Below are 57671 nucleotides of genomic sequence, written 5' to 3'. Positions count from 1 at the left end.
GTCGAGCTCCGCTCGACGGAGCGGGCCTCTACCTCTAGGGCAGTTTGTGGGAGTTGTCTTCCGGGCTGGCCGGCGAATCGGGCGGGTGGCTCGTGAGGCTTCGCCGGGACGTTGCGAAGTGGCCGATGCCCGGTCGTGATCCGGACGTCGGCCTAACTCGACTCGAGTTGGCCGAAGGTCACGAGTCGGGGCGGTGGGCCATTCAGGGAGTCGGCGCGTCGGGCTTCTGCGCGTGGTGTGTGGGTTGCTTGGGGTTGGGCGCCGGTGGGCCGTGAGGAATGTGGGGGGCCGGCCCCCGGGCTCCCTGGGCTTGCGGGACTTGGTGTGACGGTGGCGGGCCGGCTGGTCGCGGGTGGGGCCAGCCGGCGTTGCTGTTTCTGGGCTTCTCTGGGCGTTCTGGTGGTGGCCGCGCTTTGGCCTGATGAGCCACCGACGCCGGCCGGTGACACGTTCGATGTTGCCGAAGGAGTCACGTCGGCTCTCCCGGTTGGCCATGCCGGCCAGATGGAGCGCCGGCCGTCGGCGAGTTTGGGCCGACTTTGTCGGCTTCGCGCGGTCGCGGCGGATGTCCGGAGAGTGAAGACCGGCCGGTCGGTCGCACGCAGGCACGATGAATCGTGGTCTGATCGATTCGTCGTCGGGCAAGGCGGAAGGCCGGCCGTTGCCAGGCGGAACGGCCGGCCTTCCGCCAGGCGGAACGATCAGATGGGGCGGTGCCGGCGCATCCAGTCCTCGATGTCGGGCACCGCGCGCGGAAGGTCCGTGGACAGGTTGCGGAATCCGTCGGTGGTCACGAGGATGTCGTCCTCGATCCGCACGCCGATGCCGCGCAGTTCCGGCGGGACCGTCAGGTCGTCGGGCTGGAAGTAGAGGCCCGGTTCGACGGTGAGGACCATGCCCGCGGCCAGCTGCGCGTCACGATAGGTCTCGTCCCTGGCCTGTGCGCAGTCGTGAACGTCGAGCCCCAGCATGTGTGAGGTGGAGTRCAGCGTGTAGCGGCGGTGGACGCCGGCGCCCGGTGCCTTTGGATCCTCCGACAGCGACTCGTCGACGCTGGCCGGTAGCAGGCCCCAGTCATGCAGCGCGGTGGCAATGACCCGCATGGCGGCGCGGTGCGGGTCCAGGAAGACGGCGCCGGGCCGGACCGCTTCTATACCGGCCTGCTGCGCGGCCAGCACGACCTCATACACCTTCCGTTGCACCTCGGTGAACTCGCCGTTGATCGGCAGCGTACGGGTGACATCCGCGGTGTAGAGCGAGCTGCTTTCCACCCCCATGTCCAGCAGCGCGAGCTCACCCGGGCGCACGGGACCGTCGTCGCGCACCCAGTGCAGGGTGGTCGCGTGGTGCCCGCACGCCACGATCGAGCCATATCCGACGTCATTGCCGTCGACCCGCGCCCGCCGCCAGAAGGTGCCCTCCAGCCAGCGCTCCCCGTTCGGCAGCGTGACCGCCGCCGGCAGCTCCATCACGCATTCCGTGAAGCCGAGCGCGGTCGCGGCGACCGCCTCCTCCAGCCGGGTGATCTCGAAGTCGTCCTTGACCAGCCGAAGTTCGGACAGTGCCTGGGCAAGTTCGACATCCCGGTTCGCCTCGGACGACCTGGCCGCCCGGCCGCGCGGATAGCACAGGACCGCGTCGTCGACTTCCGGGTCCACCCCGCGCAGGACCCGCGTATTCCCCGGCGCGAGCCGTGACAGCGCGCCCGGAAGCTCGGTGAGCGGCCGGCATTCGATCTCGAGCGCGGTGGACGTCTCCTTTACTCCCGGCCGTGGACCGACCCACAGCTCTCCGTAGCGACGGTCGGTGTAGAAGGCCGACGACGACCGGTCGGACCGGTCGGCCAGGTACAGCACGGCGTCGTGTTCGCCCGCGGCATTGGGCAGCAGGAGCAGCACCGCGTCCGGTTCGTGGCAGCCAGTGAGCCAGAAGAAGTCACTGCCCGGCCGGAATGGGTAGTCGGTGTCGTTTGCCCGGACGCGCGGACCACCCGTGGGTATCACGAGGGCTTCGTTCGGGAATCGAGTCCCGAGCAGGGCGCGCCGTTTGGCGCCGTAGGGCGCCACGTCGTCACGAGGAGGCGCGATGTCGGCGGGCGGCGCCCATCCGCTCGCCATAAACCGGCGGAAGGCCGCGTGTGGTTGCTCGTCGTGGCTCGCCAGTCTCTCCTCGCGCCCACCGGCGCTCTCCCGAACCTCCGCGGCGGCCGCGGCGGCGGCGGTCTCGCGCGGTGGCATTTCGGCGTCCCCGGGTGTTTCGGCGGTCATGGTCGGCTCCTCGTCCGGCGCGGCGGCCGATCCCGCGGCCCCGCCCGCGAGCGCGCCGGCCGTACGCGGCGAAGGTGAGCTTTCGACGGGCTGAGCACTCATGCCGTTAACGGTAGGCCGCGCGACGCCCGCCCGTGTCGAGAACTTCCGGCTGGTCATGGAGCGTCGCGCCGCGGTCTCCTTCCGACACCGCCGTCCGACTGGTCCGTGCGCGGATACCGTCATTTGTGGAGTAAGGACGGCGAGGCATGAGGTAGTCGGCTGGCCGACGCCCCGGGGTGACCCGGTCCGACCCGAATCGTGGTAGGCAGGGAAAGGGGTGCGGGCCCGCCGACGGGGCGGCTGGATCGGCGGCCCCGAATACGGCGCGGACCGGGCGGCCGGAACGGTTGATCGAAATCTTGACTCACCGTGGGCTCCATGTGTCCCATGGGGCGCGGAACTCACTTGGTCGGGATACTTCGGGCAGCGGCGGGGAGGCAGGCACGATGACGTGGCCACGTGAGCCTCGGCCGCCTGGCCGACGGGGGCCGTCCCCTCGGCCGGACGGCCGCGACCCTCGGCGGAACGGCCCGGATCGGCCCGCCGCCGGTCCCGGCGGTTCCCGCCCACGCGTGCCCGGTGGCGAGGCGGGCGCGGGTTCGGGTGGCGGGTCGAGGCGACCTGCGGACCCGCCGGCGTGGGCACACCCGGTCGCCGGTGCCGGCGGGCGCCCGCCCGGCGGCGACGGCGACCGTTATCGCGGCTATGGCGCCGGCGGCGAGTATGGCGGTGGCGGCCAGCGCGGCGGGTACCCGTACGGCGAACCCGCCGAGGACTATCCGATGGGCGAGCCGGCCCACCGGCCAGCCGACGGCGCGCGCCGGGCCGTGACAGCCGTCGCGGCGCTCTGCTCGCTCGCGGTCCTGGTGCTCGCCTGCACTGGCTGGGGCGTGATCCGGCACTACGACGGCAAGGTGGCTCATGTCGACCTGCGGCTGGACGCCGCCGACCGGCCGGCGGCCGCTGGGCGCGGCACCCAGAACATCCTGCTGGTCGGCTCGGACTCACGGGCCGGCACGGGCGGCGAGTTCGGCGAGGTCGACGGTCAGCGCTCGGACACCACGATCCTCGCTCATGTCGATCGAGACGGGTCGACGACGTTGGTCTCCTTCCCCCGCGACCTGTGGGTGACGATCCCCACGTACACGGGCTCCAACGGGACCACCCACAAGGCCCAGGACTCCAAGCTCAACGCGGCCTTCTCGCTCGGCGGTCCCGCGCTGCTGGTCCGCACCCTCGAGGGGCTCACCGGCATCCGGATCGATCACTACGTGCAGGTCGACTTCTCCGGTTTCCAGGCGATCACCGACGCGCTTGGCGGCGTCACGGTCTGCGTCAAGGAGCTGCCCGACTCGCTGCGCGCTCGCGGGTTCGACAATCTGCACGACAAGATGTCGGGCTGGTCGGGCCAGGTCGGCGAGAACCGGCTCGACGGGGTCAGCGCCCTCGCCTTCGTCCGCCAGCGCTACGGCCTGCCTGAGGGCGACCTCGACCGGATCCGTCGCCAGCAGCAGTTCCTCGGCGCCGTGTTCCACCGGCTCACCGCCGCCTCGACACTCGCCAACCCGGTCCGCATCCGTGGCGTGCTGAACGCGGCCACCTCGGCGTTGACGCTGGACACCACGACCAGTCTGGTCGACCTCGAGCCGCTGGCGCTGCGGATGCAGGGCATCGCGGGCGGCGGCGGCGGCCTGACGTTCGCCACGGTGCCGGCCGCGGCCGGCACCCGCGCGGGCCAGTCGGTGCTGCTGGTCGACCCGGCCAAGATCGACGCCTTTCTCGCCCCGCTGAAGTCCGGCGGCGCCGTCGCCGGCGGGACTCCCACGCTCGCGACTGGCCCGCCCGCCGCGCGGCGGCCGGCGGATGACGCGTCCCCGGTGCGCCGCGCCTTGCTGGCGGCCGGCTCGGCACAGCCGGCGGCGCAGCCAGCCGCCACCGCGTCCTGCACCTACTGACGCTCATCGGCTCCTGGCGGACCTGGGCGGTCCCGACCCCGGAGTGCTAGGAGTCCGACCTGTCCGGGCCATCCGGCCCGTCCGGCGAACCAGGTGGGGGCGCCGACTGAGGCCCCGGAGGGGGGGCCGCCGCCTCCGGAGGCCTCTTCGCGTCCCCCGCCTCCGTGCCGGTGTCGACATCATCGGCCGGCCTGCCGGCGCCGGCAGGGGAGTCGGCGCCGCGCTTGTCCAGTGCCCCGTTCAGCTCGGCGCCGAGGAGCACCGCGAGCGCGGTGATGTAGAAGAACAGCAGCGCGGCGACCGGCGCGGCCAGCGAGCCGTAGACAAGCTCGTTACCGAAGACCAGTTCCAGGTAGAGCCGAAGAAGGTAGCTGCCGAGCAGCCAGCCGAGGAGGGCGAATATCGCGCCAGGCAGGGCGTGCAGCCACGGTCGGCGTTGAGGCAGCGACTGGTGGTAGAGCGAGGTCAGCATCGCCAGCGCCAGCAGCCCCACAGCCGGCCAGAACACCTGCTGCAGAAGCATCTTGACGACGGGGTGCTGGTTCGCCCGCAACAGGTTCGCGAGCAGGCCCGGCCCGAGCACGAGAGCGGGCAGGATGACCACTCCGGTGAGGACCTGGGCGATGTACAGCCTCAGCGCCACCAGCCGGCTGCGCACCGCGGAGCGCAGGTCCCGCTGCCCGTAGGCGATCGTGATCGTGTTGACGTACGTCGCCATCGCCGTGGACCCCGTCCACAGCGACAGCACGAACCCGATGGAGATCACGTCGGGCCGGCCGCGCGAGAGGATCTGGTCGACGGTCGGGCCCACCACGTTGTCGACCACCTCAGGCGTCAGGAGGTCGGAGGCGCCCCGCAGCAGGCTGGCGCGGATGCTGTTGACCGCGTCGGAACCGAGGGCGTCGGCGATGTAACCGATCGTTCCCAGCAACGCCAGCAACAGCGGCGGCAGCGAGAGCAGCTGCCAGAAGCCGGCCTCGGCGGCGAGCCCCAGCACCCGGTCGCGCCAGGCGTTGGACGCCGCTCGCCCCGCCACCCGCAGCGCGGCCCGCCCGCGCCCGCGCGCCCCGGTCACCAACCGCCGTGTCGGAGCCTCGCCGGTCGCGGCGTTGTCGGCCGCGCGGCGGCCCCGACGGGACGCGCCGCCCCCGGGGCCCTCCCCGTTGATCTCCTGCCCCGCCATCCCCGTGTGACCATCGACCGCATCGACCGCATCGACCGCATCGACGAGGTCGCCGGTCGCGGGCCGGGTCTTCGCCGTCTCCGTGCGACCATTGGCCCCACCAACCTGATCGCCCGCGGATGCGCGGCCGTTCGCGCCTCTCACGTGGTCGGCGGAATCCGTCCGCGCGGGCGCCGCCACGGCGGACGTGCGCTCGTTGGCCGTGGTCACGGCCCAACGGTACGGGGTCGGCGGCTACCCGTTGTGGACGATGCGCCCATCGGGGCGGTGCCTCCACATCTGGAGTACCAGGTGCCCACGATGTGGGTGTATGAAGTTCGAGAGTTGTTGCCCGCGAGTGCCCACGTGCATATCCATGCCCATGTCCCGAGCTGTCACGCGACGATGGCTGGGGAGATGCCCTGGGCGTCCGGGGGTTCCGGGGTGATCTGGGGGTTCTGGGGTGTGGGGCGGCCCCGGGCCGCTCATGCGATCGTCACGGCGGCGCGAGCGGTGCTCGCGGCGTCGGACGGTGAGATCGCGAAGCCGGCGAGACCAGCGCCGCGCGAACCGGCCTGTGGCACGCCGCCCGCCCGGACGGGCCGGCCGGAAAACGACGAAGGGCACGCCCCGCCGCTGCGCGGGACGTGCCCTTCGAGGCCTTGCCTCGCTGTTCAGTTGTCGAACTGGTTCGTGCGGGTCAGCCGCCGACCGTGAGCTTGTCGGTCTCGTCGTGGTACTCGACGGCCATCTCGCGGAGCTTCGAGTCGTGAGACTTGGCGTGGTGCCGGCAGAACAGCAGGTCGCTACCGCCTGGAAGGACGACACGTACGTACGCCTGGGCGCCGCACCTGTCGCACCTGTCGAGGTTGGTCAGCGTCGGCTTGGTGGTAGTACCAGTCACACCCTCTCCAACTGTGTCCGGCGGCCAGACGTTCCAGCCTGGCCGTGTGATCGGTCCCTCACGTGTTGCTAGGACCGCCGGCCCTGCGAAAAGGTGCATGTTCGCAGGGCCTCCGGTCGTGCCGGCTGGAGTGGCGCCGTTGCGTCCAGAGCGGCCTTACCGCGTCCGTTGGGTTTCCCCGCTGGACCACCGGACCTCGCACCCGCCCTCGTCGGTCCGAGGCTGGCAGCCCACCTGGCTGCCGTTCTCGGGCCTACGGGCGACGGGCTCCGAAGACGATGTCATCCCATGCTGGCACCGACTTGCGCCCACGTCGACCGCCTCCGGAACGTTCCCCAGTCCGAGGGGCATTGCGTGGTCGGTTCGACGGCTGGGGCGTAGCCCCCTCCTCACCTTCCGTCGCGGCCGATCCGGGCGCACTGTCCTGGTTCTTCCCGGCGGATTTCTCCGTCTTGTCCGGCTTTTCGGTGGATTTCGGGGTGCCACGGCCCGCCGTCGCCCGGCTGCTCGCGGTGGTGGGAGTCTTCTTCGTCACGTCGGCCTCCGCCGGGGCCGGCTCGGACGCCTCAACACCCTCCTCAGCCGCCGCGGCCGTGACGGCCGTCACGTCGTCCCCTTGGGCCTCGGCCACCGGCTCGTCAGCGGCGGGCGGAGCGGCGGGGACGACGACCCGCTCGGCGGCGGACGGCGGCTCCAACCTCGACGGGCCGATCGCCGCCGAACCGGTGGCAGCCGTGGCCGCGACCGGCCTGGGGGCGGGTGGGGCCGGCTGTGGCGCGTGTCCGGACTCCTCGGCCATGGTTCCCCCGGCGACCGGCGCGAGGGCCTCAGCGGCCGTCTCGGCCGGCACAGCGGTGCCCTGGGCCGGCACGCCGTCGGGCGCCGCCGGGGCGGCCTCGCGCGGCGCCTGGTCGACCGGTGGCTGGACCGCCGTCGAGACCCTGGCGTCCTGGGTGTCCCGGGCGGGCACGACGGCGGGGCGCACACGCGGCTCCGGCCGGGCCGGCCCGGCCGCACGCTCGCGAGGCGAGGCGTCATGGCCGTCGCGCGCCGCGGCGGGCTCACCCTGGGGGGCAGCGGCCTCCCATGAGGTCTCGCGAGGCCGTCCGAGCGCGGGTTCGGCGTCCCGCGCGTCGGTCCGCGGGGCGAAGGCGGCGGCGGGCACATTCGGGGCCGGCCTTGACGGGCCCTGGGGCGTCGCGCGGACCTCCGGGCGCGGCGGGACCGCGGAGCGGGGCATCGTCCTGGGAGGCGCGCTGGCTCCGCGTGGTGGCGCGGTCGCGGGCCGCGGGAACGGCCGGGAGGCGGCGGGGGTCGGTGGATGCAGCTGGTCAGCCGGCTCGTCGAACAGGTCCGCGTCCAGGCCCATGCCGAGGTCGGGATCGTCGTGCCCCTGCCAGCGGCGCGGCTCCAGCGGCCGGGTCGGCCGCTGTTCCAGGGCCGGCGGTCTCGCCGGGCGGTGCGCCGCCGCGGGCCGGGCCGGGCGGGCGGCCGGCGGGTCGAAGGGCCGGCCGAGGTCGAGGTCGTCGGCCGTCGGCTGGCCGGCACCCCCGGCCAGGCGGTCCGGGAACTGGTACGCCGCGGCGGCGGGCGGCGCCTCCGCGGCGCCGGGCGGCTCGGCCCGCCCCGCGTCGAAGGGGTCGTTGAACGCCTCGTCGAACGACGGCGGCCCTCCGAAACCGTCGGCGTACGGCGAACCGGGGGACGGGGCGTCCGGCCGCCCCGCCGGCAGGTCGCCGTCGTGCGGCGGGGCCGCGGAGTGGTGGGCCGGGGCGAACGTGTCGGGCGGGTAAGGGTCCGTCGAGTACATCGCCGGCGGGTAGTGCTCCGGCGGCGGCTGGGGGCGCTGGTAGGCGGGCGGGACCTGGTAGCGGTCGGCGGGCTGGCCCGCGGCGTGGTCGAAGTCGTCGGCGCGCTGCCGCGCGGCGGGCGACTGGTGCTCCGCCGGGTGCTGCGCGGTCGGGTAGCGGGCCGTCGGGTGCTGCGCCGCCGGGTTGTGGGCGGTGGGGTTGTGGGCCGCCGGGTAGCGCGGCTCCTGGTGCGCGGGCGGGAACGGTGCCGCCGGCTGACCGGGGCCGGGGAAGGGACCGGCCGGGTCGTGCGAGTCCGGATATCCCGGCTCGGGATAGGACGCCGGCTGGGCGTACCGCGGCCGCTGCTCTGGCTGTGGGGTCGCCGGGTGCGCCGGAAGCGGGCGGCCGCCGGCCGGCGGCCGCGCGGGGTCCTGGACGAGCGTCAGCGCGGGTGGGCTCTGGCGGGTGGGCGCCGGGGTCGCGGCCCCCGGGGCCGCCGAGGCGGTGGGTGGGGCGTCGACGGGTTCCGGCGCGACCAGCGCGCGGGCGGCGTCGTCGTGGGGACGGACCCGGCGGACGACCGGATCCCAGGTCCACCGGGCGCAGCGGCTCTCGGACGTGAGCTGGACCAGCCAGATCCCGTCGACCCGCCGCCAGGCGTCCCACTGGGCGGCCTCCGGGTCGTCCTGCCCGGCCATCAGCCGCGTGTCGACCACCTCGCCGAGCGGCCGGCCGGTCGCGCCGCCCGGGTCCTTCGGCAGCAGCGCCGCCCTGGCCTCCTGCACCACCCGGGCACGTTCGGCGAGCACCGGGCCCTCGTAGCGCTCGACCCGTTCGACCGGGATGCCCGCGGCGCGCGCGACGTCGGCCGCGGTCTCGCCGGCGCGCAGCCTGGCCTGGATCTCACGCGGGGTCAACGCGCTCTCGGTGCGGACCTCGCTGCGCCGCGCGCCGCGCAGGGCCGCGCGCAGCCGGTCGTCGACGGGCACCCGAAACTGCTCGGCGTCGGCGCGGCCGTTCGCGTCGGCGAGCACGAGATAGCCACCGTCCTCGCTGAGCGCTACCGCCCGCAGCTCACGCATGGCGCCATCTCCTCCCGTCACCGCCGTGCCGCCCGCCCCGGGCCGACGCCTCGCCTGTCACTCGTCGCCGGCCAGGTCCCCGCCGAGCAGCGGACAGGGGACCGCCGCTCATCGTCCCGCGCCGCGGCCCCGCCGACTCCCGAACCCCGGACTTGCAGGCACCGGATCCCCCGCCAGGGAGGTGGAATCCGTCGACAGGACAGAGACCCGACTCCGGCTCGTCAGATCGTTGTCGCCGATCCGGCGAGAAGTCCGGGGAAGAGCGTGGTGAGCCTGGAGCCTCCGGGTACGGAAGACACGACCGAAAAGCATGGTCGCACCTCCTTTGGCCGGCTGGCCCGCACCGGGCACCGACACGCATAGTCTGCCGTCCTGACCGGGTCGCGGCGATGTTCGCCCGGCCGTCCGGGCGTGTCGCGTGGGCTCTGGGGGGGCCGGTTCGCTCCGCGTCCGCGTCCGCCAGAGCCCACGCGTGGCGGGCGCTTGGCGCCCGCCGGCCTGGTTCGGGGTCGGTATATGCGGTTGTGGTCGTTCTCGTTCGAGGTCAGGGACGGCGGCCGCCGGGCGGGCGGGTGGCCGGCGGGCGGCGCCGGACGGTGCGGGACGGGACGCGGGGACGCGTCTGGTCGATCCCGGCGGCCAGCGCCGCGCCGACGATCCCGGCGTCGTTGCGCAGCTGCGCGGGCACGACCGTCGTGCGCACGGTGAGCAGGTCCAGGAACTTGTCCGCCTTGCGGCTCACCCCGCCGCCGATGATGATCAGATCGGGCCAGAGCAGGTTCTCGAGAGCGGTCAGATAGCGGCTGACCCGCTTCGCCCAGTGCTCCCAGCTGAGGTCGTCGCGCTCGCGCGCCGCGTCGGATGCCCTGGTCTCCGCGTCGTGGCCGCCGAGCTCCAGGTGCCCGAGCTCGGTGTTCGGGATCAGCTGCCCGTGCAGGAACAGCGCGGTGCCGATGCCGGTCCCGAAGGTGGTCATCACGACCAGGCCAGGGACGTCACGGCCCGCGCCGAAGGCCATCTCGGCCACGCCGGCCGCGTCGGCGTCGTTGATGACGACGACCTCCCGGCCACCGAGCGGCTCGGCGAGGGTCGCGGCCACGTCGGTGCCGACCCAGCCCTGGTCGACGTTGGCCGCCGTCTGCGCGATCCCGCCGCGGATGACGGCGGGGAACGTCACGCCGATGGGACCCTGCCAGCCGAACTGCCCGACCACCTCCGCCACCACGGCGCCGACGGCGGCGGGCTCGGCCGGGCTCGGGGTCGGCAGCCGAACCCGCGGCGCGACCAGAGCGCCGTCATCGATCTCCACCGGGGCACCCTTGATACCGGATCCACCGATGTCGACCCCGAAGACCCGCATCCCGTTCCCTTCTGTACCCGACTCTGTACCCGACAAGGTCCGTCGCTGTGGGCGAGGCCGGCTCCCTGTCCCGCCACCGCGGCCGTTCCGCCATAGTCTTCCAGGCTGGATGACGTCATCATCACCGAGTGCCGCCACACAGCCATACCCTGGCAGGTGTGCAACTCATCGACACGTTCGGGCGGATAGCCACCGACCTGCGGGTGTCACTGACCGACCGTTGCACGTTGCGATGCACCTACTGCATGCCAGCCGAAGGAGTGCCTTGGCTGCCCGGTGCCGACGTGCTGACGGACGACGAGGTCGTCCGGCTGGTCCGGATCGCCGTCGAGGCTCTCGGCGTCACCGAGGTCCGGCTCACCGGCGGCGAGCCGACGCTGCGGCCGCGCCTCGCGGAGCTGGTCGGCCGGCTGGCGGCGCTGCGGCCCCGTCCTGAGCTGTCCCTGACGACCAACGGCCTCAGCCTCGCCCGCACCGCCGGCGCACTGCGCGCGGCCGGGCTCGACCGGGTGAACGTCTCGCTGGACACGACCAGCCCTGAGCGGTTCGTCGCGATCACCCGGCGGGATCGCTGGCACGACGTCGTCGCGGGGCTCGCCGCCGCCGAGGCCGCCGGGCTCGCGCCGGTCAAGGTCAACGCGGTCCTGACCCGCGGGGTCAACGACGACGAGGCGCCGAAGCTGCTGAACTGGTGCCTCGAGCGGGGCTACGAGCTCCGTTTCATCGAGCAGATGCCGCTCGACGCCCAGCACGGCTGGCAGCGCTCGACGATGGTCACCGCGAGCGAGGTGCTCGCCGCGCTGCGCGCCGAGTTCGAGCTCACCCCGGTAGGTGATCGCGGCTCCGCGCCGGCCGAGCTGTTCGCCGTCGAGGGCGGCCCCGCGACGGTGGGCGTGATCGGTTCGGTGACGGCGCCGTTCTGCGCGGCGTGCGACCGGGTGCGGCTCACCGCCGACGGCCACGTGCGCAACTGCCTGTTCGCCCGGGAGGAGAGCGACCTGCGCACCCCGCTGCGCGCTGGCGCGGGTGACGACGAGATCGCGCGGCGGTGGCTCGCCGCCGTCTGGGGCAAGCGCCCGGGGCACGGCATCGGCGAGCCGTCCTTCCGCCAGCCCGACCGGCCGATGTCCGCGATCGGCGGCTGACGGATGCCGGATGCCGGCCCGGCGTCCTGGGACGCGGTCGTGCTCGCCGGCGGCCAGGGGCGTCGCCTCGGCGGGGCGGACAAGGCCGCGGTGATGATCGGCGGGCGCAGCCTGCTGGACCGTGTGCTCTCCGTGCTGGCCACGGTCGAGCCGGGCGTCGGCCGGGTGGTGGTGGTCGGGCCGGACCGGCCGGGGCTCGCCCGCGCGGGCGTCCTTCTGGCCCGGGAGGATCCGCCCGGTGGCGGCCCGGTCGCGGGGATCGCGGCCGGCCTCGCCCACGTTCGCGCGCCGCTGGTCGTGGTGCTGGCCGTCGACCTGCCGTTTCTCGGTCTGGCCTCGCTGGCTGAGCTGCGCGCGGCGGTGACGGCACCGCCATGCGGGGCACCGCCGGCCGGGGCGGGCGCGGCTGGCGACGTCGACGTCGCGCTGCTCGTCGACCCGGCCGGGCGGGACCAGACACTCGCCGCCGTCTGGCGCTCGGCGGCGCTGCGGGCGGCGATCCCGCCCCGGCCCGCCGGGGCCGCGGTGCGGGCACTGCTCGCCGGCCGGAAGGTGGCGCGTGTCCCGGCGGACGCGCTTAGCTGTCTGGACTGCGATGCCGAGCCGGACGTGGCCGCGGCGCGCGCCGCGGCCGACAGGACGGGTCTGTGACGTGCCGGAACGGCTGAGGTAGCGAACAGGAGGGCGAGGACGCCGGTGAGCGAGCTGGACGACTGGGTGGTCAGGGCTGGCGACGCGCTCGGACTGGATCCGGCGGCGATCGACGTCCCCGAGCTCCTCGACCTGACGCGCGACGTCGCGCACGGGGTCGCCCGCCCGGCGGCGCCGCTGACCGCCTTCCTGGTCGGCCTCGCGGCCGGCCGCGCCGGTGGCGGTCCAGCCGACGTCAGCGACGCCGTAGCCACCATCAGGGCCCTGCTCGCGGGGCCCACCGGCGGGTAGGCCACAGCGCCGGGCGGCTGGCGCGGCGCCAGTCCTATGGCATCCGGAAGCTGCCGGTGTCGTCCAGATAGCCCCGCATGTCGATCGACATGGTGTGCATCATGTCCTCGTCCGGTTCCGGCTCCGGCGCGTCGTCCCAGCCCTCGTCGTCCCAGACCTGGTGCCGCCAGCCGCGCCGGCGCCGGTCGCCCGCGGCGGCCGGCCCGCGGCCGGGCTCTCGCCCGTAGCCAGGCTCGTCCTCGGCGGGCACATGGTCCGGGTACTCGTCGTAGCCGTCGGGGCCGGGGCCGTCCTGGTGGTCCTCGGCGTAGTCGTCGCCCGGCGCGCCGCGCCACTCGGCCTGGCCTCGGCCGTCGACACGCGGCGGCTGGTCAGGGTAGCGGGGGCCGGGCGCCCCCGCCCGCCCGCCGCGCGCCACGTCGTAGCGCTCATCGGTCCCGCGGCGACGGTCGTCCGTGCCGTAGTCGTCCGTGCCGTAGCCGTCCGTGTCCCGGCCCGGGGTGGGCTGGCCGGCGGGATACCGCCTGGCGGCGTCGGCGCGGTCATGGCCGGCCGGCGGGCCGACGCGGCGCTGGCCGGCGTCGTGCTGGCCGCGCGGGGGCGGAGCGAACGCGCCCGCGCCCGGCACGTCGGCGCGCCCGGGGGCGGAGGGGTCGAAGCCGGCGTCGAGGTCGTCGGCGTACGCCCTCGCGTCCGGACGGCGCCGGTCGTCCCACTCGTCGTGCCGGGCCGCGCCGGCGGGGGGAGCGGGCTGACGGCGCCCTGGCCGCCTCGGGTCCCCGACGGGAAGCTGTTCCGTCGCGTCGTCGGGCTCGTACCGGCCAGCCTGTCGATACCGGTCCGCCGGCATCGGGGGCGTGGATGGTGCGGGCCGCCGGGACCGGGCCGGGGGTACCCGCCGGTCGGCCTCCTGGTCGTAGGGCGGGCGGTCGTCACGCCGGGTGGGACGCGGCCGCGCGTCGCGTGCTGGCACGTCGCGCTCCGGCCGGGCCGGGGCGTTCCTGGGCTGGCGGGGGCGCGACCCGGTGGCGCCGGCGGCCGCCCTGGCGGGAGCGGGCACCGGCACGGCCGCGCGGACCACCAGCGCGAGAACGACGATGACCGGCAGCGCGACGAGCACGGCGAGCGGGCGCCACAGGGTGACCCCGACGAGGGCGAAGACCGCGACCACGGAGAAGACGCCGAAGGCGTGCCGCGAACGCCCGTCGTCCGACGGCCGTGGGCCGCCTCGCGTGCCACGGGCCTGCGCCCTGGGCGCGGCTCTCGACGCGGGGGCGTCACGGTACGTGCCGTTGTCCCCGGCTGCCCGTGTACGCGCCATGTCGACCAGTGTGCCCTACCAACCGCCGGCGCGGCCGGGTGTGCCCTGGGGGGGCGATGTCCCGGCGGCGTCCGCCGCGTGGGCTGGCGCGTCCGGGCGTCGCGCCCGGACCGGCCGTCCGCGCGGCGACGGCGCGTGGTTGTGCTGTTTCGGGTGAAATGCTCGGCCGGGCCGGCTGGAGCTTCGGTCCCGGTAGAAGACGTCGACAAGGACGGCGAGTTCGCGACGGAGAGTGCGGGCAGGCGCGGGTGCCTCGGGGTGGCCTCTCCACACGTCCGGTGGCGGCGTCGTACAAGCCGTCGCATGGTGGTGTCGTCGCCGTGACTGTGAGTGAGTAGGAGTGTCGCGGAGGTGGGTGGAAACCGCGTTTCGCCAGGTGTGTGCGCATCGATGCCAATAGCTTTAACGTTGTGTTAAGACACTGATTGACCATGGCTCGGTGCCGCATCATGGATTTGCCTCGTCGGTTGTGTGGAGGTTTGCCGTGGTCGCGCCAGGAGCGGGTCGGCGTCGTGAGACGTGGTCCGTCGTCAGGGTTGCCGTCGCCGGTCTTGTGGCCGGAGCGCTCCTGCTCGTGTCCGCCTGTGGATCCGCGAGCGACAAGTACGTGACGAACAAATCGGCCGGCGTCTACGTCAGGCTGCCCGACGGATGGAGCCAGGCGCGGGTCCAGGAGCCGTTGCTGATCGGCCTCGACGCGCGCCAGCTGAGTCCCGAGATGTACAGCCTGCTGCGCCAGATCGACTGGCTGACCGGCATCGACGCATCGGGCAACGAGAAGCCGGACGTCTTCAACCCGGCCGCCCAGCAGCCAAACGGGTTCATACAGGTCCGCCAGCTGCTGCCGGAGGAGGCCAAGAGCATCTCCACGAATGACCTGCGTGACCTGGTGGTGCCGATCGACCAGTCCCAGGCGGCCCAGGACGAGCTGGTCCGCAAGGACCCGGTCTCCGCGCGGTTGCAGCCGGCCTTCCTGCTGATCCTCGAGGAGTCGGTGAAGAAGGCCAACGGCGTGCACGGGGTGCACCTCGTCTACCAGCTCTCCACCTCCACCGGCCTGGTGACCTTCGACCAGACGAGCCTGCTCGACAGTCAGCAGACCGTCCTTTACCAGCTCGTCATGACGTGCACCGCGCTGTGTTACGCGCAGTACGGGTCGTCGGTGACTTCGGTGCAGCACTCCTTCACGGTCAACCCGACGACCTGACGAGCCCGGCTCGCGCCGGCGTGAGCCAGGCGACGAGCGGGTGTGGCGACGAACTGCCCGGTGACGGATCTGACCCCCGTGACAGACCACGAGAACTCACGAGACCGACGGACCCGCCAAACCGACGAACTGACGAAGCGACGCGGACCTCCCAGATCGCGGACCTCCCAGATCTGCCTCGCCGGTCCGGCAGGAACCCCGTCGCCGATCTGGACAGGAATCCCGGAGGGCGACAGCCATGGACCTATCCGACCTCCCGGGCGGCCCCGTGGGCACGGCCGCGGACGGCACGGCCGAAGTGGCCGCGGCCGCGGCCACGGGCGGGCCGCCGTCCGCCGACCCGCCGCCGGTGCGCAAGCCGGCGGCGCTCTGGGACCGGATCAAGTTCCTTCTCCTGTTCGGCGCGCTGTTCCTGTTCGTCGTCGCCGCGCAGGTCTCCGGCAACCCGCTGATGACCTGGGGTGACGCGTTCGGGATCGAGGCGCGGAACAGCTGGTGGCTGCTCGCGCTGATCGGTGTCGAGGCGGCTCGCCAGGTACACATGTTCATCGGTGAGCGCTCGTCGCGGTACTACGTGTTCTGGACCGACCGGGTGTTCGGCCGGGCAGAGAAGCGGATGCAGCGGCTGGACGACTGGAACCGCTTCCGGGCGAGCCGGGCGGCGAAGTGGATCGTCACCCTGCTGGTCGCGCTCTTCATCTACGCGCGCGTCGTCCACACGTCGATGCTCGACGCGGTGGTCCGGGTGCCCAGCGACCTCTGGGCCGCCATCCCGCTGCTGCTCCAGGTCGTCCTGCTGCTGGTCATCGTGGTCGGCCAGTTCGTCGCGATCTTCTGGTTCATGTCCAAGGGCGGCGTCGAGGTCTACTACCCGGACGACGTCAAGACCCGGTTCACCGACGTCTGGGGCCAGGACCACGTGGTCTCCCGGGTCAAGGAGAACGTCTTCTACCTGGAGCACCCGGAGGAGATCGAGGGCAAGGGCGGCTACGTCCCCGGTGGCATCCTGCTGTGGGGCCCGCCTGGCACGGGCAAGACGCTGCTCGCCGAGGCCGTCGCCGGCGAGACCGGCAAGCCCTACGTGTTCATCGATCCTGGCGCGTTCCAGGCCATGTTCATGGGCGTCGGCATCCTGAAGGTCAAGTCGCTGTTCCGCAAGCTGCGCAAGTTGTCGCTGCGCTACGGCGGCGTCATCGCCTTCTTCGACGAGGCGGACAGCCTCGGCAACCGCGGCCAGCTCGCCCAGGGCTTCAACCGCGGGTCGGAGCGGGCGGCGTCCTCCCGCCGGAGCACGCACCTGGGCGCTCAGGGCTGGCGAGCGCCCTCGTACGCGGACGGGCTCGCCGACCTGGCCGGCTGCAACGGCCTGCACTACCTGACCGACCAGGCGAGGGCCGAGGTGGTCGGCCACCGCGCCTCGGCGGCCGGCGGGCTGGGCTTCGGCGCCGACGGGCCGGTGGAGCCCGGTGGGCGGACGGTCAACCGGGTCATTGCCGGCGGGATGGGCGGTATGGGCGGCGGTGACATGGGCACCCTGCAGGCGCTGCTCGCCGAGATGTCCGGCCTGAAGAAGCCGCGCGGATTCCTCAACCGCGTCGTGCGGCGTGCGCTCGGGATGAAGCCCAAGCCGCCGCCGAAGTACCGCATCCTGATCATGATGGCCACCAACATGCCGAACTCGCTGGACGAGGCACTGCTGCGGCCGGGCCGCATCGACCGGCAATACGAGGTTGGCTACCCCAGCAAGGCCGGCCGGATCAAGACATATGAGGGTTACCTGGCCAAGGTGAAGCACGAGCTCACCGACCAGCAGGTCGAGCGCCTGGCGACGATGAGCACCGAGGCGACCGGCGCCACGATCAAGGACACCGTCAACGAGGCGCTCACCCAGGCGATCAAGKACGGCCGCGAGGTGATCACCTGGTCGGACATCCTGCGCGCCCGGGTGATCAAGGAGYATGGCCTGCCCGACGACCACGAGCACATCGAGCGGGAGCGGCACAGCATCGCCCTGCACGAGGCCTGCCACGCGGTCGTCGCCTACCGGCTGCAGCGCGGCCGGGCCATCGACATGGCCACGATCGAGCGGCGCGGGGGCGTCGGCGGCTTCGTCGCGTCGGTGAAGCTCGAGGACAGCATGTTCATGTGGAAGTCCGAGATCGAGACCCAGGTGATGGTGTCCCTCGCCTCCCTGGTCGGCGAGCGGATGTTCTTCGACGGCGACAACACCGTCGGCGTCGGCGGCGACCTGCGGAGCGCGACCTACCTCGTCGCCCGGCACGTCTCCGGCTCGGCCATGGGCAAGACGATCTCCTCCTGGATGTCCATGGCCAACGTCATCCCTGTCGAACAGCTCGCCGTGGACAACGACCGGCCGTTCGGAGAGCAGGTCGAGGAGCGGCTCCAGGAGCTCTACCGACGCACGGAGCAGGTCCTGGAGGCCAACCGCCGTGAGGTGCTCGCCCTGACCCACGCGCTGGAGACGCACAAGACCATCTGGGGCGAGGACGTCGAGGCGATCATCGAGGGCAGCGCCGGCCCGACGGTCGATGGCCGCCGGTACCACGAGCCGGAGTTCCTCGACATCGCCGAGGAGTACCACGACAGTGCGCTGAGCGCGCACCGCGGCACGAACGGGAGTGAGCTGCGCGATCTGCCCGAGCTCGACCGGGTCGCCGCGACCACCACCGACCGGAAGCCGTCCTCGTCCTCCTCGGCGGTGGCCGAGACCGACTGAGGCGGTCCGTGGCCGCTGGGGCGCGGGCGGGGGAGCGCCTCGGAGGGCTCAGGTGGACGGCAGGGGCCGCGCCGACGGCTTTCCCGACGGCGCCTGCTCGGCGGGGTGAACCGTCGCCGTGGCGGTGGAGCACGCCGCCTCGGCCGTGGCCCCGACCGCGACGGCGTGCTTCCCGGCCGCGTGCTCCACGGCGGGGAAGCCCGCGGCCACCGGGGCCACGGCCACCGGGGCCGCGACCTGGCGCGCCTCGATGCGGCGCAGCGACGCGAGGCCGATCAGGGCCGCCGCCACGGCGGCGACGCCGGCGAGCACGAGGCCCGCGCGGGCGCCGAAGACCTGGGCGATGGCGCCGGCGATCGGGCCGCCCAGCGGGGTGGTGCCGAGGAACGCCATCGACCACAGCGCCATCACCCGGCCGCGCATCCGCGGCTCGGCCGACAGCTGGACGGTCGCGTTGCCGGTGGCGATGAAGGCGACGCTGGCCGCGCCCGTGACGACGAGGGCCGCGACCAGGACGACCAGCGACGGCGCGGCGGCGGACAGCAACAGCAGGGCGCCGAAGACGCCCGCGACGGCGACGAGCGAGCGCACCCCGGTGAGCCGGCGGCGGGCCACCAGCAGGCCGCCGGCCACGGCGCCGGCGCCCATCGCGCCGGTCAGCAGGCTGTAGGTCGCCGCCGTGCCATGGAAGGTCTCCCGCGCGACCAGGGGCAGCGTCACCTGGAACTCGTAGGCGAGGGTGCCCGTCAGGACCATCATCGTCAGCGGGATCCGGATACTGGCGGTGCGCACCGCGTAGTGGAAGCCCTCGCGGATCTGGCCCGGTGCCCTGGCCACGGGCGGGTTCGGGCGCAGCGCCGAGCGGTCGAGCCTGGCGAGCGCGACCAGGATCGCCGCGAACGACAGTGCGTTGAGGATGAAACACATCCCGTTGCCGACGAGGGTGATCGTCGCTCCGGCGATCGCGGGGCCGACCACCCGGGCCGCGTTCATCGTCACCGAGTTGAGGGTGACCGCGTTGGGCAGCGTCTCCGGGCCGACCATCTCCTGCACGAAGCTCTGCCTGGCGGGATTGTCGACCGCCTGCGTGAGCCCGAGGCAGAGGGCGAAGACGACCACCATCCAGAGCGTGACCACGTCCGTGATCACGAGGATTCCGAGAACGGCGGCGAGCAGGGCCTGGAGGCTGGCCGTACAGCTCAGCAGCCGGCGGATGTTGGTCCGGTCGGCGACGAGGCCGCCATAGGCGCCGAAGACGAGCACCGGCAGGAACTGCGCGGCGGTGACGACGCCGAGCAGCGTGCCGCTCGCGCCGAGGGAGAGCACCAGCCAGCCCAGCGCGATCGTCTGCATCCAGGTACCGCACATGGAGATGATCTGGCCGGTCATGAAGCGGCGGTAGTTCGGCACCCGCAACGCGGCGAACGTCCCGCCGGAACGCGGCGAGGGCCGGTCGCCGATCGTCGTGCCTGTCGTCCGTGCCTCGGCGGCGCGCGGGACTGGCGGGCGGCGTGAGCCGGCGGTGGATCCGCTCTCGGTGGACGGGCGACCTGGTGAGCCGCCGCTCACCCCCTGCGTACTCATCGCCCTTTCGCGTTCCAGTCCCCGCGACAGCATCAACACACCTCCACCCCCCAGAACGCGACCCGGCAAGTAGTTATTTCGCAGCAGGTAACTACCTTGCCTCGGCGCCGGTCGTTCGTTGCGGGGGATGGTGATTGCCCTTTGGATCACCTACAATACGAACATACGTTCGAAGTTCGACCATGCCTCCACCCAACCGGATCGCCCCTCGGAACGGCACGCCGCCAGCTACTTCCCGCATGGGCGGTCAACCAGCCGTGCCCGACGGGCAGGGCCCTCGGGCGGCGGCATCAGGACAAGGCAGACGCGACCGCGCCGGCCGCGGTTTCCGCGCGCCGCCAGTCGATGGAGGGGGTGCATGGTGACCGGAGTCCCCGACGACCACGCAGGGGCATCAGAGCCCGAGGTCCCGGAGCAGGCCGGCGTCTCCGCCGGGCCGGCACGTCCGGAGGCGGACGATCCGGCGCCACCGCGGGCCGCCCCCGGCGGCGGCGCCGAAGCCCCCGGCGGCGGCGCCGAAGCCGCTGCCCCCGGTCAGGCGGGGGGCGGTCAGCCGGTCGACCCCGCGAGACTGTCGGACGTGGATCTCGCCACGGCGGTGATCGAGGGTCGGGCGACCGTCGACGCGACGACCGCGCGGTGGGTGCTGCTGGTCGGCGAGTTCGATCGCCGCTCGCTGTGGCTCGCCGACGGCGCCGTCTCGGCGGCGGCCTGGCTGCGCAGGGAGTGCCGGGTCAACGCGCCGACCTCGACGCACCTGCTGACCGTCGCCCGCGCGCTTCGCGACCTGCCGGCCACCAGGGAGGCCTTCACCACCGGCACGATCAGCTTCGAACACGTCCGGGCGATCGCCCCATCCCTGGGCGGCGGCCGGGTAGACCTCGCCCGCCGCGCCGACCCGATCTTCGCCCGCGCCGCCGCCTGGATGACCCCCCGCCAGGTAGCCCGCGTGGTGAGCACCTGGACCGACATAGCCGACGCCTAGTCTCTGGTTCGCTCCGTGCGGGCGCGGCGCTACGGCCCCTTACTCGCTTCGCTCCCAAGGGACCTGCGCGCCGTGTCCTCCTGCGCTCACGGGCGCTGCGGCGACCTCGCTGCGGCCCAACCCACTTCGCTTCGCTCGTGGGCTGGGCCTCCGCGAGGCGCGCCTCCGCGCCCACACGGTCACCTGACGCTTGAACGTCACCAGATCACTACACGTCTTGCCCGGCCACGTCGCTTCGCTCGTGGCGTGGGCTTCGCGCCTCATCGACGACGCCCGCAAGGACCTAGTTCCGGATCAGGCCCCGTCTTGGACTCCCGACGTTCAAGCGGCACGCCACCGAGCTGGCGCGGAGGCGCACCTCCGCGGAGGCACGCCTACGAGCGAAGCGACGTAGGCGAGCCGCAGCGGAGGTCGCCGGAGCGCACGTTCGCGGAGGAGGACACGGCGCGGAGGTCCCTTCCGCAGCGAAGCAAGGAAGGGGCCGTAGCGCCGTGCCCGGACGGAGCGGACCAGTGTTACAGCGGGATGTTGCCGTGGATGTTCTTGTCGGGGCGGCCGGCGGCGATCGCGTCGGCGATCGCGGCGGCGACGACGCCGCGGGTCTCGGTCGGTGAGACGATCGCGTCGATCACGCCGAGTTCGACCGCCTTCTGGACGCCGCCGACGGCGACCGCGTGCTCCTCGGCCAGTTCCTTGATGATCTCGGGCTGGCGCTGTGCCGGCACGGCGGCGATCGTGCGCCGGTGAATGATCTTCACGGCCGCCTCGTGGCCCATCACGGCGACCTCGGCTGTCGGCCACGCGTAGACGGCCGTCGCGCCCAGGCAGGAGGCGTTCATCGCGATGTACGCGCCGCCGTAGGCCTTGCGGGTCACGACGGTCACCCTGGGCACCGTGCACTCGGCGAAGGCGTAGAGCAGCTTGGCGCCGCGGCGGACGACGCCCTCCCATTCCTGGCCGACGCCGGGCAGGTAACCGGGGACGTCGACGAGGACGATCAGCGGCACCCCGAACGAGTCGCACATCCGCACGAAGCGGGAGGCCTTCTCGGCCGACAGCGAGTCCAGGCAGCCGCCGCGGCGCAGCGGGTTGTTCGCGACGACGCCGACCGTGCGGCCGCCGAGCCGGCCGAGCGCGGTGACGATGTTGCGGGCCCACTTCGGGTGCAGCTCGATGAAGCCGTCGTCGAGCACGCCGCCGACGAGGGGCCGGACGTCGTAGGCGCGGCGCGGCGACTCGGGCAGGAGCGTGCTGAGGTCGCGGGGTTCGACCTGCCCGATGTCGCGCTGGTCGGCCAGCAGCGACACGAGGTGGCGGGTCGTCTCGACCGCCTGGTCGTCGGAGTCGCAGCTCAGGTGGACGACGCCGCTCTTCTTGGAGTGTGTGTCCGGGCCGCCGAGGCTGTCGGCGGTGCAGTCCTCGCCGGTCACGGAGCGGACCACGTCGGGTCCGGTGACGAAGACCTTGGCGTCCGGGCCCATGATCACCAGGTCGGTCAGCGCCGGGCCGTAGGCGGCTCCGCCGGCGGCCGCGCCGAGCACCAGGGAGATCTGCGGAATCCGTCCGGAGGCTCGCACGATGGCGGCGAAGACCCGGCCCACCCCGTCCAGCGAGGCGACGCCCTCCTGCAGCCGGGCACCGCCGGAGTGCCAGATGCCGACCACTGGCACGCTCATCCGGGCGGCCGACTCGATGGCGTGCACGATGCGCGCGCAACCGTCTCGGCCCATCGCCCCGCCTTGCACCGTCACGTCGGTAGCGAAGGCGACCACCTCGTTGCCGTCGACGAGTCCCTGCCCAGCGACGACGCCCGAGGTGTCGGGCGCGGCGAACAGGGTGAGGGTGTCGTCGTCAAAGAAGTGGTTCAGCCGGGCGACGGGGGTGCGCGGGTCGACGAGTTCCATCGTGGACAGACTCACCGGGAATCTCCTTGTTGCCTGGGCGGCGAACGGGCCTGCTCCTGCGACCAGCCGCTGGCGCGGCGGGCCTGCTTGCACATCTGTCTGGTACGCGGTGCAGGGCGTACCGACGTGGCGCGCCTCGCGGCGCGCCGGGCGGCAGCGTGCGGGCAGCGCGGGATCACCGTTCTGACCGCCGAGGCATCGGCGCCATCGGCACCGCCGCGGCCACGGGGTGGCCACCAGGCACCCGGTCAGGGACCGGACATCCGGCGGCAGCCGCCGTGTCTGTCGTTCAGGGAGCCGTCCTCTGGTTGCCGTCTCCCGTGTCGCTGGTCGCTGGTACCGGGGCGGGCGATGGCCCGCCCCGTCCCAACGTCATTCGGGCGTGAACGCCAGGCAGACGTCATGTCCGCCGAAGCCGAACGAGTTCGACAGCGCCGCGCCTGCCTTGATGTTCCGGTTGTCGATCCGCACCACGTCCAGCTCGATCTCGTCGTCGAGAGCGTCGAGGTTGCGGGTCGCCGGGACGATGCGCTCGCGCATCGCCAGCACAGTGGCCACGGCCTCGACGGCGCCGGCCGCGCCGAGCAGGTGCCCGGTCATCGACTTGGTCGCCGTCACCACGGCCGAGCCGGCCGCCGAGCCGAGCGCCAGGTGCAGCGCCTTCGACTCGGCGAGGTCGCCGGCTGGGGTCGACGTCGCGTGCGCGTTCACGTGCGCGACGTCGGCCGGGGTCAGGTCGCCCGTCTCCAGCGCCTCCTGGACCGCCCGGGCCGCTCCGGCCCCGTTCGGCTCGGGCGCGGCAACATGATATGCGTCCGAGCTGATTCCCGCCCCGGCGAGATAGCCGAGGATCCGGGCCCCGCGGGCCTTCGCGTGCTCCTCCGCCTCCAGCACCAGGACCCCGGCACCCTCGCCGAGCACGAACCCGTCCCGCGCCTTGTCGAACGGCCGCGAGGCCAGCGTCGGGTCGTCCTGGCGCTTCGACAGCGCCTGCATCTGCGCGAACCCGGCGATCGGAAGCGGGTGGATCGCCGCCTCCGTCCCGCCGGCGATGGCGACGTCCGCGCGGCCGAACTTGATCAGCTCGTACGCGAGGGCGATCGCCTCGGTGCCGGACGCGCAGGCGCTGACCGGTGCCCGCACGCCACCCTTGGCGCCGAACGCCAGCCCCACCGTGGCGGCCGGACCGTTCGGCATCAGCATCGGGACGACGTGCGGGGTCACCTTGCGGGAGCCCTGCTCCTTCAGCACGTCGTACTGGGAGAGCAGGGTCAGCACGCCGCCGATGCCGGAGCCCACGCAGACCATCAGCCGCAGCGGGTCGACCTCCGGTGTGCCGGCGTCGGCCCACGCCTCTCGCGAGGCGACCAGGGCCATCTGCTGGGTCCGGTCGAGCTTGCGGGCCTCGACACGGCCGAGCGGGGGCTCGACCGCGAGCGGGGCGGCGATGTGGACCGGCACCGTTTCGATCCAGTCCTCCGTGAGACGGCGTACGCCGGACCGGCCGGCGAGCAGCCCTTCCCACGTGGACGCCACATCGCCCCCGAGCGGAGTGGTCGCCCCGAGGCCGGTGACGACAACCCGCCTAGGGGTCCTGATCACGCCGCGACACCTGCCCGCTGGATGTAGGAGACCGCGTCACCGACGGTCTTGAGGGTCTTCACGTCGTCGTCCGGGATCTTGACGCCGAACTTCTCCTCGGCCGCGACGACGACTTCGACCATCGACAACGAGTCGACGTCGAGGTCGTCGATGAAGGTCTTCTCGGGGGTGACGTCGGCCGGGTCCACGCCGGCGACCTCCTCGAGGATCTCGGCGAGACCGGCGAGGACATCAGTCTGGGACATCGGGGACCTTTCTTGATCAGCTAAGGGTACAGGTTCAGATTGGTGAAGGTCACCCACGAATGGGGGCGGCGCGTGGGCGTTGGCCCGGCGACACCGTCCGACGGGTGGCGAGCAGGGTATGACTCGCCCCGTCCGGCACCGCCTTCAGGGGCATCGGATGACCTGGCCACAGTAGGTCAGGCCGGCTCCGAAACCGAACAGGAGGACCGGGTCGCCGCGGCGCAGCTCGCCGGCGTCCAGAAGCCGCGACAGCCCCAGCGGGATGCTCGCGGCCGAGGTGTTCCCCGAGTCGACGACATCGCGGGCGACGACCGCGTTCCGCGCGCCCAGGCCGCCCACCAGCGCCTCGATGATGCGCAGGTTGGCCTGGTGCGGCACGATCCCGGCGAGCTCCTCCGGCGCGACGCCGGCGCGCTCGCAGATGCTGCGCAGCGTCGGAACCAGGGTCAGGGCCCAGCGGAAGACCGCCTGCCCCTCCATCCGGAACAGGTTGTCGCCGTGGCCGGGAACCCTGATCACGTCCGGGCGGGAGCCGTCGTGGCCCCAGACCGCCGGGCCGATCTCGTCGGTCTCGCCGGGCCCGACGACCGCCGCGCCCGCGCCGTCGGCGAGCAGGATGCACGTCGTGCGGTCGTCCCAGTCGGTGTAGTCGGACAGCCTCTCGGTGGCGACCACGAGCACGTGGCGGGCGGTGCCCGAGCGGACCGTGTCCGCGGCCTGGGCGAGCGCGTAGCAGAAGCCGGCGCAGCCCGCGTTGATGTCGAACGCGCCGGCGGAGTGCACCCCGACGCGGTGCGCGATCTGCGGCGCCGTCCCCGGGATCTGCGACGGGCTCGTGCAGGTCGCGGTGATGACGAGGTCGATGTCGGCCGCGGCGACGCCGGCGGCGGCCAGCGCCTTCTCGGCGGCCGCGGCGCCCATCATGACCGTCGTCTCGTCGGCGTCGGCGATCCGGCGGGTGGCGATGCCCGTCCGGCTGCGGATCCACTCGTCGGAGGTCTCGACGCGCTGGGCGAGGTCGTCGTTGGTGACGACGCGCACCGGGCGGTAGGTGCCCAGGCCGAGGACGCGAGCGGCGGCGGTCATCAGGCCTCCCCACCATGGGCGCCGACCGGGACGGGCTCGCCGGCGGGCGCGGGAATCGTAACCGTCGCCGCTGACGCCTGCCCGGCGTCGGCGAGCTCCGCCAGCAGCTCGCGCGCCGCAGGCAGGTCGTCGGGACTCTTGATCGGCAGGATCTTCACTCCTGGGAGTTCTCGGCGGGCGATGCCGGCGAGCGTGCCGGCGGGAGGTAGCTCGATGACGGCCCTGACGCCCAGCTCTCGCAGCGTCGCCATGCACAGGTCCCAGCGCACCGGGGCGGCGACCTGGCCGACGAGCCGGGTCACCATCTCCCGCCCGTCCGTCACCACGGCGCCGTCCGCGTTGGAGACCTGGCCGAGCCTTGGCGTGCCGGGGCGGATGCCCGGGGCGACCTCGGCGAGCGCGTCGCGCCCGGAGGCCATGTAGTGGGTGTGGAAGGCGCCGGCGACGGCGAGCGGGCGCACCCGGACGCCGGCCGGCGGCTCGGCGGCGAGCTTCGCCAGCGCGTCGAGGTCGCCCGCGGCGACGATCTGACCGGCGCCGTTGCGGTTGGCCGGCGTCAGGCCCAGGCCCTCCAGATGCGCGGCGACCTCCTCCGGGTCGCCGCCGAGCAGCGCCGACATGCCGGTCGGGGTGCGAGCCGCGGCCGTCGCCATGGCCCGGCCGCGCAGCGCCACCAGCGCCATCGCGGCCTCGGGTGAGAGCGAGCCGGCGAGCGCGGCGGCGGTGATCTCACCGACGCTGTGGCCGGCGACCAGCGGCGAGCCGACGGGCACACCGCCCGGGAGTGGCAGGCCCAGCTGCTCGGCCGCGATCAGTCCGGCGGTGACGATCAGTGGCTGCGCGACCGCCGTGTCCCGGATGGTCTCCGCTGGCGCCTCGGTGCCGAGCTCGACCAGGTCGATGCCCGCGGCCGCGCCGAACCAGCGCAGGCGCGCCGCGACGCCCGGCAGCTCGAGCCACGGTCTGAGCATTCCTGGGGCTTGGGCGCCCTGGCCTGGCGCGAGAATGGCGAGCACGTAACTACCTAACCCTTCGCGGGCGCCCGCTGTCGCTGGCGGCCACTCACCGATGTGCCGACGGCTCGTTGTAGCAGTCCTACAAAACGCGGCGCCCGGACGGGTGCGTTAGTCACCTGGCGGCATCTGGGCCGACAATCGTGTGACAGGGCCGTTAAGTCGGGCGATGTGACCGTTGTCGCACCGGCGCGGAGCCGGTGGATGGCGATGTTCGCACCATCACGCCTGTAGGTCGTCCACGACACGACGAGTGTTCGCCGCGAGGTTCCGGAGTCCTAGCTCCGCCTGGCCAGGCTCCATCGCTCGGCTACCCCGATCGGGCACACCCGTCGGGGAGTGTTCTCCGATCCGTGCCAGATTGGCGGCGAGGACGCTTTCCAGGCTCGTCGGGAGCTATCCCTCGAGGCGGCCGAGGAGGAGCGCTATGTGCAGCATGAACCGTTGGCGGTGGTCGGCCGTGTCGAGGCCGCACACCTCCGACGCCTTTCGCAGGCGGTAACGCACGGTGTTGGGGTGGAGATACAGGGCCCTGGCGGTGGCCTCCAGAGAGGCGCCGAAGTCGAGGTAGGTGCCCGCGGTCTCCAGCAGCGGCGCGCCGGCGTCGCGCAGCGGTATGTAGATCTCGTCGATGAGAGCCCGTCGGGCCCGCTTATCGCCGGCGAGCGCCCGCTCCGGCAGCAGCGCCCGCGCGGTCACCGGCCGCGGCGCGGCCGGCCAGGCGGCGACGACGTCGACCGCGGCGACCGCGGCCCGCGCGGACTCGGCGGCGCCGGCCAGGTCCGCGGCGACCGGGCCGACCACCACCGGACCGGGCCCGCAGGCCGGCATCAGCACCCGGGCGGCCTCCACCGCCGAGTCGACGCCACTCGTGGCGCCGCGATCGCGACGGGGGCGGCCGGGCCGGTTCGGGTCACCGGTCGCCGCCGCGACGGCGCGGGCCGCGGCCTCGCGGGGTACCCCGCCCTCCTCGCCCCGCGCGGCCCTGGACGCGTCGGTGGCGGGCGCGGCGGCGGAGGACGCGGGCGGGTCCGCGACCGTGCCGGCCGTCCCGGCTGGCGCCGCGTCGGTACCGGTCTCGTCAAGCCGGAAGCGCCCGCCGACGATCATGATGAGCCGCTGGTTGTGCACGCCGGTCAACACCTCGAGACCCGCCGAGCGGGCCAGCCGGTGTACCTCGTCGACGACGGCCTCCGGCGCCTGCGGCGGCGCGGCGCCGACGACGACGGTCACCGCGGGCGGATTGCGCCAGCCGACCGCCGCCGCCCGCGACGACAGCGCCCTGTCCTGGTCGCCGCGCACGACGTGGTCGACGACGAGCGCCTCCAGCCGGGCGTCCCAGGCGCCGCGCTCCTCGGCGACCCGGGCGTAGACGACCGCCCCGGCGAAGGCGATGTCACGGGAGTAGCGCAGCACGTCGGCCAGCACCCGCTGCTCGTGCTCCGGCTCGACGATGTTCGGGACCTCGGCCTCGATCGTCTCGACGGCCACCCGGACCAGGTCGACGAGCCGGCGGAAGGTGACCGCCCGGACCAGCTCGCGCGGCGCCACCCGGAACACGTCGCTCGACAGGTCGCGGGCATGCTCGGGGCGCCGGCACCACTCGACGAACGAGGCGATGCCCGCCTGCACCACGAGCTGGATGTCGGCGCGGTGCCGGGCCGACATCCCCGGGTACCAGGGCAGCAGCTCGGACATCCTGGCGACGGCCTTGTTCGCCAGCAGCCCGCTGGCCCGTTCGATGCGCCGGATGACCGCGTCGTTCGTCCCGGCGTCGGCCTCGGCGCGCCCGCCTCCGGTCCGGTCCGGTCCGGTGTCGCCGGTCCGGGCGGTCGGTGCCAGGGGGGACGCGGGCGGCGCCGGTTCGGGAGCGGTGGTGCCGTCTAGGCCCGGATCGGGCCCGTCCTGCCCGGGCGTGCGCCTCGCCTCGCCTGGCTCTGGCGTCGYCTGCGCCGGCACACCTGTCCGCCCAGGCCTCGCCGGGCCGGCCGGCGGGCCGGCCTGCCCGACCGCCGGGGTCCCCGCCGGATCCGGGGTCCCTCCCCGATCGGCGGAGCCGATCGGGGAGGTCTGGGAGCCGATCGGGGAGGTTCGGCCGTGCGCGGATACGGGTTCGGCCGATGGCGGAGTCACGGCGACCAGCATGCATCACGGGAGCTCGCCGGCGTTCGCACGCCAGGTCACGGCGGCGAGCGGGACTCGCGGGCGGGTCCCGGCGCGGTGCCGGAAACCGCCCCCGGCCGTGTCGTGAAATCCGACCGGCGACCGGCTGGGCGGAGATGCCGGACACGACGKCGGGCGCACGGCCACAATGAGCCGATGCCCCGACCCAGACCGCCTCGTGCCACGGTTTTCGTGGCGGGCCTTGTCGGCGCGCTCACCGGCCTGCTCGGCGGGTGCTCACAGATGCTGCCGATGAAGACCGAGGGCCTGATCCCGGCCGACCTGGTGCCTGTCTTCCGGGAGGCCGCGGCCAACTACGGCCTGCTGTCGGCCGCCCAGCTCGCCGCGCAGGCCCGGGTGGAAAGCCGGTTCGACTCGTCGGTGATCTCGCGCGCCGGCGCGGTCGGCATGATGCAGTTCCTGCCGCGGACATGGGCCGAGTTCGGCCTCGACGGTGACGGCGACGGTGTCGCGGACCCGCTCAACCCACTCGACGCGATCCCGTCCGCCGCGCACTACGAACAACATCTCTCGGAGCTCGTCGGCGACCTGCCGGGCGACCAGATCTCCCTGGTGCTCGCCGCGTACAACGCGGGCCCCACCGCCGTCCGCACGGCCGGCGGCGTTCCCGACTTCGCCGAGACCAGGTCCTACATCGCGAAGATCAATTCCTGGGCGGAGACCTACGCCTCCGAGATCTGACGGTCGGCGATCTGACGGTCGGCGTCGTAGACGGATGTGGTGAACGGGCCGCCCACGAAGGCGTGGTCCGCCAGGGCGAGGTCGGGCTCGCCGAACTGGGCCGTCAGCTCGGCGGCGTAGGCCTCGGCGTCGTCACTGGGCTCATAGCCGAGTGCGCGGGCCTCCCGCTGGGAGAACCAGCCCCGGGTGTTGTCGGAGACGCCCCAGGCGACGCGGAAGCCGGGGCTTGGCGCGGTCAGGCTGGCCTCGACGAGACGGGCGGCGTCGCCGGGCGAGAGCCAGGTGGCCAGGGCGCGCGGATCGGTGGGCCGCTCGGCGCAGGTCAGGATGCGAAGGCAGACGACGTCGAGGCCGTAGCGGTGGTGGTAGAGCGCGCCAAGGGCCTCGCCGGCCGCCTTGCTGACGCCGTAGTACGTGTCCGGCGCGGGGAAGAGGTAGTCCGGCGCCTCGTCGCCGTCGCGCGGGTGGAAGCCGACGGCGTGGTTGCTCGACGCGAACACGACCCGGCGTACCCCCTGACGGCGCGCCGCCTCGAGGACGTTGTACGTGCCGTTGATGTTGAGGGCGCTGATCTCGTCCCAGGTCGACTCGCCGGACCGCCCAGCGAGGTGAACGACCGCGTCGATACCGGCGCAGGCCTCCTCCAGGGCCGAGAGGTCGGTGATCGAGGCGACGACGGCCTCCTCGTCCTGGCCGGCTGGTTCGAGGGGCGCGACGTCGAGCAGGCGCAGGACCCGGCCCGGTTTCGCCAGGCGCGGCCGCAGCATCGTCCCGATCCGCCCGGCCGCGCCGGTCACCAACACGCGTTCGGTAGCCATCGTCCCAGTGTGATCCGGCCCGGTGCGCGGAGAGCGCCGGCCCACGCCTCGCGGCTGGGCCGAGGCCGATGGCCGATGGCGCCGAACGGTGGCCGTCGCGGCGGCGGCCTGGGACGCTAGGCAAGAGGGTCCCGGCGGCGGAGAGGCTCGCGATGGCCAGCAGCGCTGATCTGCTCGTGGACGGCTTCGGGCGGGTCCGGGAGGTCGTTCACGGCGCGGTGGATGGGCTGTCCGCCGAGCAGCTCAACCACCGGCTCGACGGGCGGGCGAACTCCATCACCTGGCTGGTCTGGCACCTGGCCCGGGTGCAGGACGACCACGTCGCCGACGTCGCCGGTACCGAGCAGGTATGGACGTCGGCGGGCTGGTACGGCCGGTTCGGCCTGCCGCTCCCACCGGAGTCCCACGGCTACGGGCACACCTCGGCCCAGGTCGACGGCGTCCGGGTCGGGGACCCGGCCCTGCTCACGGACTACTACGACGCGGTCCACGACGCGACCCTGCGTTTCGTCGCCCCGCTCACCGACCCCGACCTGGACCGGGTCGTCGACGCCGGCTGGGACCCGCCGGTGACGCTCGGCGTCCGCCTGGTCAGTGTCATCGCCGATGATCTCCAGCACGCAGGCCAGGCCGCCCTCATCCGCGGTCTCCTCCTCGCCACCTGAGGTCGCCGCCTCACCCGCCCGCACGCCACGTGCCCCCCGTTGTCAATCGCCGGTGGCGCCGTCGATGCGTTCGCGCAGGAGGTCGGCGTGGCCGTTGTGGCGGGCGTACTCCTCGATCATGTGGAAGTAGACCCAGCGTAGGGTGAGGGTGTCGCCGCGGTGGACGAACGCGTCGTCCAGCGACCGGCCGGCCGCGGCCGAGCGGGCCCCCGCGACCTCCTTCTCGAACGCGTCGAAGGCCTCCTGGGGGTCGGCGGTGTCGACGTCGTCGAACTCCGCGTCCTGGTTGTCGTCCGTGATCCAGTAGGACGGCAGGCCCTCACCGGCGAACCGGACGCGGAACCAGCTGCGCTCCACCTCGGCCAGATGCCGCACCAGGCCCAGCAACGACAGTGTCGACGGCGGAACGGCACGCTCCCGCAGCTGCTCGACGGTCAGGCCGGCGCACTTGAGCAGCAGCGTCTGCCGGTGGTAATCGAGCCAGGCCTCGAGCTGCTCACGCTCGCCGCCGGCGGCCGGCTCGTCCATCCGGGTGACTTTTGGTGCGGTCCACGTCATACCGGCATCATCGCGCCCGCCTCCGACAGGTTCGGCGCTTCGCGCCTTGCGCCTCGCGCCTCGCGCCTCGCGCCTCGCGCCTCGCGCCTCGCGCGTCGGTGCCCGGGCGTCGGTGCCCGGGCGCCGTGCCCGGGCGCCCGCCCGGAGCGAGGGCCCGGTGGTGCCGGGCAGTGCCGGCAGGCCACGGGTGGCGGTTTGCCGGGTTCGGTGGGGCGGGGCTAGGTTGCGGCCATGACCGAGAACTCGGGCAGTGCCCGGCTCACCGTCGGCGACCCGGCTCCCGACTTCACGCTCGCCGACGCCGACGGCGAGCAGGTGTCGCTGGCGTCCTTCCGCGGCCGGCGGGTGATCATCTACTTCTACCCGGCCGCGAGTACTCCGGGCTGCACGAAGCAGGCCTGCGACTTCAGGGACAGCCTGGCGCAGCTGAACGACGCGGGCCTCGACGTGCTCGGGATCTCTCCGGACAAGCCGGCGAAGCTGGTCAGGTTCCGCGACAACGAGGGCCTGACGTTCCCGCTGCTGTCCGACCCGGACCGGGCCGTGCTCGGCGCGTACGGCGCGTACGGCGAGAAGACGCTGTACGGGAAGAAGACCGTCGGCGTGATCCGCTCGACGTTCGTCGTCGACGCCGACGGGAAGATCGAGAAGGCGCTGTACAACGTCAAGGCGACCGGCCACGTCGCCAAGCTGATCCGCGACCTCGGCCTCGCCGCGGTCTGAGGGCCGCGGCCTACGGGGGGCGCCCCCGCGCGCCCCCCGCGACGCCCTCAGGCGGCCGGGGCCTTGAGGGTCGCGTCGAACAGCTCCGCGGTGCGGTCCCAGTGGCGCTCGGCCGCGGCCTCGTCGTACACGGGGAAGTCCTTGACCGCGAAGCCGTGCGCCGCGCCGGTGTAGACCTCCATCCGGTACTCGACCTTGGCCTCGTCGAGCGCCCCCGCGAGGCGGACCTGATCCTCGGGGGTGCAGGAGCTGTCGTTGTCGGCGACGCCGAAGTACAGCCGGGCACGCACCTCGCCGGCGTGCCTGTGCGGGCTTTCGGGGTCGTCCTCGACGGCGAGCCGACCGCCGTGGAACGACGCGGCGGCGGCGACGCGGTCCGGGTGCGTGCCGGCCGCGGCGAACGCGAGCCGGCCGCCCATGCAGTAGCCGGTCGTGCCGACCTTGTCGCTCCTGGCGGCCGGCACGTCGTCCAGGGCCGTCAGCAGCGCGCCGGTGTCTCCCATCACCGCGGTGGCGTTCGCCTTCTGCATGACGTCGAACAGGCGAGCCCTGGCCTCGGGGTCTGAGAAGGTTGTCGCCGCGTCGAACGGGCCGGCGTCCGGGGTGCGGTAGAAGATGTTCGGCAGCGCGACGGCGTAKCCGAGCGCCGCGAGCCGGTCGGCCATGTCCTGCGTCACCGGCCGCACGCCGAAGGCGTCCGGATACATGATCACCGTCGGCAGTGGCTCGCCGCCGTCGGCCTCGTGGCCCGGCGGGAGGTGCAGGTAGACGTCCATGACACCGTCGTCGGTGCGCACGTCGAGCTTGGACACGGTCATGCTGACTCCCTGGAGTCCTCGTGGTCGTCGCCGCGGGCGCACGGAGTGGACACCCGCGCTCGCGGCGGCTGGGCCGGAAGAACCTGCCTGGTCGCGGCCGGCGGCCGGGCGACGGGCGGCTACCCCCCGACCAGCGCGATCCTGGCTCGGTCTCGGCCAGCGGGAGCCCTCTCCAGCTGGTACTCCTCCGAGTGCTGGCTCGTCGGGGCACGGCACCGCCGGCGGCCGGCGCGGCCATAGGACAGCATCTCTCACCTGCCCTGCACGCGCTCCGGGCGCCCGTCCTGTAATGAGGGCGAGCGCGCGGCCGGCCGGCGGCACGCTCGCCCTCACTCGACCCCGGCGTCAGCCCGCGGCGCTGACGGCTGCCTTGAAGGCGTCGGGGGTGAGCTGCTCGTTGGTGAGTGTCTTACCGTTGATCTTGACGGTGGGCGTGCCCGTCACGCCACGCTTGGACGCGTTGTCCTCGACCTTGGCGACATAGCCGTCATACGTGCCGGAGCGCACCGCTTCGATGAACTCGGGCGACGTGAGCCCGACCTGCGAGCCGAGCTCGATCAGCTTGTCGTTCGTGAAGGCGCCGGAGTTCTCCGTCGTGCCCTGGTTGGCGTAGAGCAGGTTGTGGAACTCCTTGAACTTGCCGGCCTGCGCCGCCGCGGCGCCCGCGTTCGCGGCGCGCACCGAGTCGGGCCCGATGAACGACATCATGTGGTAGACGGCCTTGATCTTGCCGTCGTCGATGAGCGACTGGACGGTCGGCCCGGTCGTGGTCTCGAACTGCTCGCACACCGGGCACTGGAAGTCCTCGTAGAACTCGACCGTGACCGGGGCGTTCGCCTTGCCGACGACGATCCCGTTGTCCGGCCCGGTCGCGTTCGCCGGGATCACGACGGGCTTGGAGTCCTGCCGGGAGTTCTGGACGAGGATCCCGACGACGGCGGCGATGATGATCACGCCGACCACCGACGCGAGCACGATCATCCTGCGGCGCCGCCGCTCCCGCGCCTCGGCCGCCTCGCGGGCCGCGGCGGCCCGCTGCTGGCGCGCAGCGGTGCGCGGGTCCCGCCCCTGCTGGCCGTTGCCCCGCCCGGCCGGGCCGCCGGCGCGCGGTGGCCGGCCGCCGGTCGGGGCGCCCTGCCCCTCCCGGTCGCCCGGCCCGCTTTCCGTGCCCTTGCTCATCGGTCGCGCCCCATCCGTCGTCCCGCCCCATCTCCGCGTCGGGTCCCTCGCGGCTCAGCGGACCCGGCCCGCCCCTCCGCGAGGTGCCGGCCGGAGCCGTCCCAGCCCTCGGTGTCACGGCCGTCGCCCACCCGGCCGCGCCAGTCGCCTCCCGCCGCGTCGCCGTCGTCCCAGGCCTGGTCGTGCTTGTCCCGGACCCCGTCCTCGTCCGTGTACTCGTCGCCGTCGCCGTCGCCGTCGCCGTCGCCGTCGCCGTCGCCGTCGCCGTCGTACTCGTCCTCGTACTCGGCCGTGTCCGGGCGCCGGCGCCCGGCGCCCGGCGCGTCCAGCAGGCGGTCCAAGGCGAGATAGCCGCCCGGCCAGCGCACGAGTAGCCCGCTGGCGACCAGAAGCAGGCTGTCGCGGACAAGCTCCGATGTGTAGTGGGTTGGCGCGCCCTTCGCGAGGTCACCACCCGAGGAGAAACAACCGCATTCGATGCGCAGGCCACGAGCCGCGGCGGAGGCGATCGCCGCGATATACGCGGCGAGCATCAGGGAGGACAGCAGCGCGCAGGCGCGCACGGCGAGGCCGAGCAGGAGAAGCACGCCGAGCGCGATCTCGACGAACGGCACGGCGTAGGCGACCGGGTGGACGAGGCTCTCCGGCAGGATCCGGAACGCGCGCACCGAGCGGACCATCCCGGYCGCGTCGCCGATCTTGAGTGCTCCCGCCGCCAGCCACAGCACCGCGAGCGCCAGCCGCAGCGCGGTGGAGACCGCGCGGACCCAGGCTCGCGTGCCGAAGGGCCGTCCGGCCGTCTGGTCCGCCGCGCCCGCGCGTGGGGAGGTGTGGGTCATCGCGTCGCCCCCTGGTCGGCCAGGACCGGAAGATCGTGAATGTAGTCGGTGATCTGGGTGCCCGGCGGGTAGCGCAGGGCGAGCCGGCCGTCGCGGCCGAACGCCAGCACCTCGGCGTTCTGGTTCTGCTCGATCACGCCGTCCGCCCCCGTACGAGGTTGTTCCACGTCGACATCCAGCGCCCGAGCCGCGGCCCGTACCTCGGCGAACGGGCCGGTCAGGCCGTAGAAGCCGAAGCCTGGGTCGAAGTGGTGCAGCCAGGCGACCAGCACGGCCGGTGTGTCGCGCGCCGGGTCGACGCTGACGAACACGACGCGGATCCGCGCTCGCACCGCCGGGTCGAGCTCGCCCATCGCCTGCGCGAGGTCGGCCGTCGTCGCCGGGCACACGTCAGGGCAGTGGGTGTAGCCGAAGTACAGCAGCGTCACCAGGCCGGCGGTCCTGGCGCGCAGGTCGAAGGGGAGCCCGTCGGTCCCGGTCAGGTTCAGGGCCGGTTTCGGCGTGGGGGTCACCGGGCTGATCCCGTGCAGGCCGTCCGAGCGGCGGTCGCCGACCGCCGCGGCGCGCATTCCGGGGGTACGGTCCGCGCAGGCCGTCGCGCCCGCGAGCAGCGCCGCCAGCGTCAGCAGGGCGACCGGCGTCCCGGCCGAGGGCCCGCGCCTGTGGACCCCGCGCGGCTCTTCCCGGCCGGATGCGGAGGTGGCCTCGCGTCCCGCGCGCCGCGCCCGGGCGCGGCGAGTGTCGTCGGCGGGTGCCGGCGAGGTGACGACCATGATCCTCCACGCTGAGAGCACGAGCAGGCGTGGGCGGCATCGTCGGGTGTTGACACGCGCCGGCGCGCGCTGCTGCCTGCGGTAGGTCTCGGTTCATGCCGGCGCGGCGCCGTGAGGGCGTGGCCAGCCGTAACCGTAAACGAAGGATGGCGGCCCAGCGTTTCCGGAGAACGGGGCGGGTCGCCAGGACGTATATGGGCGTACCGCCGTAGAAACCCCGCCGTGCGCCGGTCCGCCGGCCGGTCCACGGCCGGTCCACGGCCGGTCCACGGCCGGTCCACGGCCGGTTCGAGGTTCCGCCGAGGTCCCCGCCCGCGGCCCGCGTCCTTCTCGGCTCCGATGGCCCTGATTGGTCCTAACGAGTGTTTGGGCTCGTCAGGTGCCAGCGCGTCTGGCACTCTGAGCAGTGGATCCGTCGGCCGTAGACCGACGGTAGGCCACGGGCTGTGGGAACCGGTAGTAGCTGGGCGTGACCGTGACGGGCGGGTTCGCGATGAGCCGCCGGTCGCGGCGGCGGTCGGGGCGAGTACCGGTCGCGGTGCCCGTGGCCGTCGGCCGTGGGAGACGAGAGGTCAGATCGGTGCCGCAGGACCCAGCGATCATTCAGCGCCAGATCGACGAGACCCGCGCGGAGCTGGCGGAGACCATCGACGCGATCGCCGACATCGTCAGCCCTCGCCGCGTCGCCGAACGCGCGGGCGAGCAGGTACGGGCGAAGGTCGCCGAGTTGCGGGCCCGGGCCGGCCACAGCGAGGAGCCGATCGAGCTCGCCGCCGATGGCCCCGCGGTGCGGCCGGCCGTCTCCGGTGCTCCGGGCGTCCCGGGGCAGGCACCTGGCGGGCGCACGGTGCGGTGGGGCCGGGTGGCGCTCGCGGTCGGCGCGACCACGCTGCTGGTGGTGCGCACCACGCGGCGCCGCAGGCATCGTCGCGGATGAGGCCGGGCAGGCAGTCCCGATGAGCCTGGACCCCCACGGCCACGTGCCGCCCGGCCGTATCCTGCTGATCCGCCACGGCGAGACCGAGTGGAGCCGATCCGGTCGGCACACCGGGCGAACCGATATCGCCCTCACCCGAGAGGGTGAACGGCGGGCGGCATCGCTGCGCGGCGTGCTGCGCGACCGTCACTTCGTCCTGGTCGCGACCAGCCCACGCTCGCGCGCGGTCCACACCGCGGACCTCGCCGGTCTGCGCTTCCCGTCACCCGGGGCCCCGCTGGTGACCGGGGCGCCAGGTGCGGGCGAGGCGGACGGCCGGGCCCCGCGCGGTCCGCGCGTCGCGGCCAGAGAGATCTGGCCGGAGCTCGCCGAATGGGACTATGGCGATCTGGAAGGCCTGACCACGCCCCAGATCCGCGAGAACCAGCCGGGCTGGACGATCTGGAGCGGTCAGGTGCCGGGGGGCGAGAGCGCCGAGGCCGTGGCGGCGCGCGCCGACGCCGTGCTGGACCGCGTTCTGCCGCTGCTGCGCGATGGCGACGTCGCGCTTGTCGGCCACGGCCACTTCTCGCGGATGCTGATCGCGCGCTGGTTGGGCCTCGACCCGGCGCGCGGCGCGTCGTTCCTGGTGGAACCGGCGAGCATCTCCGTCCTCGCGCACGAACGGGAGACCAGGGCGCTCGGTGGGCTGAACCAACGCCCGGCCCCCGACCAGCCGGTCGCCGCGGCTGGCCCCGACTCCGGCCTTACAGGTCTCCCCGCCGCCGTAGCGCCGTCAGCGCGATGACGCCGGGAATCACCGGCAGCCAGTAGCCGATCAGCCGGTAGACCAGTACGGCGGCCACCATCGCGGCGGCCGGGCCGCCGGCCGCGGTGAGGCCGATGGCGAGCGCCGGCTCGATCGCGCCGACATTGCCGGCCGTCGGCGCCGCGCCGGCGACCGCCGAGCCGACCAGGTAGACCGCGGCCACCGAGAGCACGGAGACCTGGCCGCCGAACGCCCGCGTGCTGGCGGTGAGCGCGATCACCTGCGCGACCTTCGTACCCGCGAGCGAGGTGGTCAGCATCGCGGTCCTGCCGGGGGAGTGGGTGAGTCCCCGCAGATGCGCGAGGAACGTCGCGGCCGGCGCGCGCAGCCGGTCGCGCACCCCGCGGCGGGCGAGCAGCAGTCCCAGCGCCGAGAGGACCGCCGCGATGACGATGCACGTCGGGCCGATCCCGACGCTGGCGAGGGTGTCACGCAGGGGCCCGGTCAGCGAGGCGGTGATCCGCGAGTCGCCCAGCAGCCCCGCGACGAGCGCGAGCGCGGCCAGGTGGACCAGGCCGCAGACCACCCGGAGCGACGCGATCGTGGCGAGGCCCGCCGAGCGGGCGAGCCCGCGGCGTTCCAGAAAACGCAGGTTGACGGCGATCGCCCCGAGCCCGGCCGGAATGATCCGGTTCGCGGCGGCCGCGGCGCACTGGACCGCGGTCGAGACCCGGACGCCCAGAGGCAGTCCGCTGCCGGCCCGCAGCGCGACGCCGTTCGTGACGTAGTAGAGCACCGCGCCGAACCCGCACAGCAGGAGCCAGGGCCAGTTGGGCGTCGGTACATCGGCCAGCTGCTTCTGCACGTCGGCTCGGAACCGGAAGGCGAGCAGGGCCAGCGGCACGCCGAGGATCACGCCCAGGACCAGCGTGCGCCGTCGCGGCATGCGCAGCGCGGGCCGCAGCCGCGCGGAGAGATCGACGTCGCACGCGTCCAGGACGCGCGCCCGGGCGCCCTTCGGCGCGGTGAGCCGCCGGGGCATCGGTAGGACCGCCGTGCCACCCGCGCCCGCCCCGGCCACCGCGGGACCGCCCAACGTGCCCGCGACAGCCAGGACCGGCCGGGAGGGCGCGCCGCTGAGCATCGGTATCGCCGGGAAGCCGTGGAACACCGGAATGGCGGCCGGCCCGGAGGGCGCCGCGAACGCGTGCTGCCGGGGGAGCAGACGGACGGTGAGCTGGCCGGAGAACGCCGCGCGCGCCGGTCGGGCGCCGCGCGCGGCACGCGACCGCCTGGACGACCGGCCGGTGTCCTCGCGCGGTCTATGGCTGGTCGCTGGCGGCCCCGCCGGTGGCGCTGGACGCGCCGTCTCCCCGGTCTGTCCCTCTGCCATCAGCGCCGGAGTCTCGATGACGGGCTCCCCTCGGCCAGGTAACGGTAGGCGAAGTCGGTCCGGTTACTACCCGGTTCCGGCCAGCTCCGCCCGTCTCATTGTGCGCACGGCCGTGCGCGCTCGGCTATTCCTGCCGCCGCCGCGCGGGTTCGCCCTCGTTGGCGAGCACTGGCGTGTCCGAATTGCCGGTCACCTCGGCCGATGCAGCGTCATTGTGTGGGCGCTATGCGACCGGTCACCCTCTCGGCGGGTGTCCGACTGTGGTCGGACTGGAGAAGTGTCGGTGTGAACGGCATCGGACGATGTCGGGCGGTCATGACCTACTGTGACATTAGCCCCCGGGGGCCGGGGAGGCTTTCGGGTGACGGGGCCGCCACGGCAGTGTGGGCTCTGACGGAAGGAGYCAGCCATGGCTGAACTACTCGACCTGACGGTAAGCACTCTCGGCGGCGAGGACACCACGTTCGGGGCGCTCGCCGACGGTCGTGTCGCGCTCGTGGTCAACGTTGCCAGTCGCTGTGGACTTACACCTCAATACGCCGGGCTTGAGGCGCTGCACGAGGAACTGGCTGAGCGGGGGTTCACCGTGCTCGGCTTCCCGTGCAACCAGTTCATGGGCCAGGAGCCCGGCACCTCCGAGGAGWTCGCTCAGTTCTGCTCGACGAGCTACGGGGTGACCTTCCCGCTGGCGTCGAAGATCGAGGTGAACGGCCCGGGACGTCACCCCGTCTACGACGTGCTGACCCGGGCCGCGGACGCCGAGGGCAACGCGGGCGACATCACCTGGAACTTCGAGAAGTTCGTGGTCGGTGCCGACGGGACGGTGCTCGCCAGGTTCCGCCCGGGCGTCGAACCGGGCGACCCGGAGCTGCGAGCCACCATCGAGAAGGCCCTGGCGGCCTAGAGGGTCGAAGGAGGCGCGAGAACGCCCTTCCTTCGGATCTCCGGAGGCCTCTGCCTCCAGAAGCTCTGAGCCGTCCAACCGCCGGGCGGGTTCCGACGGTCGCCCCCGGTGCCGGGGTCTCGAGCCCTCGACACCGGGTGGCCACCGACTAGATGACGTCAATGCCGTCGAGGATCGGGTCGCGCCGGGACATCCACTCCGGCGTGATGTCGTCGGGTACGGGTGGCCCGAGCCGTCGGGCCGTCGGGTCGTTCGGGCGGCCGGTGACCGGGTCCACGCTGTCGGTGTGGATCGACCGGTGGGGTGGGGGCGGCGCCGAGATCGAACGGCTCTGGCCGCGGGGCGGCCCCGCCTGCGGGCGCAACCGCGGGTCGATCGATCCCGGCAGGCCGCCCGCGGCGCCGACACCCCCGAACGAGCCGCCTGCGCCGCCAGGCTGAGCGGATGGCCCCGGACCGGGCGGACCACCCGGCCTGGCGGGCCGACCCTGCTGGTCGGTCGGGTAAGGGGGCTCCTGCCGACCCTGCTCGGGACGGGACGGGTACGGCGCCAGCCGCTCCCCCCGGCCTTGGCCGGGCTGGCCGAGCGCGTCCTGGCGAGGCCATCCGGCGTTGGGAGCGCCCGGGCCGGCCGACGCGCCTCCCGGATGCCCCGGCCGGGTGGCCGGCCGTGGCCCGGACTGGCTCGGCGCCATCGACTGGCCGGGGACCCTCGGCTGGCCTGATGCGCCAGGCGGCGCGGACAACCCCGGCAGGCCGGTACCCGGAGGTGGCGTGCTTGGCGGCGACGGGATACCAGGGGGCGGGTACCCGCCCCGCTGATGGAGCGGCGGCGTGCTGGCCTGGTATCCGCCGGGCCGAGGGGAGGGGCGGTTCGGCCCGGGGGGCTGCTGCCCGCCGGCGGGCTGACCTGGTGGCTGAAGCCGCGCCGGCGGCATGCCGGCCGACGGCATGCCGGCCGGTGGCTGCCGCGGCTGGGCGGCCGGCGGCTGGTAGCGCGGCTGCGCGCCGGTGTTCCCGTCGCGGCCTGGCTGGAACGAGGCCTCGTCAGTGGGGGGTGATGGGAAGACCGGCAGGGCGCCGGTCATCCCCGGGGGAGGCAGGATGGGGTGCGCGCCGGTCATGCCGGGCGGGCGGAAGCTGAGGCCAGCGGCCGTTGTCCCCGGCGGGGGGAACGCCGGGTTGGCGCCGGCCGCCGCCTCGGGCGGCGGGAACGCCGGATAGCTCTCGCCCGGCGGCGGGATGTGCGGCATCGGCCCTGTCAGCGGGGCAGCGGGCGCGCCGCGGTCGGGGCCGCCTGGCCGCGTGGCGATCGGCGCCGGCGCTGATGACGGTGGGGGCGAGGACGGCGACGGTGGTGGGGTGGAGGGCGGTGGGGACGCCGGTGACGGCGCGTGCCGGGAGGTCGCCGGGATCAGGACGCCACGGCCGACGGTCGCCGCCGGCGGAGCGCTGACGGGACGAGGCGCGGGTGGCTCGGGCGACGTTTCCGGCACCAGGCGGCCATCGGGCGCCACGACGGGCTGCCCGCCAGAGGTTCCCGCCGGATCGGCGCCGGGGTTCCTGCCGGGCTGGCGAAGCCCGGGATCCCTGGCGGGCTGGCGAAGCCAGTCCGGGATCTCCGCGGGCGGGTCGGCGGTCTGGGAGCCGTGCTGGGCGGCCGGCGCCGGAATCGGCGCGGCGCGGCGCGTTGCCGGCTGGGGGTGCGTCTCGGTCGCTGCCGGTGCGGCGAAGTGCGCCCCGGATTGTGGCTGCGCACCGGTGGTCGTGAACGCGCCCGTGGCGAACGCGCCGGTGGCGAACGCGCCGGTGGTGGCGCCGGCCGAGGGGCGTGAGCGCCGTGTTGTCTCGGGAAGCGGGCGAGGGGCGGCGACCTCCTGGTCGACCGCGGGCAGCTCGGGCGGCAGGCCCGTCACAGCCAGGACGGATGCGCATGGCCAGAGGCGATCGCAGCCGAGGCAGACGTCGAACTCGTTGGGCTGGTGGAGGTCGATGAGCGCGAGCAGAGRCCGGATGTGCTCGATCGTGCGTGGCCCGGCGAGCACCGGACCACTCTTGATCATGTCAAGTTCCGAGCACAGCCGAACAAAGTAGCGCTCGACGTCGGAAACGTCCTGATCCTCCATCATTGTCAAGCATGCACCATCGAGCGGAGCGCCGCGCGAGCGGCACCCCGCGAACCCGGGCGCGGATCATGAGTCACCGCGCTGGYGCACCAGGCGGCGGCGCGGCGCTGTCGCCTACCGATGCCGGGCATTGTCATCCGCGCCGGACGTCGGGCGGCGAGCCCCGAGAGGTATCCCGTGGGTGATCCCCTGTGCGGCCAAGGCCGGGGCTCGCATGACGGGACCGCCGTCTCACGCGCGCTCGGGCCGGACCTCGTCACCGCGGCGCACCTGCCGCATGAGGCCCTCCTGCAGGCGGGCGAACTCCTCGATGTACGGGCTGTCCGCCGGGTTCGCGCCGGACATGTCCTTGCCGGGCTGGCCGCGGTCGAACGCCGGTTCGAACCCGGCGTACGGGCCGCCCCCGGGCAGCCGGTCCGCCTGGCCGCCGTCGAAGGGCGGGTAGTGGCCGCCGCCCTGGCCCGAGGGCGCGCCGCGCTCGGGCGGCGCCTCGTAGGCCGGGTAGTTCGGCATGCCACTCGGCGGCGGGGTACTCGGCCGCTCGGGCGGGCCGTCGAACGACGGGTAGTGCGCGCCGCCCTGCGAGGGGGCCCGCTCCGGGCCACCCTCATAGCCAAACGGAGAGGAGCCGTTGCTCGACGGCGCGGGGCTGATCGACAGCGGCGCGGAGCGCGGCGCGTCCACGCCCGCGTCCTGCTCCGGCGACAGGAAACCCTCGGTCTGCGGGAAGATCCGCGCCGACAGGCTGACCGACATCGGGTCGCTGMCGTAGGTGATCACGTCGACCTGGTCGTCCGGGCCGATGCCACCGTTGCGGGCGAGGTCGACGAACCGGAACAGATCTGCCCAGCGCAGGCCGTCCAGGTCCACACTGATCCGCAGCGCCATAGCTGTGCCCCGTCCCGTGAGCAGTCGTGATAGCCGACGGGCCGCCTGTCCGCGCGACCGCCCGCCCGCGCCGGGCCGCCTGACAGGCCCGTCGCCCGCGGGTACTTGCCCGCGCCCCGGTGTGGAAGTGTCCAACTCCGGGTGATGGGCGGCAGCTTATACCGCGTTGGGTAGGTGTTCCTCATCCGGGGAGCTTCGGCGCCCCGTCCGGGGGGCGTGTACCGCCTGTGGTGGCGCTTCCTGGGAGTGCGAGGAGATGTAGGTCATAGGGGGCGGCGGATGGACGGGCCTACTAGGGGTAATGTCGCGCGGGTGACCAGTCTTTCCGGCGGTGTAAACGGCATCGGCGGCACGGCCGGCGTCGACATGCGTGRTGGCTCGCTGCCGATCAGGCTGCTGCATGATCGTGTTCTTGTTGAGCCGCGGGAGGACTCGGTCGACCGGCGGTCGAAGGCTGGCATCGTCATCCCGGCGACCGCGCAGATGGGTAAGCGCCTGTCCTGGGCTGATGTCGTCGCGGTCGGGACCGCCGTGCGCACCATCCAGATCGGCGACCGTGTGCTCTTCGACCCCGAGGACCGCGCCGAGGTCGAGCTCCACGGCTCGACCTATGTCCTCATGCGCGAGCGCGACATCCACGCTGTGGCCGCCGAGCGCCTCGACGACGGCCTTACCGGCCTCTATCTCTAGCCTCGGCTCCCTCTAGGCGGTTTCAGGGCCGGCTGCTGTCTTCAGGCCGATATCTACCGCTCTCTCCGGATCGCGGGCCTCGCCCGCGGGTCGTGGGCGCCCGCGATGTGGCCGGAAAGACACCGATAGGACCACCGTTGAATTGGCCCCCGGCGGGCCCGGCCCCGTATCCTTCGCACCGGCTTTGATGATCGAGGCGGTCGACGACGGCCCATGCGCCGTCGTCGGGGCCCCGGCTGGCGAGAACGGCCTCGCCGGTCCCACTCGGGCGGTACAGGCACGGGGAAATGTGGACATGCGGCGCCGGGACGTTCTCGCGCCGATGGCATTGCGTATTGTGACCACCCGATCCCGTTCGGAGACGAGGCCTGGTAGGTGTCGCGGCCCGTCGTGGACGGCGGAACCCGCGAGCCCGGCCCGTCGCTCTGGTCGCGGGATGCCTGAGCGGGACGGCGGCGAAGACGGCTGGCGGGGGCGGATGGAGCGCCCGCCGGCCGGCATCACGGCTGGCGAGGAGGGGACGGGTCGGCCGCCTCGCTGGTGCCCGGAGGCCAGTGGAAGGCCGACCCCTTGGACCGAGGGAAGGAGAGGCATGGCTCGCGACTTCGACGCCAGGCGTAGTTCCGGCGCGGACGACGATGATCTTCAGGAGCAGAGTCTGGAGTCGTTGAAGGCGCAGCGCCTTGGCGCCGCGGCCGACCTGGGCGACGACGTGGACGCTCTGGAGACGGAGCTGGATCTGCCCGACGCCGAGGTGCGTGACGAGGACCTGGCGCTGCGCGTGCTGCCGCGGCAGGCCGACGAGTTCACCTGCACGAGCTGCTTCCTCATACACCACCGCAGCCAGCTGGCGGATGCTCGCCGTACGGTCTGCTCGGACTGCGCGGCCTGATCGGCCCGCGTCGTCGCGGGTCCGCGATGGCCGCGCCTTCTGGCCCGGTCGGCGCCGCGGGAAGTCGGCGGTATGGGAAGCCGTCCGCGTACGACACGTGCTCGCGACAGAGGGTGAGACTCCAGTTACCGTACGTTGGGAGCTGGGGGTGATGGCGTGCCGGGCGATGGAAAAGGCGCGGGCGTGGGGTCCGCCGCCGCGAAGGACGTCCGGACCGGCATCGAGGACGTTCCGACCGGCGTCGCGGATGTCCGGACCGGCGTCGCGGCGCGCGCCGGCCGTGGCGGTGGTGACGCTGCCGGCGGCGGTCCGCCGCCGCTGCGCGGCCAGCTCGCCCCGCCCGCGCTGCCGGTGCCGTTCGTGCCCCGCCCGCGGCTGTGGGAGATCCTCGACCAGGGCACCGGGCGGGCGCTGACCGTCGTGCGCGGCCCGGCGGGCAGCGGCAAGACAGCCCTGGTCGCCTCCTGGTACCTCGCGCGCCGGGACACGCTGCCGATCGTCTGGTTGCGCGTCGACCCGGCCGCCAGCCCCGCGCGGGGTGATCGACCGGGCCCGGTGGCCTTGGTGGGCACCCTCCCGAGGGATGCCCCTCCAGGCGAGGCCGCGGCCGGCAGGCTCTCTCCCACTCACGTCATGCCCGGCGACACGGCGCCCGCTGGCCATTCCCGGTCGGCCGCCGCCAGACCCTCGTTGTGGGAGCACCTGCTCGTCGCGCTGGCGAGCCACCCCGAGACCGCTCTGGACGTGGGGCTCAGCGAGCTGTGCCCGCCACCTCCGGGTGCCGCGGTGGGCTCCTTCTGCCGCGGCCTGGCCGATGTGCTGTCGCGCGGACGCCCCGCGCCGTTGGTCCTGGTCATCGACGATCTCGAACTGGTCCGCGACGAGGCCGACATCGCCGGCCTGCGCCTGCTCGCCGGTGAGCTGACGGGCGCGCGGCTGGTGCTGTGCGGCCGCCGGATACCGGTCGCCACCCATCGAGCGCGGGCGGCGGGCCAGCTCACCGAGATCGGTCCCGACCTGCTCGCGTTCGACACCGAGGAGACCGCCCGGCTGCTCACCGCGCTGCGCGCGCCGGCCGCCGCCGGTCCCGCCCTGCTGTCCGTCACCGAGGGCTGGGCCGCGGGCCTCCGGCTGGCCGCCGGAGGCCTGGCGTCGAGGCCGGGTCCGGCGGGTCCGGCCGTCTACGCGGCCGGCGTCCGGACGGCCGGGGCCGGGCCCGCGGATGCCGCGTACGGCCCCGCGGGGGCGGCAGACCGAGCCGGCGCCGGCGCGTCGGACGTCGGGCAGGGCAGGCTGGGATATCCAGCGCTGCCGTCCGGAGCGTTCGAGCCCGTCGCGGAGTATCTGCGCGCTGAGGCGCTCGTCGCCCTGCCCGCGCTCGTGCGCCCGCTGCTGCTGCGCACCAGCGTGCTCGACCAGGTGTGCGGCCCGCTGGCGGAGGCGGTCGTCGCGGAGCGCGGCGGGGGGGAACAGCTGCTCGCCGAGCTCGCCGCCGGCGACGTCCTCGCGACGCGCCTGACGCTCCCGCCCGCGCCCGACAGCGAGCTGGCCGAGGCGGCCGAGCCGGCGGACCTCGCCGCGGCGGCGCCCTGGTTCCGCTACCACCAGCTGCTGCGCGGCATGCTGCGAGAGACGCTGCGCAGGGATCCGACCGAGGACGAGGCCGAGCTCAACCTGCGCGCCGCGCTCTGGTACGCGGCGAACCGCCGGCTCGTCGACGCGGCCCGGCACGCACGGCGCGCCGGCGACTGGCGCTACCTCGCCTGCCTGGTCGCGCGCGGCACGGTGCCTCTCATCCTGCAGGGCGACCTGCCGGAGCTGGCCGCGCTGGTCACCGACTACCCCGACCGCGCCGCCGCGCTCGGTCCCGAGTGCGCGACGGTCGCCGGGCTTGCCCGGGTGCTCACGGGGGACGTCGCGGCGGCCGGTGAGCACCTGGACCGGGCGCGAGCGGGAGCGAACGCGGGCCCGGCTGCTGTCCCCGCGGCCGCGGCCTGGGCGGGACGACCCGGCCACGAACGGGCGGGCGACGGCGCGGCCGGCGCGACGCGGCGGTCGTTGCTGATGGCGATCGAGGCCGTCGAGCTGCGCCGGGCGGAGCTGGCCGGCGACGTCGACGCCATGATGACCGCGGCGCGCCGGGCGCTGCGGACGAGGTCAGTGCCGCCGCCCGGGCCGGCTGACGGTCTGCCCGACGGGCTGCGCCCGCTCGCCCTGTGCTCTCGAGGCCGGGCCGAGCTGTGGCGCGGCCGGCTCGAGGCCGCCGAAGACGCGCTGCGCACGGCGCTCGCCGAGGCACGCCGGACACGGCTGGGTGGCGCGACGGCCAGCTGCCTGGGCGCTCTCGCCCTCGGATCGGCGCTGCGTGGGCGCCTGCGCCTGGCGGAGGAGACCGCCGCCGCGGCCCTCGCGGCCATGCGTGGGCCACTCGGCGTCGCCGCGAGCGACTCGGGTCCATCACTCGGAGACGACGGGCGAGCCGTCGACCAGGCCCGGCCGGCATGGACGGCCCGCGAGGAGCAGCCGGGACCGGCGCGCCACATGGTCCCGGGAGGCGCCGTCCCGGGCGTGCCGGGCGTCCCGGGCGCCGTGCCCGTGCCCACGTCCGCGCCGTCTTCGCCCGGTTCGTCCGCGCCCTCCTCGCCCGCGCCCTCCTCGCCCGCGCCATCCGCGGCTGCCCGAGCCGCGCGCGACGGCGGCGAGTCGCCGCCGCGGGAGTCGGCTGGCCTGGACGGACGAGGCCACGAGGAACACGACCGCGGCTGGCGTGACCTGGAGCAGGCGGCTTGGCTCGCGGGCTCGCCCGCACCGGTCGGGGCCGTCGAGGCGCTGCTGGCGCTCGCGGTCGTCGCCGGCTACCGGGGAGACGTCGAACGCGGGCTCGCCTGGGTGGACCAGGCCGCTCGCGCCGTCGGCACTGGTCAGGCTGGCCAGCTGCCGGATCTGGCGAACGTTCTGCGCGCGTGGCTGCACCTGGGGCGACGTGGAGCCGACGACCTGCGGGCGGCCCGGCGCGCGCTGGGCGCCGTCCCGGCCCGCGAGGGGCCGGCGTTGCTGCTGGCACTGCGCGAGGCCGCGCAGGCCGACCTGCTGGTGGCCGGCGGCAACCCGGATGCCGCACTGCGGCTGCTGGAGCGCGACGAGGCGGCTGGGCGGCGGGACGGCTCGGCCGCGCGGCTCGCCAGGGGCCGTGCCCAGCTGGCTCAGGGCGACGCGGCCGCCGCCGCGCTCACAGTCGCCCCGTTGCTGCGCGCCGACGGCGGGGGCGTGGTGAGCGTGGTCGGGGCCTGCGCCGTCAGCGCGCTCGCGGCTGCCCGGCGTGGAGACGGGGCGCAGGCCGGCGGCCTGCTGGCGCGAGCGTTCGCGCTCGCTCAGGACGAGCCGCTGGTACGCCCCCTTCTGGAGCTGGGTCCCGAGGTAGTCGCGTTGACCGAAGCGCACCCGGGCCTGTCGGACGCGGCGCCCGAACTGGTCGCCGCGCTGCGGGCGGGTCTCGTCCGCGAGCCACGGCGCCGGGCGGCGGAACCGGTGGTGACGGGCGGGTTCGGGCAGCCGGCGGGCCGGGTCCGCCCGGTGGCGGTGCCCGCCGCTCGCCGGGCGCCGGGCGTCGCCGGCGGTGGCGGCGGTGGCGGCGGTGGCGCGCCCGCGCCCACGCCGTCGCGTCTGCCCGAGGCCACCGCGCGTGGCGGGGGTTGGAGGAGCCCGGGCGCCGACGGCGCGGAGCCTGGTCGTTCCTCGACCGCCTCCGCCATACCCGGGGCGGCGCCCGCGCCCGGAGCCTCCCCGGCGCTGGCCGCCACCGGTGGCGCGGAGGAGGAACGCGTCTGGGCGGCCCCCGCCGGGGCGTCCGCCGAGCCCCCATCGGCCGGCCGGCCGGCCGCGTCGGCGCGCTCACCCGAATCGTTGGCCGGGCCAGGAGCCCGGCCCGCCGTCGTGAGCCGGGCGCCACGGATCCCGGGAGCGTCCGGGACCGGCCAGACGGCCGAGACGGCTGCCGGAGGCGGCTTCGCGTCGCCCGGCGGCCGGCCACGGCCGGCGGGCGAGGAGCCGGGCGGGCGGCCGCAGCCGCCTCGGACCGGGCGGGGGGCCGATCGGCTCAGCGAGCGGGAGCTGGCGGTGCTCAGCTACCTGCCGACGATGCTGACGACGGCGGAGATCGCCGCCGAGCTGTACGTCTCGGTCAACACGGTGAAGACGCACCTGAAGAGCATCTACCGCAAGCTCGACGTGGCCAGGCGGCGGGACGCGGTGCACCGCGCCCGCGCCCTGCACCTGCTCTGAGCGGCCACTCGGCGCGGGTCCCACGCAGGCCCGCGGATCGGGAGGTTCCCGGCCGGACCGGCGGCCGGGTAAAGGAGCCGGCGGCGCGGGGCGGGCGCCAGGCCCGCGGCTGGCCGCGGGCCTGACGGGACGCGCCTCCCGCCTGAGCGACCTGGTCTCACATCATGCGAGGAGGCCGCCTACCGTGAGTGATCTTCCGGACGCCATCCGTGGGGGCCGGTGGAGACGGGCGGCGACGCGTGACCTCGCGGCGGCAGGGGAGAGCGGTTGGCCGGCCAGCCACCGAGCTCGGCCGGCGGATCCGTCGGTGGCCGTTGCCCCCCGAGATCCGGGTTGAACAGCCAGATAAGCCGTATCACCAGGGTGATGATGCCCGCGATGGCCAGGATCAGGCCCAGCGCCGGCAGGTTCAGGCCGTGGATGTGCCACGTGACCGCGTACCGGAGAATCGCGCCGGCCACGATCATGAGGATCGACGAGCCGATGGTCACCGTTGCTCACCCCTCTCGGGCCGCGGCCGGCGGTGTGGGCCGACGCGCGGGCACGGTCGCCGCCGGTCGACCGAACGGATCGGATCGGGCGGACCGTGTCATCGGCTCCGTACCCTCGGTAGCTGTCGGTTACACAGTGTGAAGGAGATTGACTGGGTGGCGTGGACTTATCGACCCTAGTTTGGAAATAGTCCATGTGTGCGGAGCGTGACTAGCACCATCGGGTAAGGAAAGAATGATCATCGACTACTCAAAGCTAGCGCATGATTACTYATGATGGATGGAGAGCGCTCTCATGGGACTTTAGACCCTAGTTGGATCTCCTGATCGCCCTCTGAAGTTGGCAAGAGGTAAAAAGTCCCGGCTGCCGTCTAGCGTGCCCCGGAAGGGGGCCCTACGCTGACCCAACATGTCCAGCTTGGTCGGTAATACTCCGGCGACTTCGCCGTTACCGCCAAGTAACGAGGGTGTCGACCGGATCCGGAGGCAGGCGTGGCGGACCGCATGCTTGATGGCGCGAGGGATACCGTTCTGGACGGTATGGGCGGAATCTCTCCGGTTCGTCGCCAGGCGAGACCGGTGACAATCGACACACCATCCGCGGTCCTGCGCGGACCAGCTCCGCGTCTGGACACCACGGTTCGGCGGCATGCCACGGCGCCGGCGAACGCGCCCATCGGGAACGCGCCCATCGGGAACACGGCGGTCGGGCGTAACCCGTCGTCCTCCGGGCTCCCCGCTCAGCACCCCGGAATCAACACCCCGGCCCAGGCCACCGGCCCCGGGGGCGCCGGAATGCCCGCGCGCACTCAGCTGGCACCCCGCCCCGCGCAGCCGCCGCGGGATCTCGCGCTCGGCGCGGCCGAACTGCGCGGCATTCTCCGGGTCGTCGAGGACTGCGAGCGGGCCCCCACGCTGCCGGCGTTTCGGGAGGCGACGCTCGACGCCCTTTCCCGCCACCTCGGCTACCGGAACTCCGCGTTCTTCCTCGGCCCGTCGCTGGAGGCGGCGTTCCAGGACCAGCGACCGGCCGGCCGGGGACTCGCGCTGCGGATGGCCGGCCCCTTCCTCGACCGCTATCGCGGGCTCGAGGCGTTCTCCGACCCGGAGAGCCTGCGGCTGATGCACGAACGGGGCGTCGTCACGCTCGAGGACATCGGCAACCCGGTCCGGCCGGAGATCCGGATGCGCATGGAGCGTTTCCTGCGCGCGCACGGCATCCACTCCAAACTTCTCCTGCGTCTCGCCGGGCCCGCGAACATCGGCGCCGTGGTGTCACTGCTGGACCCACGGCCCGGCGCCTTCGGGGCGCGCGACCGCGCGGTCGCGGCGGTGCTCGGCCGCCACCTGGGCAACCTCCTGCGATTCCATGTCCGCGCGAACACGGGCCCGGCCGTCACCGCGAAGTTGTCCGCCAGGGAACGTGACGTGGTCCGGCTGGTGGCCGAGGGCCACTCCAACCGGCAGGTCGCCGAGGCGCTGTGCATCAGCATTGACACGGTCAAGCACCACCTGACGCACGCGCTCGTCGCGACATCCTGCGCCAACAGGACTCAGCTGGCCCTGGCCTGGCAGCGCGAGATGGGCCCGTCGACCTCGCCGGCCATCGCCGGCCCCGGCCGGGACTGACACACCCCCGGCGCGTCCTGGGCCGCGCCGGCCGCGGGATCGCCGGCGGGCCACGTCGGCGTGCCAGCCGTCAGGCGCGCGGCCGATGTTCGGCCCATGGCGCGACGGGGCCCTCGGACGACGCCGAGCGCCTCCCGGAGCCGAGGCGGTCGGGAGCCGTACGGCGGGTCGGGCGCCCGCGGGGCGCCGGGGGCCGAAAGCCGTCCCGGATGACCGCCGGGGGCAATCAGTTCAGCGGCGGCGCCACGCCGCCGCCGCTGGACCCGGCGCTCGCGGCCCGCGTGCTGACCGGCGGCGGTGATGCCTGCGGCCCGTGCGCCGATCGGCGGTGGTGATGCCCGCGGCATCCCCGCGGACGGACGAGACGTGCTTCGCGGTCAAAGGTGGCCGCCGGAAGGTCTCGGCTCTTCGGAACGTCTTGGCTCTTACCAGCTGAAAGAGCTGCTTTACCTCTTCCCGCTGCCGGGGAGAACCCTCCGACCTGACTAGACAGATCGTGCCGGGCACCGTCCGGGCAGGGGTCCGTCTGACCGCGGGGGGATCGGCGTCGCACGCCGAAGGCACGTCCCGGCGCAAGCAGCGGCCCGGTCCCCGGGCGGATCCCGCCAGGACGGACCGGAATATTGGCCAATTCGGCACCGCCGTTTTGACGGCTAGCTCCCCGGAGGATGACCGGTTCCCGCTGGGCGCCTTATGGGGTTTTAATGAATGAACTTGACCGAGCTTTCACGGGACGCCCATCGAGTCATTCTGGATGTCGGGCCAGCAAGCTCCAGGAAACGGCGAAAGAATGCTCTTGATGGATGCGGACGGAATCATTGGCAAGAGTTCCGCCGACATCGATTCCCGGAGATGACGGACCAGCCACGGTACCCCGAAGACGGTTACGTATCATGCCCMCGAATGGGGGTATCTGAGTGTGGCGGCCAAGGTGCGATCATTGTCGGCGGGCGTGTCGACGGGTGCACCGTCATGCTCTGGGCAGCACACATCCGCCTCGGCGGACGGCACTGCCCAGGGGCAGTTTCGGCGTGGCTATCCGTGTGGTTATAATTCCGAGCACCTTCTCGGGTACTCGCCACGACGGCGTGGTGAGTACCCGCGCAGGAGCTTGAAACCCGGCCCGAGAGCGTCTGGACATGGACGACGCTCGGTGTAGTTCCGCACTTGGAGACGTTGTTTTTCGAGATGACCAAGGCTCCGGCGCTCACTCGTCCCGGCATGCCGGCGCGAGTGTGCGCACCTGCCGGCACCCGCCGAGCCGGTGACGAAACCCAGATGGTGATGATGGCTATACCGGATCCGTCCGCCGAACCTGTCCGTTCGCCGCGGCGTGGCCCGGGGYGTGGCCGCCGCCCTGGGGCGACGCCCGCTCCCCTCCCGCTCGCACCCCGGTGTCGCCGTAGGCGTCACTGGCTCAGGAGGACCAGTCGATGACCAGGACTTCCAGTCAGCTCGACCCAGGCCGCCCCACCCGTTGGGAGGATGGCCTGGACGTCCCGGCGCACGCCGGCGCACGGGATCTCGTCGTCGTCGTGACGCCGTTCGCCGAGCCGAACGCCGCCCTGGTGGCGGCCGTGGAGCGTGCCGGCGGGCTGGGCGTGCTCGACCTGGGCGCTGATACCGCCCGCGCGCGCCGTGCCCTGGCCGACGCCGCTCGCTGGTGCCCCACCTCCTTCGCGGTCCGGGTAGGCCCGGCCGCGCCGCTGCGTCCCGAGGACCTGCCGGCCGAGGTCGACACCGTGCTGCTCGCCGACCTGGATCTGCTGGCGCTGGCGGCACCCGCCGCCGAGCGGCCGGGATCCGCCCGGTGGGATGTCGCGAGCGCGGCCGGCCCGGCCGGGGCGCGCCGCGTGCTCGTCGAGGTGACCTCGGTGGCCGGCGCGCGGGCCGCGCTCGCCGCCGGCGCCGCTGGCGTCGTGGCCCGGGGCAACGAGGCTGGCGGGTTCGTCGGAGACCTGACCACCTTCACCCTGCTCCAACACCTGGCCGCGGCGGGCCTCCTGACCCGCGCCGGCGCACCCGCTCCCTTCTGGGCCGCCGGTGGGATCGGTGAGCACACGGCGGCCGGCGCCGTCGCGCTGGGAGCCGCCGGCGTCGTCCTGGACACCCAGCTCTCCCTGGTCCGCGAGGCCGAGACGGTGGCCGACGTGGCCGCGGCGGTGCGCTCGATGGACGGCAGCGAGACCACCGTGCTCGGCGGGCACCGGGTCTATGTCCGCCCCGACCTGCCGGTCGCGCGGCTCGCCGGGCTGGCGGCCGCCGCCAGCGTCGGCGAGGTGGATCTTCGTGACACCGGCGGCGAGGTGGCGAGCGACGGTGCGCTGCCGGCGGCCCCGGGCGGGCCGGCGGACGGCGCGCTCACGCCCGTCGAGGCCGCGGCCCGCCTCGGCGGGCGTGACCTGCGCGCCCAGTTCCTCCCGGTCGGCCAGGACGCCGCGTTCGCGAGCGGGTTCGCCGACCGGTACGTCACCGCGAGCGGCGTCGTCCGCGCGGTGCGCGCCGCGATCCGCGGCCAGCTGACCAGCGCGGCCGGGCTGCGCCCGCTCGAGCCCGGCGCGCCGTTCGCCGCGGCCCGCGGCCTGCGCTACCCGCTCGCGCAGGGCCCGATGACCAGGGTCAGCGACATCCCGGCGTTCGCGAAGGCCGTGGCCGACGGCGGCGCGCTGCCGTTCCTCGCGCTCGCGCTGCTGTCCGGCGAGCAGTCCCGCGCGCTGCTGGCGGAGACGGCCGAGCAGCTCGGCGACGCCCCCTGGGGTGTGGGCGTCCTGGGCTTCGCCCCCGCCGAGGTACGCGCGGCCCAGCTGGACGCCGTCCTCGCCGTCCGCCCGCCGTGCGTGCTGATCGCCGGCGGTCGCCCGTCGCAGGCCGCGCCGCTGGAAGCCGCCGGTATCGACACGTTCCTGCACGTGCCGTCCCCCGGGCTGCTGGACCGGTTCGTCGCCGACGGCGCTCGCAAGTTCGTCTTCGAGGGGCGGGAGTGCGGCGGGCACGTCGGCCCTCGGGCCAGCTTCGCGCTCTGGGAGGCGCAGGTAGGCGCGCTGCTCGCGGCGGGTGAGCGGCTGGGCGGCGGCTTCTTCGAGGAGCTGCACCTGCTGTTCGCCGGTGGCGTGCACGACGAGGCGTCGGCGGCGGCCGTCGCCGCGGTCGCCGCTCCGCTGGCGGCGCGCGGGGCGAAGATCGGCGCCCTGATGGGCACGGCCTACATGTTCACCGCCGAGGCGGTGCGGACCGGGGCGATCCAGCCCGGTTTCCAGGAAGCGGCGGTGCGCTGCGAGGAGACCGTGCTGCTGGAGACGTCGCCGGGGCATGCCACCCGCTGCGTGCGCTCGCCGTTCGTCGACACGTTCCTGGCCACCCGGGCCGAGCTCGCCGCCGCGGGGCACAGCCGCCAGGAGATGTGGGCGACCCTGGAAGGCCTCAACCTCGGCCGCCTGCGGATCGCCAGCAAGGGTGTGCGCCGCGACGGCGGGGCGCTGGTGGCGGTCGACGAGGACGCCCAGGCCGCCGAGGGCATGTTCATGATCGGCCAGGTGGCCGCGCTGCGCGCCGAGCGGACGTCGATCGCGGCCCTGCACGAGCAGGTGACCACCGGCGCGGGTGACGCGCTCGTGCGCCGGGCGGCCCAGCTCGGCATCGCGGCCGACGGCGCTGGTACCGCCGCCGCGGCCGCCCGAGGCATTCCGGAGCAGCACCCGGCCGGCGGCGGGGCCTCGGCCGCCGACCTGATCGCCGAGCGGCGCGCGGCCGCGGCGCGATCGGTGGCGGCGGTCCGCGAGACGGCCCGGCCGGCCGACATCGCGATCATCGGCATGGCCGGGGTGTTCCCCGGCGCGCCAGACGTGGAGACGTTCTGGGCGAACATCGTCGGCGGGGTCGACGCGGTCACCGAGGTGCCCGCCGAACGGTTCGAGGCCGATCGCTTTTACTCGCCGGACGCCTTCGTCAAGGACGCCGGGAAGATGACCCCGTCGAAATGGGGCGGTTTCCTGCCGCCTATCCCGTTCGACGCACTCGCGTACGGAATCCCGCCGCGCTCGCTGCGCAGCGTCGAGACGGGTCAGCTGCTCGCGCTGGAGGTGTCCGCTCGGGCCCTGCGTGATGCCGGCTATGACCGGCGCCCCTTCGACCGCTCCCGCACCTCGGTGGTGTTCGGCGCCGAGGCCGGCGCGGACCTCTCCGGCGCCTACGGCCTCCGGGCCGGTTACCGGGCGCTCGTCGGCGACCTGCCGCCCGAGCTGGACGAGCACCTGCCCGAGCTCGACGAGGACTCGTTCCCCGGCATCCTGGCGAACGTCATCGCCGGCCGGGTCGCCAACCGGCTGGACTTCGGCGGCGCCAACTTCACCGTCGACGCCGCCTGCGCGTCGTCGTTCGCCGCGCTGGACGCCGCGTGCAAGGAGCTCCTGGCCGGCAACTCGGACATGGTGCTCTGCGGCGGCGTCGACACCCACAACGGGCTGAACGACTTCCTGATGTTCGCCTCGGTGCACGCCCTGTCGCCGACCGGGCGGTGCCGCTCGTTCGACTCCTCCGCCGACGGCATCACCCTCGGCGAGGGCGTCGCGGTCGTCGTGCTCAAGCGCCTCGCCGACGCCGAGCGAGACGGGGACCGGATCCACGCCGTCGTCAAGGCGGTCGCCGGCTCCTCTGACGGCCGCGCGCTGGGGCTGACCGCGCCGCGCCGCGCGGGCCAGGTGCTCTCGCTGGAGCGCGCCTACAGCCGCGCCGGGATCTCCCCGTCCGAGGTCGGCCTGGTGGAGGCGCACGCGACCGGCACCGTCGTCGGCGACCGCACCGAGCTCGCCACCCTGACCGAGGTGTTCGCCCAGCACGGCGCCGAGCCGGGCACCTGCACGGTCGGCTCGGTCAAGTCGCAGATCGGCCACGCCAAGTGCGCCGCGGGCATGGCCGGGCTGATCAAGGCCACGCGCGCGCTGGCAGCCGGGGTGCGGCCGCCCACGCTGCACATCGAGACGCCCAACGAGGCCTACGACCGGGCCAGCAGCCCGTTCGCCTTCGACCAGACGGCCAGGCCCTGGGCCGCGCCGGCGAGCGAGCGGCACGCCGGGGTGTCGGCCTTCGGGTTCGGCGGGACGAACTTCCACGTCGTGCTGTCCGCCTACGACGGCGGCCCCGAGCCGGCGCACGGGCTCGCGCACTGGCCGGCGGAGCTGTTCGTCATCCGCGGCGCCGACAACGCCGCCGCCGCCCGCCGCCTCGACCGGCTCACCGAGCTCACCCGGACGAACGAGGACGCGGGACGCCCCTGGCGGCTGCGCGACCTCGCCCGCACCGTCGCCGAGGACCGGTCGGGGCCCGCGCGGCTCGCGTTCGTCGTCTCCTCGCTCGACGAGCTGCCGGCGGCGCTCGCCAGAGCCCGGTCGTTCCGGTCCGACCCGAAGGCCGGGCTGTTCGTCGCCCCGGACGCGCCGGCCACCAGCGAGACGCCGGCCAGCGGCGAGACGACGGGTGCCGGGCCGGGCGGGCCCGGGCGGGTCGGGTTCCTGTTCCCGGGCCAGGGCAGCCAGCGTCCCGGCATGCTCGCCGACCTGTTCGTCGCGTTCCCGCGTCTGCGCGAGGTGCTCGAGCTCGGCCCGCGATGGGCGGGCACGATGTTCCCGCCCGCCGCCCTCAGCCGCGAGGAGGCGGACGCGCAGGCCGCCGCCATCACCGACACCCGCGCCGCGCAGCCGACGCTGGGCCTCGCCGGCCTGGCCATGGCCGAGCTGCTCGGCACGCTCGGGATCCGCGCCGACGACCTCGCCGGCCACTCCTACGGGGAGCTGGTCGCGCTGTGCGCCGCCGGCGCGCTCGACCGGGCCGACCTGATCGGCCTCTCCGAGGCCCGGGCGGCCGCGATCCTCGCGGCGGCGGGCGACGACCCGGGCACGATGGCCGCCGTCTCGGCGCCCGCCGCCGACGTCCGCGCCGCGCTGGACGCGGCCGGCGGGCGGGCGGCCGAAGTGGTACTCGCCAACCAGAACGCCCCGAAGCAGACCGTCGTCTCCGGCCCCACGGCCGCCGTCGACGCCGCGCTCGCGGCGCTGTCGGCCGCGGGCCTCGCGGCCAAGCGGATCCCGGTCGCCGCGGCCTTCCACAGCCCGGTCGTCGCCGGCGCCGCCGGCACGCTCGCCGACACCCTCGCCGGGCTCGCGGTCTCGCCGGCCGCCGCCCGGGTCTGGGCGAACACGACCGCCGCGCCCTACCCGGACACCGCCGCCGAGATCCGGGCGACGCTCGCCGGCCAGGTGGCCGCGCCGGTCCGGTTCGTCGACCAGGTCGAGGCGATGTACGCCACCGGGGTACGCACCTTCGTCGAGGTCGGCCCCGGCCGGGTGCTCACCGGCCTCGTCGGCAAGATCCTCGGAAAGCGGCCGCACCGCGCGGTCGCGACCGACGTCGCCGGCGAGCCGGGGCTGCGCCGGTTGCTGCTCGCCATCGCCGAGCTCGCCGCCGCCGGTGTCGCCGTCGACGTCGCGCCGTTGTTCGCCGGCAGGGACGCGCGGGTGGTCTCGGCGGCGGACGCGCCGCGGCGGCCCGGCTGGCTGGTCGACGGCGCCTTCGTGCGCACCGCGGACGGCCGGGTCGTCGCGGGCGGTCTGAAGCCGCTCGCGCGGCTCGAGATCGAGTCCGCGGCCTCCCCGGCGGTGCCAGCGGTCTTCGCGGCGCCGGCGGATCCGACGGCGGACGCCGCGGTGCTGGAGTTCCTGCGGACCACCCGTGATCTCGTCTCGGCGCAGCGCGACGTGCTGCTCGGCTACCTCGGCCGCGGCGGCGAGGCCGCGCTCGCCGCCGGGACGCTCGCGGGCCTCGGCGGCGCCGACGGCGCGCGGCTCGCGCCGGTCGGTGGCGGCCAGCCATACGAGCCGGCGCGGGTCGGGCGACTGGCCGCGTCGAACGGGCACGGACCGGTCATCCCCGCGCAGGCCCTCCCCGTGGACCCGCCGGCGCCGAGCGCGCCGGTGCCGAGCGCGCCGGTGCCGGCCGCCGCCGCGTCCGCGGGCCGCGGCCTGAGCCGCGGCGCGGTGCTGGACACGGTGGTGGAGGTGATCGGTTCGCAGACGGGTTACCCGGCGGAGATGCTGGAGCCGGGGTTGGACCTGGAGGCGGATCTGT

At 74.1% G+C, this 57671-nt stretch carries 41 protein-coding genes; 18 read left to right on the top strand and 23 right to left on the bottom strand.

Going from position 1 to position 57671, the window contains the following annotated elements; genetic code table 11:
- Positions 1-701 precede the first annotated feature (701 nt).
- A complete protein-coding gene (locus BL253_RS11570; RefSeq protein WP_076816297.1) occupies positions 702-2117 on the bottom strand; it encodes an aminopeptidase P family protein in 1416 nt (471 codons plus the stop codon).
- A gap of 764 nt (positions 2118-2881) precedes the next feature.
- On the opposite strand from BL253_RS11570, the gene BL253_RS11565 reads away from it, so the two are divergent.
- Complete coding sequence (locus tag BL253_RS11565) at positions 2882-4264, top strand: LCP family protein (protein WP_076816263.1); 1383 nt, start codon at positions 2882-2884, stop codon at positions 4262-4264.
- Between the two features lie 46 nt (positions 4265-4310).
- Here the strand turns inward: BL253_RS11565 and BL253_RS11560 are convergent, their stop codons facing one another.
- From BL253_RS11560 to ppgK, 4 genes are all read right to left on the bottom strand, one after another.
- Positions 4311-5447, bottom strand: a complete 1137-nt coding sequence (locus tag BL253_RS11560; RefSeq protein ID WP_081438241.1) for a YhjD/YihY/BrkB family envelope integrity protein — start codon at positions 5445-5447, stop codon at positions 4311-4313.
- 679 nt (positions 5448-6126) lie between these two features.
- On the bottom strand, positions 6127-6330 hold the full coding sequence (locus tag BL253_RS11555) for a DUF7455 domain-containing protein (protein ID WP_007518414.1): 204 nt from the start codon (positions 6328-6330) through the stop codon (positions 6127-6129).
- Between the two features lie 253 nt (positions 6331-6583).
- Entirely contained in the window at positions 6584-9205 is a 2622-nt protein-coding gene (gene sepH, locus BL253_RS43665; protein ID WP_076816259.1) for a septation protein SepH, read from the bottom strand.
- A 544-nt stretch (positions 9206-9749) separates the two neighbouring features.
- Positions 9750-10565 (bottom strand): polyphosphate--glucose phosphotransferase, encoded by an 816-nt coding sequence (ppgK, locus tag BL253_RS11545; RefSeq protein WP_076816257.1) that lies wholly within the window; start codon positions 10563-10565, stop codon positions 9750-9752.
- A 158-nt stretch (positions 10566-10723) separates the two neighbouring features.
- Here ppgK and moaA point away from each other — a divergent pair, with 158 nt between their 5' ends.
- Genes moaA through BL253_RS40255 form a run of 3 tightly spaced genes read left to right on the top strand, consistent with a single transcriptional unit; the run spans position 10724 to position 12652 of the window.
- On the top strand, positions 10724-11710 hold the full coding sequence (gene moaA / locus BL253_RS11540) for a GTP 3',8-cyclase MoaA (protein WP_076816255.1): 987 nt from the start codon (positions 10724-10726) through the stop codon (positions 11708-11710).
- Between the two features lie 3 nt (positions 11711-11713).
- Positions 11714-12361 (top strand): molybdenum cofactor guanylyltransferase, encoded by a 648-nt coding sequence (gene mobA, locus BL253_RS11535; protein ID WP_076816253.1) that lies wholly within the window; start codon positions 11714-11716, stop codon positions 12359-12361.
- Between the two features lie 45 nt (positions 12362-12406).
- Complete coding sequence (locus tag BL253_RS40255; RefSeq protein WP_076816252.1) at positions 12407-12652, top strand: DUF6457 domain-containing protein; 246 nt, start codon at positions 12407-12409, stop codon at positions 12650-12652.
- Between the two features lie 34 nt (positions 12653-12686).
- On the opposite strand, the gene BL253_RS42245 is transcribed toward BL253_RS40255, so the two are convergent.
- A complete protein-coding gene (locus tag BL253_RS42245) occupies positions 12687-13973 on the bottom strand; it encodes a hypothetical protein (protein WP_076816250.1) in 1287 nt (428 codons plus the stop codon).
- A gap of 607 nt (positions 13974-14580) precedes the next feature.
- Between BL253_RS42245 and BL253_RS11520 the strand changes: the two genes are divergently transcribed.
- Positions 14581-15180: a hypothetical protein gene (locus BL253_RS11520; RefSeq protein WP_241834716.1), complete on the top strand. Its 600-nt coding sequence runs from the start codon at positions 14581-14583 to the stop codon at positions 15178-15180.
- Between the two features lie 238 nt (positions 15181-15418).
- Entirely contained in the window at positions 15419-17917 is a 2499-nt protein-coding gene (locus BL253_RS11515; protein ID WP_076816247.1) for an AAA family ATPase, read from the top strand.
- A 48-nt stretch (positions 17918-17965) separates the two neighbouring features.
- Here BL253_RS11515 and BL253_RS11510 read toward each other — a convergent pair whose 3' ends face one another.
- Positions 17966-19501: an MFS transporter gene (locus BL253_RS11510; RefSeq protein WP_198946242.1), complete on the bottom strand. Its 1536-nt coding sequence runs from the start codon at positions 19499-19501 to the stop codon at positions 17966-17968.
- Positions 19502-19859: 358 nt separating this feature from the next.
- Here BL253_RS11510 and BL253_RS11505 point away from each other — a divergent pair, with 358 nt between their 5' ends.
- The gene (locus BL253_RS11505) at positions 19860-20486 is read left to right on the top strand and encodes a DUF222 domain-containing protein (RefSeq protein WP_076816245.1); all 627 of its coding nucleotides are present in this window, start codon (positions 19860-19862) and stop codon (positions 20484-20486) included.
- A 515-nt stretch (positions 20487-21001) separates the two neighbouring features.
- Here the strand turns inward: BL253_RS11505 and BL253_RS11500 are convergent.
- The 6 genes from BL253_RS11500 to BL253_RS11475 all read right to left on the bottom strand — a co-directional run bounded on the left by BL253_RS11500 (position 21002) and on the right by BL253_RS11475 (position 28481).
- Positions 21002-22405 (bottom strand): acyl-CoA carboxylase subunit beta, encoded by a 1404-nt coding sequence (locus tag BL253_RS11500; RefSeq protein ID WP_076816243.1) that lies wholly within the window; start codon positions 22403-22405, stop codon positions 21002-21004.
- A gap of 357 nt (positions 22406-22762) precedes the next feature.
- Entirely contained in the window at positions 22763-23992 is a 1230-nt protein-coding gene (gene fabF / locus BL253_RS11495) for a beta-ketoacyl-ACP synthase II (RefSeq protein WP_076816241.1), read from the bottom strand.
- Positions 23989-24237: an acyl carrier protein gene (locus BL253_RS11490; RefSeq protein ID WP_007520367.1), complete on the bottom strand. Its 249-nt coding sequence runs from the start codon at positions 24235-24237 to the stop codon at positions 23989-23991. The genes fabF and BL253_RS11490 overlap by 4 nt, the downstream gene beginning before the upstream one ends.
- Positions 24238-24381: 144 nt before the next feature.
- Positions 24382-25323: a beta-ketoacyl-ACP synthase III gene (locus BL253_RS11485; protein WP_076816240.1), complete on the bottom strand. Its 942-nt coding sequence runs from the start codon at positions 25321-25323 to the stop codon at positions 24382-24384.
- Complete coding sequence (locus tag BL253_RS11480) at positions 25323-26339, bottom strand: ACP S-malonyltransferase (RefSeq protein WP_076816238.1); 1017 nt, start codon at positions 26337-26339, stop codon at positions 25323-25325. The genes BL253_RS11485 and BL253_RS11480 overlap by 1 nt, the downstream gene beginning before the upstream one ends.
- Positions 26340-26732: 393 nt before the next feature.
- Positions 26733-28481 (bottom strand): helix-turn-helix domain-containing protein, encoded by a 1749-nt coding sequence (locus BL253_RS11475; protein ID WP_420801646.1) that lies wholly within the window; start codon positions 28479-28481, stop codon positions 26733-26735.
- 174 nt (positions 28482-28655) lie between these two features.
- Here BL253_RS11475 and BL253_RS11470 point away from each other — a divergent pair, with 174 nt between their 5' ends.
- Positions 28656-29201 (top strand): lytic transglycosylase domain-containing protein, encoded by a 546-nt coding sequence (locus tag BL253_RS11470; RefSeq protein ID WP_076816236.1) that lies wholly within the window; start codon positions 28656-28658, stop codon positions 29199-29201.
- On the opposite strand, the gene BL253_RS11465 is transcribed toward BL253_RS11470, so the two are convergent.
- Positions 29183-30019 carry an NAD-dependent epimerase/dehydratase family protein gene (locus tag BL253_RS11465; RefSeq protein ID WP_076816234.1) on the bottom strand — a complete coding sequence of 279 codons (837 nt, stop codon included), beginning with the start codon at positions 30017-30019 and terminating at the stop codon, positions 29183-29185. The genes BL253_RS11470 and BL253_RS11465 overlap by 19 nt on opposite strands.
- Positions 30020-30171: 152 nt before the next feature.
- Between BL253_RS11465 and BL253_RS11460 the strand changes: the two genes are divergently transcribed.
- A complete protein-coding gene (locus tag BL253_RS11460) occupies positions 30172-30684 on the top strand; it encodes a mycothiol transferase (protein WP_076816233.1) in 513 nt (170 codons plus the stop codon).
- Positions 30685-30726: 42 nt separating this feature from the next.
- On the opposite strand, the gene BL253_RS11455 is transcribed toward BL253_RS11460, so the two are convergent.
- Positions 30727-31242, bottom strand: a complete 516-nt coding sequence (locus tag BL253_RS11455; RefSeq protein WP_076816231.1) for a DinB family protein — start codon at positions 31240-31242, stop codon at positions 30727-30729.
- A 231-nt stretch (positions 31243-31473) separates the two neighbouring features.
- Between BL253_RS11455 and bcp the strand changes: the two genes are divergently transcribed.
- On the top strand, positions 31474-31965 hold the full coding sequence (bcp, locus tag BL253_RS11450; RefSeq protein ID WP_076816229.1) for a thioredoxin-dependent thiol peroxidase: 492 nt from the start codon (positions 31474-31476) through the stop codon (positions 31963-31965).
- Positions 31966-32012: 47 nt separating this feature from the next.
- Here the strand turns inward: bcp and BL253_RS11445 are convergent, their stop codons facing one another.
- The 4 genes from BL253_RS11445 to BL253_RS11430 all read right to left on the bottom strand — a co-directional run bounded on the left by BL253_RS11445 (position 32013) and on the right by BL253_RS11430 (position 35574).
- On the bottom strand, positions 32013-32783 hold the full coding sequence (locus BL253_RS11445; protein ID WP_076816227.1) for a dienelactone hydrolase family protein: 771 nt from the start codon (positions 32781-32783) through the stop codon (positions 32013-32015).
- 345 nt (positions 32784-33128) lie between these two features.
- A complete protein-coding gene (locus tag BL253_RS11440; protein ID WP_076816225.1) occupies positions 33129-33962 on the bottom strand; it encodes a DsbA family protein in 834 nt (277 codons plus the stop codon).
- Positions 33959-34801, bottom strand: a complete 843-nt coding sequence (locus BL253_RS43660) for a MauE/DoxX family redox-associated membrane protein (RefSeq protein WP_081438233.1) — start codon at positions 34799-34801, stop codon at positions 33959-33961. Before BL253_RS43660 ends, BL253_RS11440 begins: the two co-directional genes overlap by 4 nt.
- Complete coding sequence (locus BL253_RS11430; RefSeq protein WP_081438232.1) at positions 34798-35574, bottom strand: SCO family protein; 777 nt, start codon at positions 35572-35574, stop codon at positions 34798-34800. Before BL253_RS11430 ends, BL253_RS43660 begins: the two co-directional genes overlap by 4 nt.
- A 580-nt stretch (positions 35575-36154) precedes the next feature.
- Here BL253_RS11430 and BL253_RS11425 point away from each other — a divergent pair.
- The gene (locus BL253_RS11425) at positions 36155-36511 is read left to right on the top strand and encodes a DUF3618 domain-containing protein (RefSeq protein ID WP_076816224.1); all 357 of its coding nucleotides are present in this window, start codon (positions 36155-36157) and stop codon (positions 36509-36511) included.
- Between the two features lie 19 nt (positions 36512-36530).
- Entirely contained in the window at positions 36531-37298 is a 768-nt protein-coding gene (locus BL253_RS11420) for a histidine phosphatase family protein (protein WP_076816222.1), read from the top strand.
- On the opposite strand, the gene BL253_RS11415 is transcribed toward BL253_RS11420, so the two are convergent.
- A complete protein-coding gene (locus BL253_RS11415) occupies positions 37258-38652 on the bottom strand; it encodes a lysylphosphatidylglycerol synthase transmembrane domain-containing protein (RefSeq protein WP_076816221.1) in 1395 nt (464 codons plus the stop codon). The two genes, BL253_RS11420 and BL253_RS11415, sit on opposite strands and share 41 nt — an antisense overlap.
- Positions 38653-39061: 409 nt before the next feature.
- Here BL253_RS11415 and BL253_RS11410 point away from each other — a divergent pair, with 409 nt between their 5' ends.
- Positions 39062-39556, top strand: a complete 495-nt coding sequence (locus BL253_RS11410) for a glutathione peroxidase (protein ID WP_076816219.1) — start codon at positions 39062-39064, stop codon at positions 39554-39556.
- A 148-nt stretch (positions 39557-39704) separates the two neighbouring features.
- Here the strand turns inward: BL253_RS11410 and BL253_RS11405 are convergent, their stop codons facing one another.
- Positions 39705-41690: a hypothetical protein gene (locus BL253_RS11405; protein WP_158230349.1), complete on the bottom strand. Its 1986-nt coding sequence runs from the start codon at positions 41688-41690 to the stop codon at positions 39705-39707.
- Between the two features lie 222 nt (positions 41691-41912).
- The gene (locus BL253_RS11400; protein ID WP_076816215.1) at positions 41913-42569 is read right to left on the bottom strand and encodes a hypothetical protein; all 657 of its coding nucleotides are present in this window, start codon (positions 42567-42569) and stop codon (positions 41913-41915) included.
- Between the two features lie 279 nt (positions 42570-42848).
- On the opposite strand from BL253_RS11400, the gene BL253_RS11395 reads away from it, so the two are divergent.
- From BL253_RS11395 to BL253_RS11385, 3 genes are all read left to right on the top strand, one after another.
- Complete coding sequence (locus BL253_RS11395; RefSeq protein WP_420801645.1) at positions 42849-43259, top strand: GroES family chaperonin; 411 nt, start codon at positions 42849-42851, stop codon at positions 43257-43259.
- Between the two features lie 592 nt (positions 43260-43851).
- Positions 43852-44151, top strand: coding sequence for a DUF4193 family protein (locus BL253_RS11390; protein ID WP_076816212.1), 300 nt, complete (start codon positions 43852-43854; stop codon positions 44149-44151).
- A 183-nt stretch (positions 44152-44334) separates the two neighbouring features.
- Complete coding sequence (locus BL253_RS11385) at positions 44335-48432, top strand: LuxR C-terminal-related transcriptional regulator (protein WP_076816210.1); 4098 nt, start codon at positions 44335-44337, stop codon at positions 48430-48432.
- 179 nt (positions 48433-48611) lie between these two features.
- On the opposite strand, the gene BL253_RS11380 is transcribed toward BL253_RS11385, so the two are convergent.
- Entirely contained in the window at positions 48612-48923 is a 312-nt protein-coding gene (locus BL253_RS11380) for a hypothetical protein (protein WP_076816209.1), read from the bottom strand.
- A 579-nt stretch (positions 48924-49502) separates the two neighbouring features.
- Here BL253_RS11380 and BL253_RS11375 point away from each other — a divergent pair.
- Complete coding sequence (locus tag BL253_RS11375; protein ID WP_241834715.1) at positions 49503-50552, top strand: helix-turn-helix transcriptional regulator; 1050 nt, start codon at positions 49503-49505, stop codon at positions 50550-50552.
- A gap of 1433 nt (positions 50553-51985) precedes the next feature.
- Positions 51986-57671: type I polyketide synthase (locus tag BL253_RS11370; protein ID WP_198946241.1), on the top strand; the 5686-nt coding region annotated here is incomplete at its 3' end.

The organism is Pseudofrankia asymbiotica (genome assembly GCF_001983105.1).
Taxonomy (GTDB): domain Bacteria; phylum Actinomycetota; class Actinomycetes; order Frankiales; family Frankiaceae; genus Pseudofrankia; species Pseudofrankia asymbiotica.
Note: the sequence above shows the minus strand (reverse complement) of the source record. Positions and strands in the feature narration are given on the sequence as shown.

What these genes read in the sequence shown, in the direction of transcription:
- BL253_RS11560 (WP_081438241.1), bottom strand. Translation starts at nt 5,447, where the DNA reads ATGGCGGGGCAGGAGATCAACGGGGAGGGCCCCGGGGGCGGCGCGTCC.
- sepH (WP_076816259.1), bottom strand. Translation starts at nt 9,205, where the DNA reads ATGCGTGAGCTGCGGGCGGTAGCGCTCAGCGAGGACGGTGGCTATCTC.
- ppgK (WP_076816257.1), bottom strand. Translation starts at nt 10,565, where the DNA reads ATGCGGGTCTTCGGGGTCGACATCGGTGGATCCGGTATCAAGGGTGCC.
- mobA (WP_076816253.1), top strand. Translation starts at nt 11,714, where the DNA reads ATGCCGGATGCCGGCCCGGCGTCCTGGGACGCGGTCGTGCTCGCCGGC.
- BL253_RS42245 (WP_076816250.1), bottom strand. Translation starts at nt 13,973, where the DNA reads ATGGCGCGTACACGGGCAGCCGGGGACAACGGCACGTACCGTGACGCC.
- BL253_RS11510 (WP_198946242.1), bottom strand. Translation starts at nt 19,501, where the DNA reads ATGAGTACGCAGGGGGTGAGCGGCGGCTCACCAGGTCGCCCGTCCACC.
- BL253_RS11505 (WP_076816245.1), top strand. Translation starts at nt 19,860, where the DNA reads ATGGTGACCGGAGTCCCCGACGACCACGCAGGGGCATCAGAGCCCGAG.
- BL253_RS11490 (WP_007520367.1), bottom strand. Translation starts at nt 24,237, where the DNA reads ATGTCCCAGACTGATGTCCTCGCCGGTCTCGCCGAGATCCTCGAGGAG.
- BL253_RS11485 (WP_076816240.1), bottom strand. Translation starts at nt 25,323, where the DNA reads ATGACCGCCGCCGCTCGCGTCCTCGGCCTGGGCACCTACCGCCCGGTG.
- BL253_RS11470 (WP_076816236.1), top strand. Translation starts at nt 28,656, where the DNA reads ATGCCCCGACCCAGACCGCCTCGTGCCACGGTTTTCGTGGCGGGCCTT.
- BL253_RS11465 (WP_076816234.1), bottom strand. Translation starts at nt 30,019, where the DNA reads ATGGCTACCGAACGCGTGTTGGTGACCGGCGCGGCCGGGCGGATCGGG.
- BL253_RS11460 (WP_076816233.1), top strand. Translation starts at nt 30,172, where the DNA reads ATGGCCAGCAGCGCTGATCTGCTCGTGGACGGCTTCGGGCGGGTCCGG.
- BL253_RS11455 (WP_076816231.1), bottom strand. Translation starts at nt 31,242, where the DNA reads ATGACGTGGACCGCACCAAAAGTCACCCGGATGGACGAGCCGGCCGCC.
- bcp (WP_076816229.1), top strand. Translation starts at nt 31,474, where the DNA reads ATGACCGAGAACTCGGGCAGTGCCCGGCTCACCGTCGGCGACCCGGCT.
- BL253_RS11440 (WP_076816225.1), bottom strand. Translation starts at nt 33,962, where the DNA reads ATGAGCAAGGGCACGGAAAGCGGGCCGGGCGACCGGGAGGGGCAGGGC.
- BL253_RS11430 (WP_081438232.1), bottom strand. Translation starts at nt 35,574, where the DNA reads ATGGTCGTCACCTCGCCGGCACCCGCCGACGACACTCGCCGCGCCCGG.
- BL253_RS11420 (WP_076816222.1), top strand. Translation starts at nt 36,531, where the DNA reads ATGAGCCTGGACCCCCACGGCCACGTGCCGCCCGGCCGTATCCTGCTG.
- BL253_RS11415 (WP_076816221.1), bottom strand. Translation starts at nt 38,652, where the DNA reads ATGGCAGAGGGACAGACCGGGGAGACGGCGCGTCCAGCGCCACCGGCG.
- BL253_RS11390 (WP_076816212.1), top strand. Translation starts at nt 43,852, where the DNA reads ATGGCTCGCGACTTCGACGCCAGGCGTAGTTCCGGCGCGGACGACGAT.